General features: G+C 61.6%; 55 protein-coding genes (2 of these 55 running past the window's edge). 31 read left to right on the top strand and 24 right to left on the bottom strand.

All coding sequences use genetic code 11. The features are described 5' to 3' along the window. The 3 genes from HX801_RS04385 to HX801_RS04375 all read left to right on the top strand — a co-directional run. On the top strand, positions 1 to 975 hold the 3' portion of the coding sequence (locus tag HX801_RS04385; protein ID WP_087694084.1) for a PAS domain S-box protein. 522 nt of this gene lie to the left of the window's left edge; only the last 975 of its 1497 coding nucleotides appear in the window; the start codon falls outside the window, past its left edge; its stop codon occupies positions 973 to 975. 132 nt (positions 976 to 1107) lie between these two features. Continuing rightward, positions 1108 to 1359, top strand: coding sequence for a CsbD family protein (locus HX801_RS04380; RefSeq protein WP_003211583.1), 252 nt, complete (start codon positions 1108 to 1110; stop codon positions 1357 to 1359). 11 nt (positions 1360 to 1370) lie between these two features. Beyond that, positions 1371 to 1640, top strand: coding sequence for a DUF1652 domain-containing protein (locus HX801_RS04375; protein WP_003211585.1), 270 nt, complete (start codon positions 1371 to 1373; stop codon positions 1638 to 1640). Positions 1641 to 1730: 90 nt separating this feature from the next. Here HX801_RS04375 and HX801_RS04370 read toward each other — a convergent pair whose 3' ends face one another. Together HX801_RS04370 and HX801_RS04365 are read right to left on the bottom strand one after the other, a co-directional pair. Next, positions 1731 to 2924: an MFS transporter gene (locus tag HX801_RS04370; RefSeq protein ID WP_087694085.1), complete on the bottom strand. Its 1194-nt coding sequence runs from the start codon at positions 2922 to 2924 to the stop codon at positions 1731 to 1733. 153 nt (positions 2925 to 3077) lie between these two features. Next, entirely contained in the window at positions 3078 to 3386 is a 309-nt protein-coding gene (locus HX801_RS04365; RefSeq protein WP_003211589.1) for an RcnB family protein, read from the bottom strand. 160 nt (positions 3387 to 3546) lie between these two features. On the opposite strand from HX801_RS04365, the gene HX801_RS04360 reads away from it, so the two are divergent. After that, positions 3547 to 3897 carry a LemA family protein gene (locus tag HX801_RS04360; RefSeq protein ID WP_177021662.1) on the top strand — a complete coding sequence of 117 codons (351 nt, stop codon included), beginning with the start codon at positions 3547 to 3549 and terminating at the stop codon, positions 3895 to 3897. Positions 3898 to 3908: 11 nt separating this feature from the next. On the opposite strand, the gene HX801_RS04355 is transcribed toward HX801_RS04360, so the two are convergent. Then, entirely contained in the window at positions 3909 to 4292 is a 384-nt protein-coding gene (locus HX801_RS04355) for a DUF4440 domain-containing protein (RefSeq protein ID WP_177021661.1), read from the bottom strand. Between the two features lie 66 nt (positions 4293 to 4358). Between HX801_RS04355 and HX801_RS04350 the strand changes: the two genes are divergently transcribed. From HX801_RS04350 to HX801_RS04335, 4 genes are all read left to right on the top strand, one after another. Beyond that, positions 4359 to 4916, top strand: a complete 558-nt coding sequence (locus HX801_RS04350; RefSeq protein WP_003211595.1) for a helix-turn-helix domain-containing protein — start codon at positions 4359 to 4361, stop codon at positions 4914 to 4916. Positions 4917 to 4927: 11 nt separating this feature from the next. Next, a complete protein-coding gene (locus HX801_RS04345; protein WP_177021660.1) occupies positions 4928 to 6274 on the top strand; it encodes a glutamine synthetase family protein in 1347 nt (448 codons plus the stop codon). A 50-nt stretch (positions 6275 to 6324) separates the two neighbouring features. Then, on the top strand, positions 6325 to 7422 hold the full coding sequence (locus tag HX801_RS04340; protein ID WP_177021659.1) for a DNA alkylation repair protein: 1098 nt from the start codon (positions 6325 to 6327) through the stop codon (positions 7420 to 7422). Between the two features lie 150 nt (positions 7423 to 7572). Further along, positions 7573 to 9432: a DUF3857 domain-containing transglutaminase family protein gene (locus HX801_RS04335; protein WP_134326886.1), complete on the top strand. Its 1860-nt coding sequence runs from the start codon at positions 7573 to 7575 to the stop codon at positions 9430 to 9432. On the opposite strand, the gene HX801_RS04330 is transcribed toward HX801_RS04335, so the two are convergent. Next, entirely contained in the window at positions 9429 to 10319 is an 891-nt protein-coding gene (locus tag HX801_RS04330; protein ID WP_003211603.1) for a LysR family transcriptional regulator, read from the bottom strand. The genes HX801_RS04335 and HX801_RS04330 overlap by 4 nt on opposite strands. A 129-nt stretch (positions 10320 to 10448) precedes the next feature. On the opposite strand from HX801_RS04330, the gene HX801_RS04325 reads away from it, so the two are divergent. From HX801_RS04325 to HX801_RS04300, 6 genes are all read left to right on the top strand, one after another. Then, positions 10449 to 12092 carry a GMC family oxidoreductase gene (locus HX801_RS04325; protein ID WP_177021658.1) on the top strand — a complete coding sequence of 548 codons (1644 nt, stop codon included), beginning with the start codon at positions 10449 to 10451 and terminating at the stop codon, positions 12090 to 12092. 158 nt (positions 12093 to 12250) lie between these two features. Further along, complete coding sequence (locus tag HX801_RS04320; protein WP_003211608.1) at positions 12251 to 13873, top strand: MFS transporter; 1623 nt, start codon at positions 12251 to 12253, stop codon at positions 13871 to 13873. A gap of 235 nt (positions 13874 to 14108) precedes the next feature. Next, positions 14109 to 16058: a DNA topoisomerase III gene (locus HX801_RS04315; RefSeq protein ID WP_177021657.1), complete on the top strand. Its 1950-nt coding sequence runs from the start codon at positions 14109 to 14111 to the stop codon at positions 16056 to 16058. Between the two features lie 135 nt (positions 16059 to 16193). Next, positions 16194 to 16634: a CBS domain-containing protein gene (locus HX801_RS04310; RefSeq protein WP_003211614.1), complete on the top strand. Its 441-nt coding sequence runs from the start codon at positions 16194 to 16196 to the stop codon at positions 16632 to 16634. A 14-nt stretch (positions 16635 to 16648) separates the two neighbouring features. Further along, on the top strand, positions 16649 to 17497 hold the full coding sequence (locus HX801_RS04305) for an NAD-dependent protein deacetylase (RefSeq protein WP_177021656.1): 849 nt from the start codon (positions 16649 to 16651) through the stop codon (positions 17495 to 17497). Positions 17498 to 18123: 626 nt separating this feature from the next. Continuing rightward, positions 18124 to 18453, top strand: a complete 330-nt coding sequence (locus tag HX801_RS04300; protein WP_003211618.1) for a hypothetical protein — start codon at positions 18124 to 18126, stop codon at positions 18451 to 18453. A 64-nt stretch (positions 18454 to 18517) separates the two neighbouring features. On the opposite strand, the gene HX801_RS04295 is transcribed toward HX801_RS04300, so the two are convergent. Continuing rightward, positions 18518 to 19426 (bottom strand): LysR family transcriptional regulator, encoded by a 909-nt coding sequence (locus HX801_RS04295; protein ID WP_177021655.1) that lies wholly within the window; start codon positions 19424 to 19426, stop codon positions 18518 to 18520. A gap of 133 nt (positions 19427 to 19559) precedes the next feature. On the opposite strand from HX801_RS04295, the gene HX801_RS04290 reads away from it, so the two are divergent. The 3 genes from HX801_RS04290 to HX801_RS04280 are packed head-to-tail and all read left to right on the top strand — an operon-like array spanning position 19560 to position 22142. Further along, a complete protein-coding gene (locus tag HX801_RS04290; protein WP_008435892.1) occupies positions 19560 to 20258 on the top strand; it encodes a CoA transferase subunit A in 699 nt (232 codons plus the stop codon). 31 nt (positions 20259 to 20289) lie between these two features. Next, positions 20290 to 20949, top strand: coding sequence for a CoA transferase subunit B (locus HX801_RS04285; protein ID WP_003211625.1), 660 nt, complete (start codon positions 20290 to 20292; stop codon positions 20947 to 20949). Positions 20950 to 20960: 11 nt separating this feature from the next. Further along, positions 20961 to 22142, top strand: coding sequence for an acetyl-CoA C-acetyltransferase (locus HX801_RS04280; RefSeq protein WP_003211627.1), 1182 nt, complete (start codon positions 20961 to 20963; stop codon positions 22140 to 22142). Positions 22143 to 22202: 60 nt separating this feature from the next. Here HX801_RS04280 and HX801_RS04275 read toward each other — a convergent pair whose 3' ends face one another. Further along, positions 22203 to 22622, bottom strand: a complete 420-nt coding sequence (locus tag HX801_RS04275; protein ID WP_003211628.1) for a PaaI family thioesterase — start codon at positions 22620 to 22622, stop codon at positions 22203 to 22205. A 93-nt stretch (positions 22623 to 22715) separates the two neighbouring features. After that, positions 22716 to 23801 (bottom strand): DUF1615 domain-containing protein, encoded by a 1086-nt coding sequence (locus tag HX801_RS04270; RefSeq protein WP_177021654.1) that lies wholly within the window; start codon positions 23799 to 23801, stop codon positions 22716 to 22718. A gap of 146 nt (positions 23802 to 23947) precedes the next feature. Between HX801_RS04270 and HX801_RS04265 the strand changes: the two genes are divergently transcribed. Then, positions 23948 to 24562: a LysE family translocator gene (locus HX801_RS04265; protein WP_003211632.1), complete on the top strand. Its 615-nt coding sequence runs from the start codon at positions 23948 to 23950 to the stop codon at positions 24560 to 24562. A gap of 124 nt (positions 24563 to 24686) precedes the next feature. Here HX801_RS04265 and hemB read toward each other — a convergent pair whose 3' ends face one another. The 3 genes from hemB to HX801_RS04250 form a co-directional block, all read right to left on the bottom strand. Beyond that, positions 24687 to 25661: a porphobilinogen synthase gene (hemB, locus tag HX801_RS04260; protein WP_003211635.1), complete on the bottom strand. Its 975-nt coding sequence runs from the start codon at positions 25659 to 25661 to the stop codon at positions 24687 to 24689. A gap of 123 nt (positions 25662 to 25784) precedes the next feature. Beyond that, positions 25785 to 26627, bottom strand: coding sequence for a PhzF family phenazine biosynthesis protein (locus HX801_RS04255; RefSeq protein WP_177021653.1), 843 nt, complete (start codon positions 26625 to 26627; stop codon positions 25785 to 25787). An 8-nt stretch (positions 26628 to 26635) separates the two neighbouring features. Beyond that, a complete protein-coding gene (locus tag HX801_RS04250) occupies positions 26636 to 27334 on the bottom strand; it encodes a glutathione S-transferase N-terminal domain-containing protein (protein WP_008435902.1) in 699 nt (232 codons plus the stop codon). Positions 27335 to 27551: 217 nt separating this feature from the next. Here HX801_RS04250 and HX801_RS04245 point away from each other — a divergent pair, with 217 nt between their 5' ends. Both HX801_RS04245 and HX801_RS04240 read left to right on the top strand, forming a co-directional pair. Then, the gene (locus HX801_RS04245) at positions 27552 to 28253 is read left to right on the top strand and encodes a histidine phosphatase family protein (protein ID WP_102604857.1); all 702 of its coding nucleotides are present in this window, start codon (positions 27552 to 27554) and stop codon (positions 28251 to 28253) included. Between the two features lie 192 nt (positions 28254 to 28445). Beyond that, positions 28446 to 29501: a permease gene (locus HX801_RS04240; RefSeq protein WP_003211251.1), complete on the top strand. Its 1056-nt coding sequence runs from the start codon at positions 28446 to 28448 to the stop codon at positions 29499 to 29501. A gap of 129 nt (positions 29502 to 29630) precedes the next feature. Here HX801_RS04240 and mnmH read toward each other — a convergent pair whose 3' ends face one another. From mnmH to HX801_RS04220, 4 genes are all read right to left on the bottom strand, one after another. Further along, a complete protein-coding gene (gene mnmH / locus HX801_RS04235; RefSeq protein WP_177021652.1) occupies positions 29631 to 30734 on the bottom strand; it encodes a tRNA 2-selenouridine(34) synthase MnmH in 1104 nt (367 codons plus the stop codon). Then, entirely contained in the window at positions 30734 to 31768 is a 1035-nt protein-coding gene (selD, locus tag HX801_RS04230) for a selenide, water dikinase SelD (protein WP_003211248.1), read from the bottom strand. Before selD ends, mnmH begins: the two co-directional genes overlap by 1 nt. An 84-nt stretch (positions 31769 to 31852) precedes the next feature. Continuing rightward, a complete protein-coding gene (locus HX801_RS04225) occupies positions 31853 to 32599 on the bottom strand; it encodes a TerC family protein (protein WP_177021651.1) in 747 nt (248 codons plus the stop codon). Between the two features lie 28 nt (positions 32600 to 32627). After that, positions 32628 to 32891, bottom strand: coding sequence for a hypothetical protein (locus HX801_RS04220; RefSeq protein ID WP_177021650.1), 264 nt, complete (start codon positions 32889 to 32891; stop codon positions 32628 to 32630). 134 nt (positions 32892 to 33025) lie between these two features. Here HX801_RS04220 and nhaR point away from each other — a divergent pair, with 134 nt between their 5' ends. Next, positions 33026 to 33928 (top strand): transcriptional activator NhaR, encoded by a 903-nt coding sequence (nhaR, locus tag HX801_RS04215; protein ID WP_003211241.1) that lies wholly within the window; start codon positions 33026 to 33028, stop codon positions 33926 to 33928. 4 nt (positions 33929 to 33932) lie between these two features. On the opposite strand, the gene HX801_RS04210 is transcribed toward nhaR, so the two are convergent. Beyond that, positions 33933 to 35087, bottom strand: a complete 1155-nt coding sequence (locus tag HX801_RS04210; protein ID WP_102604855.1) for an MFS transporter — start codon at positions 35085 to 35087, stop codon at positions 33933 to 33935. 214 nt (positions 35088 to 35301) lie between these two features. On the opposite strand from HX801_RS04210, the gene sstT reads away from it, so the two are divergent. Beyond that, positions 35302 to 36522, top strand: a complete 1221-nt coding sequence (gene sstT / locus HX801_RS04205; protein ID WP_003211235.1) for a serine/threonine transporter SstT — start codon at positions 35302 to 35304, stop codon at positions 36520 to 36522. Between the two features lie 70 nt (positions 36523 to 36592). Here sstT and HX801_RS04200 read toward each other — a convergent pair whose 3' ends face one another. Beyond that, positions 36593 to 37102 carry a DUF1993 family protein gene (locus tag HX801_RS04200; protein WP_003211233.1) on the bottom strand — a complete coding sequence of 170 codons (510 nt, stop codon included), beginning with the start codon at positions 37100 to 37102 and terminating at the stop codon, positions 36593 to 36595. A 126-nt stretch (positions 37103 to 37228) separates the two neighbouring features. On the opposite strand from HX801_RS04200, the gene HX801_RS04195 reads away from it, so the two are divergent. Further along, a complete protein-coding gene (locus HX801_RS04195) occupies positions 37229 to 37876 on the top strand; it encodes a YceH family protein (protein ID WP_003211232.1) in 648 nt (215 codons plus the stop codon). Between the two features lie 201 nt (positions 37877 to 38077). Here HX801_RS04195 and HX801_RS04190 read toward each other — a convergent pair whose 3' ends face one another. Continuing rightward, positions 38078 to 38896, bottom strand: a complete 819-nt coding sequence (locus tag HX801_RS04190; protein ID WP_003211230.1) for a shikimate 5-dehydrogenase — start codon at positions 38894 to 38896, stop codon at positions 38078 to 38080. Positions 38897 to 39137: 241 nt separating this feature from the next. On the opposite strand from HX801_RS04190, the gene HX801_RS04185 reads away from it, so the two are divergent. From HX801_RS04185 to HX801_RS04175, 3 genes are all read left to right on the top strand, one after another. Continuing rightward, on the top strand, positions 39138 to 39491 hold the full coding sequence (locus HX801_RS04185) for a hypothetical protein (RefSeq protein WP_008435927.1): 354 nt from the start codon (positions 39138 to 39140) through the stop codon (positions 39489 to 39491). A gap of 232 nt (positions 39492 to 39723) precedes the next feature. Next, complete coding sequence (locus HX801_RS04180) at positions 39724 to 39918, top strand: hypothetical protein (RefSeq protein WP_003211226.1); 195 nt, start codon at positions 39724 to 39726, stop codon at positions 39916 to 39918. Positions 39919 to 40021: 103 nt separating this feature from the next. Beyond that, positions 40022 to 40201, top strand: a complete 180-nt coding sequence (locus tag HX801_RS04175) for a hypothetical protein (RefSeq protein WP_003211225.1) — start codon at positions 40022 to 40024, stop codon at positions 40199 to 40201. Here the strand turns inward: HX801_RS04175 and HX801_RS04170 are convergent. Next, a complete protein-coding gene (locus HX801_RS04170) occupies positions 40198 to 41259 on the bottom strand; it encodes an AI-2E family transporter (protein ID WP_003211223.1) in 1062 nt (353 codons plus the stop codon). The genes HX801_RS04175 and HX801_RS04170 overlap by 4 nt on opposite strands. 149 nt (positions 41260 to 41408) lie before the next feature. Here HX801_RS04170 and yegQ point away from each other — a divergent pair, with 149 nt between their 5' ends. The 4 genes from yegQ to HX801_RS04150 all read left to right on the top strand — a co-directional run bounded on the left by yegQ (position 41409) and on the right by HX801_RS04150 (position 48422). Beyond that, positions 41409 to 42728 (top strand): tRNA 5-hydroxyuridine modification protein YegQ, encoded by a 1320-nt coding sequence (yegQ, locus tag HX801_RS04165; protein WP_008435935.1) that lies wholly within the window; start codon positions 41409 to 41411, stop codon positions 42726 to 42728. Between the two features lie 227 nt (positions 42729 to 42955). Next, positions 42956 to 44197, top strand: a complete 1242-nt coding sequence (locus tag HX801_RS04160; RefSeq protein WP_177021649.1) for an exonuclease SbcCD subunit D C-terminal domain-containing protein — start codon at positions 42956 to 42958, stop codon at positions 44195 to 44197. Next, complete coding sequence (locus HX801_RS04155; RefSeq protein ID WP_177021648.1) at positions 44194 to 47832, top strand: AAA family ATPase; 3639 nt, start codon at positions 44194 to 44196, stop codon at positions 47830 to 47832. The genes HX801_RS04160 and HX801_RS04155 overlap by 4 nt, the downstream gene beginning before the upstream one ends. After that, positions 47829 to 48422, top strand: coding sequence for a glutathione S-transferase (locus tag HX801_RS04150; RefSeq protein ID WP_177021647.1), 594 nt, complete (start codon positions 47829 to 47831; stop codon positions 48420 to 48422). Before HX801_RS04155 ends, HX801_RS04150 begins: the two co-directional genes overlap by 4 nt. A 131-nt stretch (positions 48423 to 48553) precedes the next feature. On the opposite strand, the gene HX801_RS04145 is transcribed toward HX801_RS04150, so the two are convergent. The 5 genes from HX801_RS04145 to HX801_RS04125 all read right to left on the bottom strand — a co-directional run bounded on the left by HX801_RS04145 (position 48554) and on the right by HX801_RS04125 (position 53898). Continuing rightward, positions 48554 to 48733: a hypothetical protein gene (locus tag HX801_RS04145; RefSeq protein ID WP_003211212.1), complete on the bottom strand. Its 180-nt coding sequence runs from the start codon at positions 48731 to 48733 to the stop codon at positions 48554 to 48556. Between the two features lie 156 nt (positions 48734 to 48889). Further along, positions 48890 to 50065, bottom strand: a complete 1176-nt coding sequence (locus HX801_RS04140; RefSeq protein ID WP_008435939.1) for a lactonase family protein — start codon at positions 50063 to 50065, stop codon at positions 48890 to 48892. Beyond that, positions 50052 to 50348, bottom strand: coding sequence for a DUF5629 family protein (locus HX801_RS04135; RefSeq protein WP_177021646.1), 297 nt, complete (start codon positions 50346 to 50348; stop codon positions 50052 to 50054). Before HX801_RS04135 ends, HX801_RS04140 begins: the two co-directional genes overlap by 14 nt. A gap of 118 nt (positions 50349 to 50466) precedes the next feature. Continuing rightward, a complete protein-coding gene (locus HX801_RS04130; RefSeq protein WP_003211205.1) occupies positions 50467 to 52842 on the bottom strand; it encodes an RND family transporter in 2376 nt (791 codons plus the stop codon). Between the two features lie 15 nt (positions 52843 to 52857). Continuing rightward, entirely contained in the window at positions 52858 to 53898 is a 1041-nt protein-coding gene (locus HX801_RS04125) for a YCF48-related protein (protein WP_008435949.1), read from the bottom strand. 428 nt (positions 53899 to 54326) lie between these two features. On the opposite strand from HX801_RS04125, the gene HX801_RS04120 reads away from it, so the two are divergent. Next, positions 54327 to 55442, top strand: coding sequence for a Gfo/Idh/MocA family protein (locus HX801_RS04120; RefSeq protein WP_087694111.1), 1116 nt, complete (start codon positions 54327 to 54329; stop codon positions 55440 to 55442). A 102-nt stretch (positions 55443 to 55544) separates the two neighbouring features. Here the strand turns inward: HX801_RS04120 and HX801_RS04115 are convergent, their stop codons facing one another. Further along, positions 55545 to 56532, bottom strand: partial view of an efflux RND transporter permease subunit gene (locus HX801_RS04115; protein WP_177021645.1) — the end only. 2126 nt of this gene lie beyond the right edge of the window; only the last 988 of its 3114 coding nucleotides appear in the window; its start codon lies beyond the right edge, outside the window; the stop codon is at positions 55545 to 55547.

Genomic DNA, 56532 nt, shown 5'->3' with positions numbered 1-56532 from the left:
ATGACCGGCTACAACCGCGACCAGGTGATCGGCCACTCGGTGTATGAACTGGACGTGCTGGAACAGGCCGAAAACAAGGACCTGGCCGTCAAGCGCCTGGGCGAAGGCGCGACCATTCCACAGATGCAAGCCGAACTGAAACTGCCCGAAGGCGGCAGCAAACTGGTGATCGTGGCCGGCCAGCCGCTGGACATGAATGAGGAAGACTGCATGCTGTTTTCCTTCACCGACCTGGAGCCTCGCCGCAAGGCCGAAACCGCCCTGCGTCAGAGCGAGGAACGCTTCGCCAAGTCGTTCCGCCTGACGCCGGTGCCGACCCTGGTGTGCAACGCCGCCAACCGCCAGGTGGTGGATATCAACGAAGCCTTCATGACCATCACCGGCTATACCAGTGAAGAACTGATCGGCAAATCCATCGAAGACATCGACTTTATCGACAGCCCCCAGGCCTGCACGCAACTGTTCACCACCCTGGAAAAAGCCGGCAACCTCGACGGCCTCGACCTGAAGATCCGCAAGAAAGGCAATGAGCTGATCGACTGTGTGCTGTCTGCCGACACCGTCAGTATCCAGGATGTGCCCTGCTACCTGCTGGTGCTGATGAACATCACCGAACGCAAGCGCTCCGAGCTGGAACTGGTGGCCGCGATCGAGGAAGTGATGCAGGACGCCTCATGGTTCAGCCAGACGCTGATTGAAAAACTGGCCAATGCCAAGAGCGTCAACAGCCCCAATGTACCGAACATTTCCTTCACCGACCTGACCGCCCGCGAGCGCGACGTACTGGGGTTGATTTGCGAAGGCCTGGCCGACAAGGAAATCGCTTCGCGCCTGAAACTGGCACCCAACACCGTGCGTAACCATGTGGCCACGGTGTACTCCAAACTGGGGGTGCATAGCCGTAGTGCAGCCATCGTGTGGGCCCGTGAGCGCGGGCTGTTTGCCGGTGAGTTGCGGGTTAAAAAGCCGAAATAGAGTGCAAATGCACTAGTGCGACCGGTGCAAATTCGCCTTATTGCGCGGGGGTGCACTGCTTAACCTTGAAGGGTGGGCACAGGGCTTCGGGTCCTGTGCCGTTGAGATGTCATGCCCTTTAAGGAATCCATCATGAAAAGCGAACAAGTCAAAGGCGCCGTCGAAAAAGTGGCCGGCAAGGCTCAAGGTTTTCTGGGTGATCTGACCGGTGACGAACGTCTCCAGGCCGAGGGTGTAGCTCGCCAGGCCGCTGGCCAGTTGCAGCAAACCTACGGTGACGCGCTGGACACCGTCGGCGATTTCGCCAAGCAAAAACCCCTGGCAACGGTTGCGATCGTCGCCGGTGTCGGCCTGCTGCTGGGCCTGTTGCTGCGTCGTCGCTGAGGAGAACCCTGATGTTTACGCTCTCCCAACTGCGCAACTGCATCGAAGAGGCCCTGTCGCCCCTGACCTGCGAATTCACCCTGTGCCGTGACGCGTCGTTGACGCTCAAGGTCTTCGACGCCGAAAGCGGCCGGGTGGATTTGGTGGTCACCGGGATCAGCGTCAACAAGCTGCAGACCCCGCAGGAAGTGGAAAAGATGGTCGACGAGTTGCGGTACGAATTGCAGAGCAACACCGTCGGTAAACTCAGGCTGGATGACCTGCCGCTGCGCCCTTTGTAGGAGCAGGCTTGCTCGCGAAAAACGCCCAGGCACCGCGTTCATTCAGGCGTGGCGCGTTATCGTTGACGACCTTCGCGAGCAAGCGTGCTCCTACAGTATGTCGCGGGCTTTCAACGACGCCCCGATAAAATAGAACACCCCTCCCCCGACAATGAACGCTGCCAACATGTAGAACATGTAGTGGGCCGGCAGGTTGGCCAGCACCAGCCCGCACAGCACTGGCCCCAGGGCAGCACCGAGGTTGGAGAGGTTTTGCGCCCCGTAGTACATGCCCCGCAGGTTGTCCGGGGCGATGCGGTCGATGAACATGTACTCGGCCGGAAACACCACGATTTCGCCCACGGTGAAAATCGCCATCGCCAGGATCCACCACCACACGTTGCTCGCCAGAGCAAAGCCAATCACCCCCAGCATGAACATGCCCAGGCCGAAGATCAGCCACTGGCTCAGGTAGCGGTGGGAAATGCGCCGGCCAATCGCGTATTGCAGGGCAATCACCAACACCGCGTTGGTGGTGAGTACCGCGCTGATGATGGTGTAGGTGTATTCGGCGGTAGTGGTGGTCACCAGGTACTGCGACAGGTACGCGGTGAACTGGCCGAACACCACGGCACTGAGCAGGCCGCCGACGGTGAAGCACACCAGTCGGTGATCCCGCAGCAATACACGCCCCACCGCGAGGAACGACACCGGCTTTTGCGTGGTGTCTACCGTGGCCAGCGTGCGGTCGCCCCAACGCCAGTACAGCAGGAAAAAACCGAAGCCCAGGACCGCCGACAGGATAAACGGCAAGCTGATATCGAGCTTGGCCACCATCGCGCCAAAAAACGGCCCTACGGCATAGCCGATATTGGTCAGGGTGTACTTGATGGAAAACGCTTCGCTGCGCTCATCTTCCGGCAACAGGCTGGCAAACCCGGACTTGATCGCGATGTCGATCACCGCGTACGCCAGGTTGATCAGGATCAGGCAGCTGTAGAACGACCAGATTTCCCGGGCCAGCACCGTGCCGATAAACCCCAGGGCAAACACCACACTCAAGCTGAGCAATAGCCTATAGCTGTCGATGCGGTCTACCAGGAAACCGCCGTAGACACTCAGCAGCGAGCCGACGATCAACGAGCTGCCGATCACCAGGCCGACCTGGCTGATGTCGAGGGCAAAGTGGTTGGTGAGGTAGATCACCAGGTACGGGAAGGTGATGGCCTTGGCCAGGGTGAGGATCAGCGTGGCCGACAACAACAGGTTCACGGTACGCGGGTAATTTCTTATTGTGGCAAGCATCCTGCTCTCATTCCAATCAAGGTAAAGGGACCATTGCGGCCCGCAGCGGACGTACCTTAACGCAAAACAAGAAGAAAAAAATGCTGATTTATGCATTTATGCAAAAATCAAATCCAGCGGGATGAAGCGAGATCACCCATCCCGCCGAACGCTTTATTTTTTAACGGGGGTGATGTCGAGAATCGTGCCGTTGGTGGTCTTGAGCAATACGTACTTGTCGTTCACTCGAGCCCACTGGCTGTCTTCTTCCGGCTGCTTCAGGCCACGTTTCTTCCAGTCGGCAATGGCCGACTCCTTACGCATCAGAATGTCTGGCGCGCGGTCTCCCGTCTTGAGGTCGCGGGTATTGATATTCGAAGGCTGCACGGTTTTTTGCGGGGTATCCGCGGCCTGGACGGTGAGACTCGCGGCGGACAGGCTCGCGGCAACCAGCAGGCAGGCAACAAGGGATTTGGACTTCATGGGCACTTCCTTCAATGAATGACGCGTAAAGATTCCGACCGCAGCGGCGTGGAATCATTCAGCGCCGTGATGGAAGCGGCAGATGGATGGGCGGCCAGCGACCGGGCCGGCGATTAATCAGATAAGATTGGTTCTTTTTTCCAGCCGCTCAGGAATTCCAATGACTGGTACCCACGTCATCATCATTTTCGTGACCGTTGTCACCTTGCTCGCGCTCTACGTGTTCGGCACCTACAGGGAACTGGTGGCCCTGCTCGATCGCTGCAAAAAAGCCTTCGGCCAATTCAAGGAGGCCGAACAACAATTGGCGGCGGCGCAAAATGCCTCGTCACCCAGCGCAGAAATCGCCAGCCTGGAAAGCCGTGTCGCGTTCACCCGCCAGCTCTTCCACGACTCGGTCAACAACTACAACACCTACAAGCACAAGTCGCCGACCTCGGTGGTGGCCGAGCTGCTCGGGCATCGTGATGATGTCAGCCTGTCGGGGTTCGAGGCCAAGCGTACGGCCTGACCTGCCGGCGCTTACACAGGCGCACGCTGAAGTGTCGGCGTGCCCTGATGAAACACCATCTGCCACTGCCCGCCGCTTTCGCGCCACACCGAACTGCGCAACGACTCCCCCGCCGCATTTGCATCCGTCGCCGCGCGCTGGCAGCGATACGTCACCAACGCCACGCCTTCGGCCAGCACCTTCATTGCAAAGTCACTGATGCTTCGGGCTGAAAACACCTCATCCTGCAGCCCTTCGATCACCTCGGCCTTGCTGCCCCACACATTGCCACTGGCACCAAATTCGACGAAATCATCCGCCAGCAGCACCGACAACCGCGCCGCATCTGCACGGGTGGTGCATTGGTGCAGCTCCTGTTCCAGGCGGCGTAAATGCTCTGCCAACTCCATACCCATTGCCCTCGTGAAATTAATCCTGTAATTTTTCATGAAATTTCCTGATAAGAATTTCACGAAGCGCCCATGGACAAGCAAGAAGAACTCGACGCCCTGGCGATCCTGATCCACGACCTGCGCAAGCACAAGAAGCTCACCCTGGCGCAACTGGCGCAAAAGATCGAGCGTTCCGTGGGTTTCCTGTCCCAGGTTGAACGCGGCCTGTCGCGCCCGACCGTGGCCGACCTCACGGCCATCAGCCACGCCCTCGGTGTGCCCACCACCTATTTCTACAGCCTGTCCAAACCCAAGGCGGTGGACTGGGTCACCCGCCCCAACGAACGGCGCACGGTGTATTACGCCAATGGCATCACCGACATCCTGGTGTCGCCGAGCATGCACGGCGCGTTCTCGATCCTCGACAGCCTGCTGGCCCCCGGTGCCAACAGCGGCGAACAAACCATGAGCGACCGTGCCGAACAGGCCGGTTACGTGCTGGAGGGCGAGTTGACGCTGTGGGTCGAGGGCGAGCCGGACTCGGTCACCCTGGGCCCCGGCGACAGCTTCCACCTGGCCAGTTTTGCCCACTGCCGCTACGGCAACCTGACCGACCTGCCAGCCCGCGTGCTGTGGGTCTATAACTAGGAGCAACACCCGTGAAAAGCCATGCTTCCACGCTTTTGGCCGAAGTCCGGACCTTTCGCCAGAACCATCCCGATGTGCGCTACGTCGACCTGATTGCCCTGGACATTCCCGGGCATTTCTACGGCAAGCGCTACCCGGTGGAGATGCTGGAAAAGGTCGCCGCCGGCAGCCCGTTGAAACTGCCGCAGAACGCGGTGCTGCTGGGTGCCCAGGGCGGCCTGTTCAAGATCGGCGACTATTGCTTCCACGACGGCGACCCGGACGCCAACCGCCGCCTGGTGCCCGGCACCCTCAAGCCGGTGAGCTGGGAGGCGCAGCCGCTGGGGCAGATGTTGATTACCTCCGACGGCACCGAAGCGCCCATCGAATTCGAACCCCGGGAAGTACTGGCCAAGGTGCTGGAACGCCTGCAGCGCAAAGGCATTCACCCGGTGGTCGCGTTCGAGCTGGAGTTCTACCTGTTCGACAAAAAGCTCAGCGACGGCCTGCCGCAATTTGCCCGCGACCCGCTGAGTGATGACGCGGACGACCAGCCCAACTTGCACATCGAGCGCCTGTCACGCTTTGCGCCGGTGTTGGACGATATGGTCGAGACGGCCAAGGCCCAGGGCATCGACATCACGGTGATCACCGCCGAACTCGGCCCCGGCCAGTTCGAAATCAATTTCGGCCACCTGGAAGACGGCCTGCGCGCCGCCGACTGGGCCGCCCTGTTCTGCCGCAGCACCCGTGGCGTGGCCCTCAAGCACGGCTACCGCGCCAGCTTCATGGCCAAGCCTTACCTGCAACATCCCGGCAGCGGCATGCATGTGCACGTCAGCCTGTACGATGCGGCGGGCAATAACCGGCTGGCGGCCCACCAGCAGCAACCGTTGCGCCACGGGGTGGCGGGTTGCCTGGAACTGCTGCCGCACTGCATGCCGATCTTCTCGCCCAACCACAACGCCTTCCGCCGCCTTGGTGGCACGGTCAACGCGGCAACCCGCGCGTGCTGGGGCTTTGAAGACCGTGACGCGTGCGTGCGAATTCCTGAATCCGACCCGCGCAACCTGCGCATCGAACATCGCCTGGCGAGTGCCGATGCCAACCCGTATCTGGTATTGGCGGCGATTCTGGTGGGGCTTGAGCATGGTCTTGAAGCAGCGAAGGAGCCCATCGCCCCGCTGAACGAAGACCGCAACAGCGGCGCGGACTTCCCCCTGGAAATGCTGGAGGCGGTGCGCGCCATGCAGCATCAGCCGACGTTGCGCGAAGGCCTGGGCGCGGAGTTTGTCGACGTGTATTGCGAAAACAAGCGCCAGGACCACCTGGCATTCCAGCAGGAAATTCATGCGCGGGAATATCGCTGGTATCTCTAGGCACTGATGGTTAGCCTCGTGGGCATCTCTGGCTAACCGCGGACTTGCCCATGACCGACCAAAGCGCCCCGGCCCTGAAGGAAATCTTCAACGCCGAACGCCTGCAACACATCGCCAGCGAAATGACCGCGGTGTACCCGGCGTTCGACGCCAAGGGTTTTCTCAAACACGCCAAGGCCGGGCTCGTGGATCTGTCGGTGATGCAGCGCATGGCGCGGGTCAGCGAAAGCCTGCATGCCGTGATCCCGCTGGATTACCCCCAAACGCTGAAGTTGCTGTATGCCCTGGCGCCCCGGCTGAACAGCGCCTTTGTCAGCCTGTTCCTGCCCCACTACGTTGCCAGCTACGGCGGCGATGATTTCAAGCGCTCCATGGCTGCCCTCAAGTACTTCACCACCTTCGGCTCCGCCGAGTTTGCCGTGCGGCATTTTCTGCTGAAGGATTTCAAGCGCACCCTGGCGGTGATGCAACAGTGGTCGCTGGACGACAGCGAACACGTACGACGCCTCGCCAGCGAAGGTTCACGGCCACGGCTGCCATGGTCGTTTCGCCTGGCCGAGGTGCAGGCCGACCCGAACCTGTGCGCTTCGATCCTCGACAGTCTCAAGGCCGACAGCAGCCTCTACGTGCGCAAGTCGGTGGCCAACCACCTCAACGACATCACCAAGGACCATCCGGATTGGGTGCTGGGCCTGATCGAAGGCTGGTCCCTGGATAACCCCCACACCGCGTGGATCGCCCGCCACGCGCTGCGCAGCCTGATCAAGCAAGGCAACACCCGGGCGCTGACGATCATGGGCGCCGGGGCCAGGGCCGAAGTGAAGATCCATCAACTCAAGGTCGAGCCGGCGGCGATCAAGTTGGGGGAGCGGATCAACCTGTCCTTCAGCCTGGAGTCCACTGCCGATTCGTCGCAAAAGCTGGTGGTCGACTACGCCATCGACTATGTGAAAAGCGCCGGTCACAGCGCGTCCAAGGTGTTCAAGCTCAAGGCATTTACCCTGGGTGCCGGAGAACATCACGCCATCAGCCGTGGCCAACATATCCGTGAATTGACCACGCGCAAGCACTATCCCGGCAAGCATGCGGTTCACGTGCTGGTGAACGGTGAGCGGCTGGGAAGCGTCGAGTTTGAACTCGAAAAATAATCCTTAAAACATTAACGAAGGCTCTAGATCGGGCCTTACAGCGTAATTAATTGTCGGACAATGCTAGGCATTCGTGTTGCGATCCATTATCATCCGGCGCCTTCTCGGTACCCCTAGGGTACTTGTGTCAATGTTCCACCTGAGGCGCCCATGCTCCGTTTTTCGTTTTACCGTCCCCTGATCTGCATCAGCTGGGGGCTTGCCAGTCACAGCGCGCTTGCCGCCCTGCAACCAATGGCCGAAGCCCCGCTGGCCAGCGACACCGAGCTGCATTGCCACTTCAACCGCGACGCCAGCGTCGACTGCACTACCCGCTTTCACTACACCATCCTCAAGCCAAGCGGCCGCGAAATGCTCTCGCGGATCGACTTCAGCTACCAGGAAGAAGACGGCTTCGAACTGATCAAGGCCGAGTCCACCCAGCCCGGCGGCAAACCTGTGCCCCTGGACCCGACGCAAATCGACACCCGCACCGCCCCCAACCCGGACCAGGGTTTCTCCCGGGAAAAACAGACCTCGCTGGCGTTTCCCAACCTGCGGGTCGGCACGCAAATCCGCTACACGGTGCGCGAACATCACCCGGCCAAACCGCTGATGACCGAGTTCTACTACGCCTTGCAGTTCGGCCCCAACGCCGCACGGCGCGACCACTTCAAGGCACGCTTCACCGCCGAGCGGCCGATCGAGTGGCGCAGCGAATTGATGGAGGGTTTCAGCATTACGCCATCGGCCAATCGCAAGACCCTGGACGTGGTGCAAAAGGCCCCGACCTACCTCAGCTACATCAACGAATCCGCCAACGCCTACATACGCCACGCCCCGCGTATCGAAGTCGGCAGCTCCCTGGATCGCCAGCAGTACTTCGGCGGCTTTGCCGAACGCTACAACCAGATCCTCGGCGCAAAGCTGCCGCCCCAGGGCGCCGCCGCCGTGGCCGCCGTTCGCGGCTTGCCACCGGCACAACAGGTGGCCGGCCTGATGCAGCACATCAACGACCACTACCGTTACCTGGGCGACTGGCGCGCCTCGGATCGCGGCTATGTACCCTTCAGCCTGGCGGAGATCGAACAGCACGGCTACGGCGACTGCAAAGACCTTTCGACGCTGCTGGCAGCCATGCTCAAGGCCAGCGGAATCAAGGCCGAGCCCGCCTGGGTCAGCCGTGGCGATGTGGTTAACCCGCTGCTGATTCCCGGTACCGGCGCGCCGAACCACGCCATCGTCCGCGCCGAAGTCGATGGCCAGGTGTGGTGGCTGGACCCGACCAACCCGATCTTCGCCCCCGGCCAGACCCTGCCCGACATCCAGGACCGCTGGGTGCTGGTGACCAACGCCGAGGGCCAGGTACGTGAAGAACACATCCCGCTGCAACCCGCCGCCCCCACGTTGATCCTCGACAAACAGGAGCGCTTCGACGCCCAGGGCACCGCCCGGGTCTCGGCCACCGTTGATTTTCGCGGCATGCCGCTGATGCAACTGAGCGTCGCCGACCGCCAGCAAGGCGCCACCGCCAGCGACCAGAACATCTGCGACAACTTCGGCAAACAGATCACCGACTGCCAGGTCGAGCGCCCCGCCACCGCCTTCTTGATCCCGGCCAGCTACAAGGTCAGCGCCACGCTGACGGACATGCGGCCCCTGGAACCGCTGGGTAACGACCACATCTACAACGATGCCTTGCTGCAAGAGAAATGGGACGGTCTGCTCAACTACCGCCGCAATGGGCAACTGGCCGACTTGTACATAGGCAACCCCGAGACGCTGGATTACACCATCACACTGTCGGGTGGGCAGATCGACAAGGACATCAAGGCTTGCCAGGTACGCTCGCCGTGGTACGACCTGGACCTGACGGGTGAGCGCGTCAAGGGCGACTGGCGTTATCACTACGTCCTGACGCAGAAAATACGCTGGCTGACCCACGATGAAATTGTCAGCGCGCCGTTTGAAAAGATGATCAAGGAGATCCGTGCCTGTGGTGAGCAGGTGCATCAGGTGGTGAAGCTCTAACCCTCCCCCAGCAAAACCCCTTGCTCCCGCGCGCAGAGTTCCACCAGGTAATCCCACAACACCCGCAACCTTACCGACTTGTGCAACTCGCGCCGGGAGCTGATCCAGTAGCTGCGCTGGATGCTCTCCGCCGGCAGCAGCGGCACCAGGTCCGGGTCGCTCGCCGCCATGAAGCACGGCAATACGGCAATTCCCAACCCCGAGCGCGCCGCCTGGTGCTGGGCGATCACGCTGGTGCTGTGGAACACCACTTTGGGGTTGCGGCAGAAACTGCTGAGGAATTTCAGTTCCTGGCTGAACAGTAAATCGTCGACGTAATCGATCCAGGCGTGCACCGCCAGGTCCTCGCGTTTTTCAATCGGCGGTGTGCGGTCCAGGTAGCTGCGGCTGGCGTAGAGCGCCAGGCGGTAGTCGGTGAGTTTGCGAGTCACCAGTTGGTCGACGCTGGGGCGTTCGAGGTGGATGCTGATTTCCGCTTCGCGGTTGAGGATGCTGACAAACCGTGGCACTGCCAGCAGTTCCACTTCCAGGCCCGGGTAGCGTTCGAACAGGCCGCCCATGCGACTGGCGAGGAACATCACGCCCAAACCTTCGGCCACCCCCAGGCGGATCTTGCCCAGGGGCGCGGCGGAATGAGTCAGTTCTTCTTCGGCCAGCAGCGCCACGTTTTCCATGGCTTCGGCATGTTTGAGCAGGGCTTCGCCGGAGGGCGTGAGTTCGTAACCCTGGGCATGCTGCACGAACAGCGCAGTGCCCAGGCTTTTCTCGATGGCCTCGATGTGCCGGGCCACGGTGGCGTGGGTGGTTTTCAGGCGTTGCGCCGCCGTGAGCAAGCGTCCGCTACGCTGTAACTCAAGAAAGAACCGCAGATCATTCCAGTCGAACATGCCTTCCCCTTCTTCCCTTGAACAGCAGCGTTGTCTAAAAACGCACAGCAGCTGGGTAAAAACTAACATTTTTAAGACGAAAACTAACAACTAGGATGGGACCAATAAGAAAAACAAGCGAGGTCACAGATGCATTCTGCAGCTGCTGAATACGATTACGTGGTGGTAGGCGCCGGCCCGGCGGGCTGCCTGCTGGCCAATCGACTGTCTGCCAACCCTGCCCATCGCGTGTTGCTGCTTGAAGCAGGCGGTCGCGATAACTACCCCTGGATCCATATTCCCGTCGGCTACCTGTTCTGCATCGGCAACCCACGCACCGACTGGTGCTTCAAGACCGAAGCCCAGGAAGGCCTGCAAGGCCGTGCGCTGAGCTACCCGCGCGGCAAGGTGCTGGGCGGTTGCTCGTCCATCAACGGCATGATCTACATGCGCGGCCAGGCCCGGGATTACGACGGCTGGGCCGAGGACAATCCCGGCTGGGCCTGGAAGGATGTGCTGCCGCTGTTCAAGCAGAGCGAAAACCATTTTGCCGGTGCCTCGCAATTTCACAGTGACGGCGGTGAATGGCGGGTTGAGCAACAGCGCCTGCACTGGCCGATCCTCGATGCGTTTCGTGACGCGGCGCAGCAAAGCGGTATCGACAGCATCAGCGACTTCAACCAGGGCGACAACGAAGGCTGTGGCTATTTCCAGGTCAATCAGAAATCCGGCGTGCGCTGGAATGCGGCCAAGGCGTTTCTCAAACCGATCCGCCAGCGGCCCAACCTGACGGTGATGACCGAGGTTGAAGTCGACCGCGTACTCCTGGAGAACGGCCGTGCGGCGGCGGTGGTTGCTCGCCGGCAAGGCCAGCCAGTCACGTGGCGGGCGCGCAAGGAAATCATCCTGTGCGCCGGCTCCGTCGGTTCGCCGGGCATCCTGCAACGCTCCGGTATCGGCCCCTCCAGCGTGCTCAAGCCTTTGGGCATCGATGTGCTGCACGAGTTACCCGGCGTGGGCGGCAACCTGCAGGATCACCTGCAACTGCGCCTGATCTACAAGCTGGAAAACGCCCGCACCCTGAACCAGATCGCCGGCACCGTGTGGGGCAAGATGGGCATGGGCCTGCGCTACCTGTACGACCGCAGCGGCCCGTTGTCCATGGCCCCCAGCCAGCTTGGCGCGTTTGCCCGCTCCGGGCCGGAGCAGACGTCGGCCAACCTCGAATACCACGTGCAACCGCTGTCCCTGGAGCGCTTTGGCGAACCGCTGCACGGGTTCCCGGCCTTCACCGCTTCGGTGTGCGACTTGCGCCCGCAAAGCCGTGGCCGCATCGACATTCGCTCGACCAACCCGGCAGACGCACCGCTGATCCGCCCCAACTACCTCAGCCATCCGGAAGACCTGCGGGTGGCCGCCGACGCCATTCGCCTGACCCGACGCATCGTCTCGGCGCCGGCCCTGAAGCAATTCAACCCGGTGGAGTACCTGCCCGGCGCAGAACTGCAGACGGACGAACAGCTGCAGGAAGCCGCCGCCCGCATTGGCACCACGATTTTCCATCCAGTGGGCACCTGCCGCATGGGCAGCGACAAGGACGCGGTGGTCGACGCCCAACTGCGAGTGCACGGGGTTCCCGGCCTGCGCATCGCCGACGCGTCGGTCATGCCCCGCATCACTTCAGGCAACACCTGCTCACCGACGCTGATGATCGCGGAAAAAGCCGCGCAGCTTATCCTTTCGCCGAACACAAGGAGCCTCGCCCCGGAGAAAGAACTGACCTTACCGGCTTGACCTGCGGGAGCCCGGCTTGCCGGCGATGGAGTTTTCAAGTGTTGTGCACAGCTTGAGAGCGCCATCGCCGGCAAGCCGGGCTCCTACAGGGGAATAGCGGCGCCGATGTGGCGTCGACAGTGGAACAACAATAAATAATCACTGTGAGGGCTACCCAAATGTCAGAACACGCTCAACCCCTGGGCTCCGCCACCAAGGCGCGAGACAGCAACGACACACAGAAAGTCATCTTCGCCTCCTCCCTAGGGACGGTGTTCGAGTGGTATGACTTCTTCCTCTACGGCGCACTCGCGGCGGTAATCAGCAAGCAGTTCTTTGCCGGGGTCAACGACACCACGGCGTTTATATTTGCCCTGATGGCCTTCGCCGCCGGCTTTGTGGTGCGCCCGTTCGGCGCGCTGGTGTTCGGTCGGCTGGGTGACATGATCGGGCGCAAGTACACCTTCCTCGCCACCATCATCCTGATGGGCCTGGCGACTTTCTGCGTCGGCCTGCTGCCGACCTATTCGAGCATCGGCATTGCCGCACCGATCATCCTCGTCGCGCTGCGCATGCTCCAGGGCCTGGCGCTGGGCGGCGAGTACGGCGGCGCAGCCACCTATGTGGCCGAGCACGCCCCGGCGGGCAAACGCGGCTTCCATACCAGCTGGATTCAATCCACCGCGACCCTCGGCCTGCTGCTGTCGTTGCTGGTGGTGCTGGCCTGCCGTTACTTTACCGGTGACCAATTCGAAGTGTGGGGCTGGCGCCTGCCGTTCCTGCTGTCGATCGTGCTGCTGGGCATCTCCACCTGGATCCGCCTGAGCCTGCACGAGTCGCCGGCGTTCCTGAAAATGAAAGAGGAAGGCAAGGCCAGCAAGGCGCCGATCCGCGAGTCGTTCGGCAAATGGGAAAACCTCAAGATCGTGCTGATTGCGCTGTTTAGCATCAACGCCGGCCAGGCAGTGACGTTCTATGCCGCGCAGTTTTATGTGCTGTTCTTCCTCACACAGTTTTTGAAGATGGATCCGGCACTGGCCAATATGCTGCTGATCATCAGCGTGGTGATTGGTGCGCCGTTCTTCATCTTCTTCGGCTGGCTTTCGGACAAGCTGGGGCGCAAGCCGGTGTTGATGGTCGGCCTGCTGCTGGCCACCGCGCTGTACTTCCCGATCTTCAAGGGCCTGGCGCACTACACCAACCCGGCGATGGACCACGCCAGCCGCCAGTCGCCGATCACCGTATTGGCAGACCCGGCCACCTGCACCTTCCAGTTCGACCCGGTGGGCAAGGCGCGTTTTGACAGCCCCTGCGACAAGGTCAAGACCTTCCTGGTGAAACAGGGCCTGCCGTACGAAAGCGCGGCCGCCCCGGCGGGCAGCGCGGTGCAGGTGAGCGTGGGTGATGTGCGTATCGACGGTTACGACGAAGCCGCCCTGAAAGGCGCGGTGACCCTGGCGGGTTATCCGCAATCGGCTGATGTGGCCCAGGTCAACAAAACCATGGTGGTGGTGCTGATTGTCGCGCTGATCCTGATCGCCGCCATGTGCTACGGCCCGCTGGCAGCGCTGATGGTGGAGCTGTTCCCGACACGCATCCGCTACACCTCGCTGTCGCTGCCATACCACATCGGGAATGGCTGGTTTGGTGGGTTCCTGCCGACGGTGTCGTTTGCGCTGGTGGTGTACACCGGGGATATTTTCTATGGGCTGTGGTACCCGGTGGTCATTACCGGGGTGAGCCTGATCGTGGGGCTGATTTGCCTGAAAGAAACCAAGAACGTCGATATCGACAATAACTAAACGTCGATCCGGCCGACGCTGGAGTTTCAGTGTGGGAGCGGGCTTGCTCGCGAAAGCGGGGTGTCAGTCGCCGGATAGGTTGACTGATACACCGCATTCGCGAGCAAGCCCGCTCCCACATTGGGTTTAGCACCAGACACACAAATTGCTGTATATCCATCCAGATAAAAGTTGCCCAATTCTGATTTATTGCCCATCCTGCTCCCCATTCAATTGCGTAGCGAATGTGGTGACCATGCGGCTGTTCCTCTGTGAAAAACCGTCCCAGGCCAAGGATATCGCCGCCGTGCTCGGCGCGACCCGGCGTGGCGACGGTTGTTGGCTGGGTTCAGGCGTGACGGTGACCTGGTGCATCGGCCACCTGCTGGAAACCGCCCCGCCCGACAGCTACGACGCCAAGTACAAGCGCTGGGTGCTGGCCGACCTGCCGATCATCCCCGAAAAGTGGAAGATGCTGGTCAAGCCCAAGACTGCCAGCCAGTTCAAGGCGGTCAAGCGTCTGCTGGGGGAAGCCCAGGAATTGGTGATCGCCACCGATGCCGACCGTGAGGGCGAGATGATCGCCCGTGAGCTGGTGGAGCATTGCCGTTATCGCGGCCCCATCCGGCGGCTATGGCTCTCGGCGCTCGACGATGCGTCGATCCGCAAGGCCCTGGCCTCGTTGAAGCCCGGTGCTGAAACCTTCAGCCTCTACCATTCGGCCCTTGGCCGCTCCCGTGCCGACTGGCTGATCGGGATGAACATGAGCCGCCTGTTTACCCTGCTGGGCCAACAGTCCGGCTACCAGGGCGTGTTGCCGGTCGGCCGTGTGCAAACCCCGACCTTGCGCCTGGTAGTGGACCGGGACCGCAGCATTGCCGACTTTGTACCCGTCGCTTATTGGGCCATCGATGTGGATCTGCTCCACGACGACATCACCTTTACGGCGCAGTGGCGCGCAACAGAAGACGCCTGTGACGATCAGGGCCGCTGCCTCAATCCGCAGCTTGCCCGGGACGCCGCCAATGCCATGAGCAACGCCGCCAGTGCGCGGCTGGTCAAACTGCGTACCGAGCGCATGCGCGACGTCGCGCCCCTGCCCTTCGACCTCGGCACCCTGCAGGAAATCTGCTCGAAAAAGCTTGGCCTCGGCGCCCAGGAAACCCTGGATGTTGCCCAGTCGCTCTACGAAACCCACAAGGTCATCACTTACCCACGCAGCGATTGCGGCTACCTGCCCCTTAGCCAGCACGGCGACGCTCCGAAAATCCTCGCGGCGCTGGGGCGGGCCGATCCGGCGGTGAATGAATTGATGCCACACATCGATCCGAAGCGACGCTCCCGAGCCTGGAACGACGCCAAGGTCAGCGCTCACCACGGCATCATTCCCACCGGCGCCGGCAAGGATGTCGGGCAATTGACGGGCAAGCATCGCGCGGTCTACACCTTGATTCGCGCCCGCTATCTCGCGCAGTTCCTGCCCAACCACGAGTACGACCGTACCCAGGCAGATTTCGATTGTGCCGGTGAAGCCTTGCGGGCTGTCGGTAAAGTCATCGTCGAGCCTGGCTGGAAACGCGCATTGCCGGAAGCATTGGCGCCGGCCAAGGGCCGTGAAGCACCTGCGCCGCAGTCCTTGCCAACACTGGTTCAGGGGCAGGACTACGCCGTGGCCAAGGTCAACCTCAAGGACCTGTGGACCCAGCCGCCCAAACCCTTCACCGAAGGCGACCTGATCAAGGCGATGAAAAACGTCGCCAAGCTGGTGGAAGACCCGCTGCTCAAGCAAAAGCTCAAGGACACCACCGGGATCGGCACCGAAGCCACCCGCGCCGGGATCATCCAGGGCCTGCTGGACCGCGGCTACCTGGTGAAAAACGGCAAGGCGCTGTCGGCAACGCCTGCCGCGTTCAGCCTGATCGATGCAGTGCCACGGGCAATCGCCGACCCCGGCACCACGGCCATCTGGGAGCAGGCACTGGACATGGTGCAAAGCGGAGAGATGAGCTTGGAAGAATTCGTCGCCAAGCAGGCGGCGTGGATGAGCAAGCAAGTCACCCGCTGCACCGGCATGCGCCTGACCATCAGCGGTCCGGCCAGCCCGGCAGGACGGGGTGCCACACCGTGGAAAAACAAACGCAAACCGGCCAAGCGCAAGACGGCCACCAGCCCGAAGCGGGCGGCAAAACCGGCAAACAAAGGCTGAGAAGCACTAAGAAATCGCGACAATGACGTTTTTCGACGGGATGTATGCCGCTTTGGACCTTGCCCTGCTGCAGGCCATCCAGGATTCTGTAGGGCCTGCTAACCTCCCAACAATAACAACACCGGAGTGGCCTCCATGAAAACCGTTGCCCAAGTGCTGAAGTCCAAAGACCAGCATAACCATCAAGTCCACACCATCCCCCACGACCATACGGTATTTGAGGCCTTGATCGTGATGGCTTCGAAAAACGTCGGGGCCTTGCCAGTGCTCCAGGACGGCAAGGTGGTGGGCATCATCAGTGAACGAGACTATGCCCGTAAGGTCATCCTCCATGGATTGTCTTCGGTGACGACCAAAGCCCACGAGATCATGAATTCACCGGTGATCACCGTCGACACTCACCAGACTGTCGAGACGTGCATGACGATCATGACCGACCGACATCTGCGGCACCTGCCTGTGGTGGAGAATGGCGAACTGCTTGGCTTGCTGTCCATCGGCGACCTGGTCAAGGAAGCGATTGCCGAACAGGCAGACCTGATCAAACAGCTGGAGCAGTACATTCGCGGCGAATAATCATTGGGGAACCCATGCTCGATACCCTGCCACATCAAGTCGATAACCAGCTCGACAACCTGCACCGGGCCATGGCCGAACGGCGCTTCCTGGTGCTGACCGGTGCGGGTATCAGCACCTCTTCGGGGATTCCCGATTATCGCGACAGCGAAGGCGTGCGCCGGGGCAAGGCGCCGATGATGTACCAGGAGTTCCTGGCAACCCCGCAGGCGCGCCGCCGCTACTGGGCGCGGGCAATGCTCGGCTGGCCGAGGGTGCGTGTCGCGCAGCCGAACGCGGCGCATATCGCCCTGGCCACTCTGCAGCAACGCCAGCGCATTACCGGGCTGATCACCCAGAACGTCGACACCCTGCACGACCAGGCTGGCAGCCATGATGTGATCGAACTCCACGGCAGCCTTCACCGGGTGCTGTGCCTGGATTGCCAGCAGACCAGCGAGCGGGATCTGATCCAGCGCCAGATGGAAGCCGAGAACCCGTACCTGGCGGGTGTGGATGCCGTCCAAGCCCCCGACGGTGACACCTTGCTGGACCCGGCCTTTGAAGGACGTTTCCAGGTGCCCCGCTGCCCCCATTGCAGTGGGCAACGATTGAAGCCGGATGTGGTGTTTTTCGGCGAGAACGTCGCCCAGGGCACCGCCGCCAAGGCGATAGCGGCCGTGGGCGACGCTGAAGGATTGCTGGTGGTCGGTTCGTCGCTGATGGCTTATTCGGCGTTTCGGTTGTGCAAGGCGATGGTTGAGCAAGGCAAGCCAGTGATCGCCATCAATCTGGGCAAGACCCGGGGCGACGAATTGCTGCAACTCAAGATCGAAGCCTCCTGCGAACGTTTGTTGCCGTTGCTGGCAGAACGCCTGGGATAGCCCAATCCTGCTTTTCTGTGGCGAGGGAGCTTGCTTCCGCTGGGCTGCGCAGCAGCCCCAAAACCGACAACCGAATGATTCCTGAAGAACCGCAGTCAGCCTGGTGGGGGCGCTTCGCCCCTCAGCGGGAGCAAGCTCCCTCGCCACAAAAAGCCCCCGGATCCCGCGACCTGCCCGCACGAAAAGTGACGCCCAAGTCATGTTTTCCGCTCACACCCCCGCCCTGCAAGGATTTATGTAGTGCTCAAAAATAATCACTACATAATCGTTGACGTAACCGTTTTGTAATTGCATGATTCAAGCGTCTCCCGGATCGGGAGCGTTGGTAACACGCGTTTTGAACAAGCTCGTCTGACCGCCGAGCTGTTTTTTCCGGATGTGCACTGCCCACAAGGCAGATTGATGAAGCTGACCGGCCCGAAAGGATCGGTACAAGGAGCTCAAACGCTGCTTGTCTTCGTTATGAAACCATTGCGTAGCAGGTCATCAGCAAGACTACATGCATCGGTTCAAGACCCTGCCCGTATTCGGTAGACAGTCGCTGACGCCCGGTTTTCTGAGCCGGAGACAACTTAGTAGTTTTAACGGATCAACTAGAGATCGCCAACTGGTCAAGGGGCTTACACATGAATCTGAACAACCAACCAACTATCGATGAATTGGCTGAGATGTTCGCAGCGCAGAAAGACACGCTCGACGACCATATCCTCTGGATTGGTAAATCGGGCCAGGTCCATATTGACTGCCTGGCGCCCCACACCGTGGAAGAAGAGTTCGACAGGAATAACCGTGAACTGGCAGCGCGCCTGAAGATGTACCGCCGCGGCCAGGGTTATGTCGGCAAGAAAGCCGCCGCCGATCGCAACTTTATCGAGCAGGTCTTCCATACACTTAATACCGAGTGGCAGAACCTTAAAGGCCATTCGCAAGTTAAGGTGATCGACAGATACTGCTGATAACTACGCACTTATCACTTAAGCCTGCTCGCTTAAAACGAGCAGGCTTTTTTATGGCCGACGGTTATCGCAACAACGCCGGAAAACGCCCCTTCCCCGCTTCATCGCAAAAAATATCAAACATGGCCTGGGCCGCCGCTGAAAGTTCATGGCCGGGCTTGGTCAGTACACCAATCGGCCGTTCGATCACCGGATCGCTCAAGGTGATGCAATGGGCGCCTGCTTCCTGCATTTGGCGTGCACACAACGCCGGCACTGCACTCACGCCCAAGCCACTGGCAACCATCTTGCCCACCGTCGCCAGTTGATGGCTCTCCAGGGCTACGGGCAGCTTCAGGTCCAGCGCCTTCAGGTGTTCTTCAAGCATCACTCGTACCGTGGACGGGCGCTGCAAGGTGATGAAGGGTTGTTCCAGCAGGGTGTGCCAGGCGATATCGGAGCGGCATGCCAATGGCGAGTCACCGGGCACCACCGCCACAAAGCGGTCCACATACAGCGGGGTGAACACCAGCGATGAGCTTTCCGACGGTTCAAACGCCACGCCCAACTCCACTTGGCGATCGCGGACCATTTCCAGCACCTGCTCGTTGATCACGTCATTCACCGTTACGTTGACCTGGGGATAGCGCGCGCGAAAAATCTTCAGGATCGGTGGCAGCAGGTTTCCGGCAAACGACGGCATCGCCGCCACCGTTACCCGCCCGCGCTGCAGGGTGAAACGCTGGCGCAACTCATCCTCGGCATTGTCCCAGTCGGCGATCAAGCGCCGGGCCAGGGGCAGCAGGGATTCGCCTTCAGGGGTCAGCGCGACATTGCGCGTATTGCGGCTGAACAGGCGCCCGCCCAGGCCTTCTTCCAGGCCTTTGATGGTCAGGCTCAAGGCCGACTGGGAAAGATGCAAACGCTCACAGGCGGCCGCAAAGCTCAAGGTCTGGGCCACGGCAAGAAAGGCGCGCATCTGTTTAACTGTCATCAAGCTTCTCCCGATGGCTGAGGACTATGCTGTTTTTTAAATCAATCAACCTTAAAAAACAACTTAACAAATCAATCCGTCGGCGCAACACTCGGTTCATATGGCTGGCCCACAAACAATAAAAGAGGTGCATATGGCAGGTTTTGATAAACGCGTAGCGTCCTATGAAGAGGCGCTGGCAGGCCTGGAAGATGGCATGACGGTACTTGCCGGTGGTTTTGGCCTGTGCGGCATCCCGGAAAACCTCATTGCCGAAATCAAGCGCAAGGGCACCCGCAACCTGACCGTGGTCTCCAACAACTGCGGCGTCGACGGCTTCGGCCTGGGCCTGCTGCTGGAAGGCAAGCAGATCAGCAAGGTCTTCGCGTCCTACGTCGGTGAAAACGCCCTGTTCGAGAAGCAACTGCTCAGCGGCGAAATCGAAGTGGTCCTGACGCCCCAAGGCACCCTCGCCGAAAAACTGCGCGCAGGCGGTGCCGGCATCCCGGCCTTCTTCACCGCCACCGGCGTCGGCACGCCAGTCGCTGAAGGCAAGGAAACCCGCGAGTTCAACGGTCGCCCGTACCTGATGGAAGAATCCATCACCGGCGACTTCGCCATCGTCAAAGGCTGGAAAGCCGACCACTTCGGCAATGTGATCTATCGCCATACCGCCCAGAACTTCAACCCGCTGGCCGCCACCGCCGGCAGGATCACCGTGGTCGAAGTCGAAGAAATCGTCGAACCGGGCGAGCTGGACCCGGCGCATATCCACACCCCAGGGATCTACGTCGACCGGATCATTTGCGGCACCTTCGAGAAGCGCATCGAACAGCGCACCCTCCGCAAATAATCCACCAGCCCAAATAATAAGGAGACAAAAAATGGCTCTTACCCGCGAACAAATGGCTCAACGCGTCGCCCGCGAAATGCAGGACGGTTTCTACGTCAACCTCGGCATCGGCATTCCGACCCTGGTGGCCAACTACATCCCAGAAGGCATGGAGGTCATGCTGCAGTCGGAAAACGGCCTGCTGGGCATGGGTCCGTTTCCTACTGAAGAAACCATCGATGCCGACATGATCAACGCCGGCAAACAGACCGTCACCGCGCGCATTGGCGCGTCGATCTTCTCCTCGGCCGAGTCCTTCGCGATGATTCGCGGCGGCCATGTCGACCTGACCGTGCTCGGCGCGTTTGAGGTCGATGTACAGGGCAACATCGCCTCGTGGATGATCCCCGGCAAGCTGGTCAAGGGCATGGGCGGCGCGATGGACCTGGTGGCCGGTGCCGAGAACATCATCGTGATCATGACCCACGCGTCCAAGGACGGTGAATCCAAGTTGCTGAGCCAATGCAGCCTGCCGCTGACCGGCGCCAACTGCATCAAGCGCGTGCTGACGGACCTGGCCTACCTGGAAATCGAAAATGGCGCTTTTGTCCTCAAGGAACGCGCACCTGGCGTCAGTGTTGAAGAGATCGTCAGCAAGACAGCCGGTAAACTGATCGTCCCGGACCACGTTCCAGAAATGCACTTCCAGTGAGGACAGATTCCATGCAAGACGTCGTGATTGTTGCTGCCACCCGCACCGCCGTGGGCAGCTTCCAAGGTTCGCTGGCAAGCATCCCGGCCCCGGAGCTGGGGGCTGCGGTGATTCGTCGCCTGCTGGAGCAGACCGGCATCGACCCGGCACTCGTGGATGAAGTGATCCTTGGCCAGGTGCTCACCGCCGGCAGCGGCCAGAACCCGGCCCGCCAGGCCTCGATCCTCGCCGGCCTGCCCCACGCCGTGCCGGCGCTGACCCTGAACAAGGTCTGCGGCTCGGGGCTCAAGGCCCTGCACCTGGGCGCACAAGCGATCCGTTGCGGCGATGCCGAGGTAATCATCGCCGGCGGCATGGAGAACATGAGCCTGGCCCCGTACGTATTGCCGGCCGCCCGCACCGGCCTGCGCATGGGCCATGCGAAGATGATCGACAGCATGATCACCGACGGTCTGTGGGATGCGTTCAACGACTACCACATGGGCATCACCGCCGAGAACCTGGTGGACAAGTACGGCATCAGCCGTGAAGCCCAGGACGCCTTCGCCGCCGCCTCCCAGCAAAAAGCCACGGCGGCCATTGAAGCCGGGCGTTTCAGCGATGAGATCACGCCGATCCTGATTCCCCAGCGCAAGGGCGACCCGGTGGCCTTCGCCGTGGACGAACAGCCACGCGCCGGCACCACCGCCGAATCCCTGGCCAAGCTCAAGCCGGCCTTCAAGAAAGACGGCACCGTCACCGCCGGCAACGCATCCAGCCTCAACGACGGCGCGGCCGCCGTGCTGCTGATGAGCGCGGACAAAGCCAAGGCGCTCGGCTTGCCAGTGCTGGCCCGCATCGCCAGCTACGCCAACGCCGGCGTCGATCCCGCGATCATGGGCATTGGCCCGGTATCGGCCACCCGCCGCTGCCTGGACAAGGCCGGCTGGAGCCTGGGCGACCTGGACCTGATCGAAGCCAACGAAGCCTTTGCCGCGCAGTCACTGGCGGTGGGCAAAGAGCTGGAATGGGACGCGGCCAAGGTCAACGTCAACGGCGGCGCGATTGCCATCGGCCACCCGATTGGCGCGTCAGGCTGCCGTGTGCTGGTGACCCTGCTGCATGAAATGATCAAGCGTGACGCCAAGAAAGGCCTGGCCACCCTGTGCATCGGTGGCGGGCAAGGTGTAGCCCTGGCCCTTGAACGCAGCTGATTTCAAAGAGCAACATGGAAAAGGCCCGGTTCCACGAAAACCGGGCCTTTTCTTTATCGGTCAGTCCCGCGCCTGGGGCACCGCAAACACCGCATTTGCCCGCACCACCACCTTCTCCCCGACCTGCACGCTGACCGTGGCAAACGCCATCTGCCGCCCGCGCTTGTGATGCTCCAGACGCACCTCGACCCACTCCCCTACCTGCACCGCGCCGAGATAGTCCAGGGTCATGCTCGCCGTGATCAACGGCAGCGGCGGCTCGCTGGAAAACGCCATGGCGTAGCCCATGCCCACATCCGCCAGGGTGGCCAGCACGCCACCGTGCACGGTGCCGCGTCCGTTGGCGTGGCGGTTGTCGGCGCGCAGGCCGATTTCCAGCTGCAAGCCTTCACCTCGGCTATACACCGGGCCAAGCAGGTCCAGGAGTGGGCTGCTGCGACGCAGCGGAGTAAAGCCTTCGGGGATGGCATGGGCAGTCATGTCAGGTTCTTCCTTGGGGACAAGGCTGGAGGTGTATCCCACCGCAGCCATCCGGACCATCAACATCAGCCCGGTAAATCCCCGGTGATAAGCCTAACGCTTCATGCAACGCTGATAACGCTCATCCACGCGCTTGGCAAACCAGGCCGTGGTGAGGTTGCGGGTGATCTTCGGGCTTTTCAGCACGATGCCCGGCAGGATCGCCCGCGGCACCGGTTTGCCGGCGGCCTTGTCGGCCAGGGCGAACACCCGCTGGTACAGGGTAGTGTCTTCAAAATCCAGGCGCTCGCCCTGCTCCAGCTGGCTGCGGATGCTCGGGTTGCGCATGTCCAGCGCCTTGCCCAGTGAGCGCACTGCCAGCTCGGTGGTGCCTGGCAGGAACGAGCCGTAGTTGATCAAGTCGCCGTCCAGCGCCAGCGTGCTACCCGAGACCCGGCTGACCGCTGCCTGGAATGCGGCGTTGCGGCTGGCGTACCAACCGGCGTTGAAATCGGCGAAGCGGTACAGCATCTGGTCGTAATTCACCGGGTAGCCCAGCAGATGGAGGATGCCAAAGTACATGCCGCCTCGGCGGGTAAACACTTCCCGGCGGATGCTGCCATCCACGGTGTAGGGATAATCCCGGGCCTGCTTCTGTGCGAAGTCGATGCTGACCTGCATCGGGCCTGCGGTATGCACCGGGTTGAAGCCGCCAAACAGCGTATTGCCCAAGGGCACGACACTGATGAAGTCGTCAAAGATTCCACTCAAATCCCGCTCGGTGCGCGCAGCGTTCAAGCGCTCGGCGTAGGACTTGCCGGTGGGCGAGCGCAGTTGCAGTGCCGTGCGCACCAATACCGCCGGCACATGGACTTTAGCGGCGCGCCGCAGGATCTCGTCCTGGGCGATCTTGCCCATGTTCGGGACCGGCGGGTCGACCTGATAGGTGGACTCCTGCTCGGTCACGGCCAATACCGCGCAGATGTTCTCCGTACCGGGGTAGATTTTCTGCGTGTTGAAGGCGGTGTAGATGTCCTGGGCCCAGCCGCCACGATCCGGCACGCTGGCCGGCATCAGCCGCACGATCTGCGCCTTTACCTCGGCTTCGCTGCGCTCGGGCAATTGCTGGGTGCGCTGGCTGGAGCAGCCGGCCAGTACCAATAAGGTGGTAAGGCACAGGATGAGGCGAGATGAACGCATGGGGCTTCCTTGGGCGACAATGGGCCAGTCTTGGCAGATATCGACCGGTAAGTCTAACCGGGGTTCGCCGACCTGCCGCACTCGCCAAAAAAACCGCAACGTGAAAGGATCAGGCTCCCATCGTTCCTACAAGGAGTTTGAGTGCCATGCTTAGCCTGAACTTCCTGATCACCTGCCTGATCGTCGTGCTCATTCCCGGCACCGGCGTGATCTTCACCGTGTCCACCGGACTGACCGCCGGCAAGCGCGCCAGTGTGTTCGCCGCGCTGGGCTGCACCGCCGGGATCGTTCCGCACTTGTTGGCCTCCGTGCTTGGGCTGTCCGCCCTGCTGCATACCAGCGCCCTGGCGTTCGAAGCCCTCAAGTATGCCGGGGCCGCCTACTTGCTGTACCTCGCCTACGCTACCTGGCGGGACCGAACGGCCTTTGCCATGAACGATACACCGACGATTTCCAGCGCCCACAGCCTGATGGTGCGAGGCCTGTTGCTGAATATTCTGAACCCCAAGCTGACGATTTTCTTCCTGGCGTTCCTGCCGCAATTCGTCACCCCGGGCGCGGGCGCACCGGCCCTGCAAATGCTGTTGCTGAGCAGTGTATTCATGGCGATGACGTTTGCGGTGTTTGTGATTTATGGCCTGCTGGCCAATGTGTTCCGCCGCGCGGTGATCGAATCGCCACGTGTACAGAACTGGCTGCGCCGCAGTTTTGCAGCGGCGTTTGCGGGGTTGGGGCTGAACCTGGCGTTTGCCCAGCGCTAAGTTTCAAGCAGCCGCGAACAGCCTTCTGTGGCGAGGGAGCTTGCTCCCGCTGGACTGCGCAGCAGGCCCATTTTCAGGGCCGCTGCGCGCCCCAGCGGGAGCAAGCTCCCTCGCCACAGGTTACTTAGATCCCGGCAAGGGCCAGGTCCATCGCGAAGTAGGTGAAGATCAAGTCCGCACCGGCGCGCTTGATCGAGCCCAGGGTTTCCCGCACTACGCGGGCTTCGTCGATCGCGCCCGCCTGGGCGCCGAACTTGATCATCGCGTACTCGCCGCTGACCTGATACGCCGCCACCGGCAAACGCGAGGCTTCGCGGATGTCGCGGATGATGTCCAGGTACGCGCCGGCCGGCTTGACCATCAGCGCGTCCGCACCTTCCTGCTCATCCAGCAACGATTCGCGCACCGCTTCGCGGCGGTTCATCGGGTTCATCTGGTAGCTCTTGCGATCGCCCTTCAGCGCGCTGCCGCCGGCTTCGCGGAACGGGCCGTAGAGGGCCGAGGCGAACTTGGTGGAATAGGCCATGATCGGGATATGGCTGAAGCCTGCTTCATCCAGGGCCCGGCGAATGGCCTGGACCTGCCCGTCCATCGCGGCGGACGGGGCGATCACATCGGCACCGGCACGAGCGGCAGCCACAGCTTGCTTGCCAAGGTTGACCAGGGTGCGGTCGTTGTCGACTTCGGCGCCGTGCATCACGCCGCAATGGCCGTGGTCGGTGTACTCGCAGAAGCATGTGTCGGACATCACGATCATTTCCGGCACCGCATCCTTGATGATCGAGGACATGCGCGACACCAGGCCACGCTCTTGCCAGGTGTCACTGCCTGAGGCGTCCAGGTGGTGGGACACGCCGAAGGTCATCACCGACTTGATCCCGGCTTTCGCATAGCGTTCGATCTCGCCGGCCAGCTTCGACTCGGGAATGCGCTGCACCCCGGGCATGCTGGTGATCGGCACGAAGTCGTCGATTTCTTCTTCAACGAAGATCGGCAGCACCAGGTCATTGAGGGTGAATTCGCTTTCCTGGAACAGGCCACGCAACTCCGGGGAGCGGCGCAGGCGGCGTGGACGGGCTTCGGGGAACTGGCTGGACATTAATGCTCCTGAAAAAAGGCAGGCCAAAAATCTTTGGGGCGAAAGCTTATGCCTCGTGCACCGCAGAGCACAAACGCCAAGTGCGGAACAGTTTATTGCAGGCTTGGTAACAATTGCATTGATCTAGAGCTGTAGACGGCCTTCAATGCAAACGGCAACCGCGCCGCCGACCCAGATTTCCTCGCCGCTGTGTTCAATGCGGATTCGCCCGGCGCGGCCCATGGCGGTGCCCTGGCTGACCACATAGCGGCTGGGCGCCAAACCCTCGCCCAGCAACCACTGGGCGACACCGGCGTTCAGGCTGCCGGTGGCCGGATCTTCCGGAGCGCCGTCGCCGGCAATAAAGGCCCGCACCTCAAACTGCGCCTCATCGCCATCCCGCTCGGGGTTCCACGGGGCGATCACGCCCACGGCCAAGCCCTGCAACTGCGAATAGTCAGGCCGCAGTGCCAGTACCTGCTCGCGATCCGCCAGCATCACCGCCAGCCAGCCCGCGCCGTTATCCACCCACTGGCTGCGCAAAATCGCACCGGGCTCAAGGTCCAGGGCCCGACGCACGCGCTCGACCAATTCAGCTTCCAGCGGGCCGGAACGCAGCAACGGTGGCGCGATAAACGCCAGTTCATCGCCCTGGCGGCGGATGCGCACCAGGCCGATCTCACACTCCTGGATGATCTCCTCCCCAGCGGGTTGGCCACCGGCCAGCAACCAGGCATGGCAACTGCCCAGGGTCGGATGGCCGGCAAACGGCAACTCCTTGAGGGTCGTGAAGATCCTTACGCGGTAGTCCGCTCGTGGATCACGGGGCTTGAGCAGGAAGGTGGTTTCGCTGAGGTTGGTCCAGTTGGCGAAATCCGCCATCTGCTGGTCGCTCAGGCTGTCGGCGCCCAGCACCACGGCCAACGGGTTGCCCTTGACGGCCACACTGCTGAAAACGTCCAGTTGTTTGAAGTCGAAAGAAGCCATGCCGGTCCTTATGCTGGGATGTTCAAGCCACGGATCACCGCCGGCCGGGCGACAAACCCGTCCAGGGCCCGCAGTACGTTCGGGAAGTCGGTAATACCCACCAGGTCGCCAGACTCATAGAAGCCGATCAGGTTGCGAACCCACGGGAAGGTGGCGATATCGGCGATGCTGTACTCGTCACCCATGATCCAGGTGCGGCCCAACAGGCGCTTTTCCAGCACCTCCAGCAAGCGGCGCGACTCGGCGACGTAGCGATCGCGCGGGCGCTTGTCTTCATAGGCCGCGCCGGCGAATTTGTTGAAGAACCCCACCTGGCCGAACATCGGTCCGATACCGGCCATCTGGAACATCAGCCACTGGATCGTCTCGTAACGCATCGCCGGGTCTTCGGGAAGCAATTCACCGCTCTTCTCGGCGAGGTAGATCAGGATCGCGCCCGACTCGAACAGCCCCAGCGCCTGGCCGCTCGGGCCATTGGGGTCGATGATCGCCGGAATCTTGTTGTTGGGGTTCAGCGACAGGAACTCGCTGGAAAGCTGGTCCTGGGTCTCGAAACTGACCTTGTGCGCCTCGTAGGGCAGGCCGATTTCCTCGAGCATGATCGACACCTTGACCCCGTTGGGCGTGGGCAACGAATACAGCTGCAGACGCTCGGGATGCCGGGCCGGCCATTTGGCGGTGATGGGGAAGTCTGAAAGTGAGTTCATCATGGAACTCCTGATAAAAGTAGGAGAGTAGTGGTTCGGTGCCTATCGTGCATCCGTCTTAATTCAGCAACATCGGCGGGTTAATCTCCTGCACACGGCAAGGATGCCGCCCCATCTCCCCCGCGAAACGAACCAAACTGCCTTGGGGAACTCTTAAAGAGCGCCCGATGGCTGGGCTTGCTTGCCCTGAATCCCTGCACCGAGACTTAGAACCATCATGACCATCAAGCCTCTGTGCCTTGCGAAACGCTTCAAACGCTACTCCTACATCCTGCTGCCGGTATTGCTGGTGAGCGCCGCGGTCGGCCTTAGCCTGGAATCGCGGGTCAGCCGCGCCCAGCCGGTCGACGGCGTGCAAACCCTGGTGTTCCTGCGCCATGGGGAGAAACCTGCCGGGGGCCTCGGCCAACTCAACTGCCAGGGGCTTAACCGTGCGATGAACCTGGCCACCGTGCTGCCGGAAAAATTCGGCAACGCCAACTACGTGTTCGCACCCAACCCGACCCGCAATGTCGAGGAAGGCGAGAAAGACAACTCCTACAGCTACATCCGCCCGTTGATGACCATCAGCCCCAGCGCGATCAAGCTCGGGTTGCCGGTCAACATCAAGTTCTCGGCCAATGACACCAGCGCCCTCGCTGACGAACTGGTGGAAGACAAATACCACAACGCCGTCATCTACACTGCCTGGTCCCATGGGTATCTGCCGGACTTGATCAACAAGGTGGCAAGCGAGGCCGTCGGTGAAAAACATGTGATTACCGACGATTGGTCCGGCAGCGATTTCGATAGCTTGTATGTGTTGACCCTGACCTGGCACAACGGCAAGGCCTCGCTGCTCAGCCGCAACTACAAGCAAGGCCTGGACAATGGCCAGCAGACTTGCCCGGACGCAACGCAAGTCAGCGCCGATATCTGACCGCCCCTGAAGACCCGTGGCGAGGGAGCTTGCTCCCGCTGGGCTGCGAAGCGGCCCAAAATTCTGGGAGCGCTTCGCACTCCAGCGGGAGCAAGCTCCCTCGCCACAGCAAGCTCCCTCGCCACAGTGCTTCGGAGGCGGCCTTGTACAGCGTATGATGTTGCGCTATTGACTCACCTGCGGATCATCTACATGTCCAACCTCTCCTCCACCCAGCCTGCCCGGGGCTGGTCCTTCTGGTGGAAACCAGCGCTGTTCCTGCTGGTGGCCTGCGTCGGCCTCTACTACGTGAAATGGTCGCCCTACTACGCCAAGGCGTTTATCGCGGCAGACAACCACAGTATCGGCGCCTCGATTCTCAACGACCAGCAAAGCGCGCCACTGGCCGCGGCGCTGGCCTATGCCCAGGTGTATTTCCTGGCGATCTGGAAGGCTGCGGTGCTGGCGGTCATTCTCGGCTCATTGCTGCAGGTGCTGATCCCACGGGACTGGCTGCTGCGCCTGTTTGGCCGTGCCGGGCTGGGATCTACCCTGCGTGGCGGGCTGTTCGCCCTGCCGGGGATGATGTGCAGTTGCTGCGCCGCTCCGGTGGCGGCCGGTATGCGTCGGCAGAAAGTCTCGGTCGGCGCGGCGCTGGCGTTCTGGATTGCCAACCCGGTGCTGAACCCGGCGACACTGGTGTTCATGGGCTTTGTGCTGGGCTGGGGCTTTACCGCGCTGCGGTTGGTGGCCGGGATCGTGCTGGTGGTGGGTGTTTCGCTGGTGGCGCAACGCATCGCGCGGCCGGAGCAGGTACCGGAAGCCGCGCTCGACGCCGTGGCCCAGGCCAGCCATGCCGAAACCGAACCGTTCCTGACCCGCTGGCTGCGCACCCTGTGGCAGCTGTTCTGGAGCACGATTCCGGTGTACATCCTGGCGGTGCTGATCCTTGGCGCGGCGCGGGTCTGGCTGTTTCCCCACGTTGACGGCGCCATGGCCAACAGCCTGGTGTGGCTGGTGCCTCTGGCGATTGTCGGCACGTTGTTCGTGATCCCGACCGCCGCCGAAATCCCCATCGTGCAGACCATGATGACCCTCGGCATGGGCACCGGCCCGGCCGTGGCCTTGCTGATGACACTGCCGAGCGTGAGCCTGCCGTCGCTGCTGATGCTGCGCAAGGATTTCGATGCGCGGGTGCTGGTGACTGTGGCCGGCTTGACCATGCTGATGGGGGTGGTGTGTGGACTGATCGGGGCGTTTATCCTGTAGTGATCGAGTGAATTCGAGGGCCTCTTCGCGGGCAAGCCCGCTCCCACCTTTTGACCGCATTCCTACTGGATAAACGCGGTCGAATGTGGGAGCGGGCTTGCTCGCGAAGGGGCCGGCAAACTCAATCAATCACGTACGCCGAGCGAGCCTGTCCCGGAAATACTCCACCACCGCCGCTTGCTCTCCCGCAAACTCGATGCGTGCGCCTTTGCTTTCCCGCTGGAACGCATACATCGGGTCGTAGTACTCACGCAGCAGCCCTTCAATCCAGCCGCGGTGCAAATCCACCGCGCCGCTGCTGGCTTGTTCTGCCAATGCTTCCTGCATGATCGCGTGCAACCGCGCAAACCGCTCGCCGCCCAGGCGCTTGTGGATATTGCCCAGGCTCTGGGTCAGGCGCTCGGCAAACAGTTCCTGGCCAGTGTCGCCAAACACCGCGACAAACTCGGCGCAGAGGTCCACCACATAATCCTTCAGGATGCGCTCCACCCGGCCTTCAACGCTGTCTTCCAGCCAGACCATCGGGAAGCCCTGCATGCCTTTGTGCAGGGGCAACGGCAGCGCGCAGCTGCCGATCATGCGGCTCTCATCCTCGACCACAAACTGCTCGATACCGGCGGCGCGCTTTTTCAGCAGGTCCACCGCCAGGCGGTTTTCGAAGTCGATGTTGGAAGGTTGCGCCGTGGCGCGTTTGCCGAAGCTGGAACCGCGATGGTTGGCGTGGCCTTCCAGGTCCAGGGCGTTGTTCAACTGGCCGAGCACTTCGGTCTTGCCGGTACCGGTCATGCCACCCAACAGTACGAAGTCGCATTGCGCGGTGGCGCTTTCAACCGTGTCGAGCAGGAAAGTCCGCATGGCCTTGTAGCCACCGCCCACTCGCGGATAGTCGATATCCGCCTCGGTTTTCAACCATTGCTGGGCAATCTGCGAACGCATCCCGCCGCGAAAGCAGTACAGCAGACCATCCGGATTGGCCTGGGCAAAACGCGCCCAGTGTTCGATACGTTCGGCCTTGATCGCCCCGGACACCAGTTCGTGCCCGAGAACAATGGCCGCCTGCTGGCCTTGCTGCTTGTAACAGGTGCCCACCCGTTCGCGCTCGTCGTCGGTCATCAACGGCAGGTTGACCACCCCGGGAAACGCGCCCTTGATGAACTCGATCGGCGCGCGGGTATCCATCATCGGCCGGTCGTTGAGAAAGATATCGCGGTAATCGGTGATGTCGATGGGCATCAGAACACCTCTACCGCGTTGGTCTGTCGCTCAACCAGTTCGCCGATCGGCTCAAGGTTCAGGCCCAGCTCCGCCGCCACGGCGAGGAATTCGGCATTGCCTTCGGGGGTGACCGCCACCAGCAGCCCGCCGCTGGTTTGCGGGTCGCACAGCACGCGCTTGTGCAGTTCGTTCAGGCGCCCCAGCTTGCTGGCGTAGCTGTCGAAATTGCGCAAGGTGCCGCCGGGGACGCAGCCCTGTTCCAGATAGTACTCAACCCCGGGCAGGCGTGGGACTTTTTCGTATTCGATGCGGGCAGTTAATTGGCTGCCGTCAGCCATTTCCACCAGGTGGCCCAACAGGCCGAAACCGGTGACGTCGGTCATGGCCGTGACACCGGCCAGCTTGCCAAAACGGCTGCCGGGTTTGTTGAGGGTGCACATCCAGTCACGGGCCAGGCCCACGTCGGCCTCGCGCAGCTTGCCCTTCTTCTCGGCCGTGGTGAGGATGCCGATGCCCAGGGGTTTGGTCAGGTACAGTTGGCAACCGGCGGTGGCGGTGTCGTTGCGCTTCATGTGGCGCTTTTCCACCAGCCCGGTGACGGCCAGGCCGAAGATCGGCTCGGGGGCGTCGATGGAGTGGCCGCCGGCCAGGGGAATCCCGGCAGCGTCACACACGGAACGGCCGCCGCGAATCACTTCCCGGGCAATCTCCGGAGCCAGCACGTTGACCGGCCAGCCGAGAATCGCGATGGCCATCAACGGATCGCCGCCCATCGCATAGATATCGCTGATGGCGTTGGTGGCGGCAATGCGGCCGAAGTCGAAGGGATCATCGACGATCGGCATGAAAAAGTCGGTGGTGGACACCACGCCGCGCTCCTCGTCGATGGCGTACACCGCCGCGTCATCGCGCGAAGCGTTGCCTACCCAGAGCTTGGGGTCGAGGTTCTGTGCGCCACTGCCGGCGAGGATCACTTCCAGTACCTGAGGTGAGATCTTGCAACCGCAACCAGCACCGTGGCTGTATTGGGTCAGGCGAATCGGCTCGTTCATGGGTATCCCTCAAGGCGTCAAGTGGGCGGATTCTAGCAGACAGCAAAAGGCCGACTGCATGCAGTCGGCCTTTATGTTCAGCCCTTAGTGTTTGCCAGCAAGCCGTTTATGCCGGTTGCGTCGCATCATGTTCAGGCATTCGATAGCCGCCGAGAACGCCATGGCCGCATACACATAGCCTTTTGGCACATGGGCGCCGAAACCTTCGGCGATCAGCGTCATACCGATCATGATGAGGAAGCCCAGGGCCAACATCACGATGGTCGGGTTGTCGTTGATGAACTTGGCCAGCGGCTCGGCCGCCACCAGCATCACGATCACCGAGACCACCACGGCAATGATCATGATCGGCAAGTGCTCGGTCATGCCCACGGCGGTGATGATGCTGTCGATGGAAAACACCATGTCCAGCAGCAGGATCTGGCCAATCGCCGAGGCGAAGCCCAGGGTCACGCTCGGCGCGCCGGTGTCCACATGCTCCTTCTCGGGGTCCATGCTGTGATGGATCTCGGTGGTGGCCTTCCACACCAGGAACAGGCCACCGGCGATCAGGATCATGTCTTTCCAGGAGAACGACTGCCCCAGGATGTCGATGACCGGCTCGGTCAGCTGCACGATAAAGGCGATGGTGCTCAACAGGCCCAGACGCAGGATCAATGCCATGCTGATGCCGATGCGGCGGGCCTTGGCCCGGTGCTTCACCGGCAACTTGTTGGTGAGAATCGAGATAAAGATCAGGTTATCGATCCCCAGCACGATCTCCATGACGATCAGGGTGGCCAGTGCGATCCACGCGGTCGGGCTGGCGGCCAGTTGTAAAAGGTATTCCATAGGTCATTCCTGGTGTTGTGTGCGGGTATCAGGTTTCTTGGGAGGTGGACTCAGGCTTGCTGTCTTCCTGTTCCGGCTTGTCCGGCTTGCCTTGCGGCGGTGCGATCAAGCCCTTGGTCGCGTCACTCAACGCCTGCTCGGCGGCCTGGTGGGTGTCGTCAATCACTTGCTTGGCCGACTCGGTGGCCTTGCCCAGCAGTTGTTGCGCGCTTTTTTCCGCTTGGTCACAGCCACTGAGCATGACTAATGAAAGCCCAAGTAACGCCGTTGCGCCCAGGGGATTGAGTTTCATGATGCGTTCCTCGTTAGAACCGTCGGGTCCAAGTAGTGGCCCCTCGATAGCGACGCATTCTATGCAGGGGAACACTTCAGGAAAATTCGTATTTTTTTCGTTTATACTTCGGTTTTAACGAAGTATTGGCCGCCATGCTCAATTACCGACAACTGCACTACTTCTGGGTCGTCGCCAAGACCGGCAGCATCGTGCGCGCCTGCGAGCAACTGAACCTCACGCCGCAGACCATCAGCGGGCAGATCAGCCTGCTGGAACAGACCTTTGGCGTGGCATTGTTCCAGAAGGTCGGGCGCCAGCTGGAGCTGACCGAAGCCGGGCGCCAGGCGCTGCCCTATGCCGAGCAGATGTTCCAGCTGGGCAATGAGCTTGAAGCGATGTTGCGCACCCAGCCCAATGAGCAGCAGATCCTGTTCCGGGTTGGCGTCGCGGATGTGGTGCCCAAGTCCATCGTCTATCGGCTGATTGCGCCAACCATGGAGTTGAGCGAGCCGATCCGCATCACCTGCCGTGAAGACAAACTCGAACGTTTGCTGGCGGACCTGGCGATCCAGCGCCTGGACCTGGTGATCTCCGACAGCCCGATGCCGCCGCACCTGGACATCAAGGGCTACAGCCAGAAGCTGGGGGAATGCGGCATCAGTTTCTTCGCAACCCAGGCATTGGCTGACCAGCATCGCGGCGATTTCCCACAATGCCTGCAGGGTGCGCCGCTGTTGATTCCGGGGGCGGAGACGGTAGTGCGCAGCCGTTTGCTGCGCTGGTTTGCCGAGCAGCAGATCCAGCCACGGATTGTCGGGGAATTTGACGACAGTGCGTTGATGCAGGCCTTTGGCCAATCCGGCAGCGGGATTTTTATCGCGCCGAGCGTGATTGCCGACGAGGTGGAACGCCAGTATGGCGTGGCGCTGATCGGCCAGACGGATGCGGTGACCGAATCGTTTTATGCAATCTCGGTGGAGCGCAAGGTCAAGCACCCCGGCATCGTGGCGATTACCGAAGGTGCCAGACGGGAGCTGTTCACTTCCCTGCCCTGAAGGCTCAGGCGCAGACGGCGCGGGTCTTGGCGGTCATCAGCCACAGCGCCAGCAGGATCGACAACAGGATAAAGCCCGCCGCGGCAAACCCGAGGCTGCCCAGGCCCAGGGTGTCGATCACATGCCCGCCCACCAGCGCCCCTAGGCCAATCCCCAGGTTGGCCCCGGCAATGTTCAACGAGGCGGCAAACGCCGGCGCATGGGGTGCGGCCTTCATCAGTCGCACATGGCTGACCAGAAACAATGCCGCCTGGGTCACGCCCCATACCGCCATCGCCGCCGCCAACCCGATCGTGGAATGGATGGCGGGCACCAGCGCCACCATGCCGGCGATCATGAAACCGCAGAACACCATCGACGCAATCAGCGGATGACGGTCGACCATGCGCCCGCCCAAAGAGTTGCCGATCAGGCCGACCGCGCCAAAGCCCATGAGGCACCAGCCCACTACCGTGCCGTCAAAACCCGCCAGGCGTTCGAGAATGTCTGCCAGGTAGGTGTAGGCGGTGAACATCCCGCTGAACACCAGGATCGACAGCAGGATATGGCCCTGCATCAGCGGGCTGCGCAAGATCTTGAACTGCGAGCGCAGGCTGACCTGGTCGTTCTTTGCCCGGGTCTTCGGCAGGTAGATAAACAGCAGCAGGGCCTTGGCGAACGCCACCACCGCAAGAATGCCAAAGGCGGTGCGCCAGCCGAACATATCGGAAATCAGCGTGCCCACCGGGATCCCGAAGACCGTGGCACACACGATGCCGAAGCCGATTTTTTCAATCGCGCGGCCGGCGAAGTCCGGCCCGACAATGTCCACCGCGGTCTCGCTGGCCAGGGCCCAGAACACCGGCAGCCCCAGCGCCGGGATCAACCGGGCCAGGGACATGACCCAGATATTCGAGGCCATCGCCGCCAGAGTGTTGGCCAGGCCGAACATGATCAGGATCGTGATAAACAGCCGCTTGCGCTCGAACCGGGCGAAATATGCGGTGAGGAACGGGCCAAACGCCGCCACGGTGAAGGCGAACAACGTCACCAGCAACCCGGCCTGGGACACGCTCACGTCGAGGTCGCGGGCGATGGAAGGCAACAGGCCGACGATGATGAACTCTGTGGTCAGCACGGTAAAACCGGCTGCCGACAACAGCAGGATCGGAAACAACATCAAAAACTCCAGAAAACAGCGACATCAACGACAGCCCGGAGGGCCCGCTGATAGAGAAGAAATAAGAGGATGGGCAATGTTAACAGAATGTGTCCCATCGTGGTGACGGAACGCCGCACCCGGATTAGACGTTTCCTACAGATGTTAGACTTCGCCCCTGCCAGATTCATGCTGCCTAGCTGCATCTATTAAAAAAACCAGAGACAACCTTTTTATGACTGCTGCCCCTTCCCTCTTTCAACGCCTGATGTCTATCAGCCTGGTCACCCAAATTGTCATCGGCCTGATCGCCGGTATCCTGTTGGCCCTGCTGTTGCCCGACGTCGCACAAGCCACCGGGTTTATTGGCAAGGTCTTTGTCTCGGCGCTCAAGGCCGTCGCGCCCATCCTGGTATTTGTGCTGGTGATGGCCTCGATTGCCAGCCACAAGCACGGCCAGGAAACCCATATCCGCCCGATCCTGTTCCTGTACCTGCTGGGCACGTTCGCTGCCGCCGTGGTCGCGGTGATCGCCAGCACGCTGTTCCCCTCCTCGCTGGTGCTGGCCACCCACGATGTGGCCGTCAGCCCTCCCGGCGGTATCGGTGATGTGTTGCAAAGCCTGTTGCTGAGCGTGGTGGACAACCCGGTCAGCGCGCTGATGAACGCCAATTTCATCGGTATCCTGGCGTGGGCCATCGGCATGGGCATCGCCATTCGCCATGCCAGCGACACCACCCGCACCGTGCTGGGGGACCTGTCCAACGGCGTCACGCTGATCGTGCGCATGGTGATCCGCTTCGCGCCCCTGGGGATTTTCGGCCTGGTGGCCTCGACCCTCGCCACGTCCGGCTTCGGCGCCCTGCTGGGCTACGCACACCTGCTGTTGGTGTTGATCGGCTGCATGCTGTTCGTCGCGCTGGTGATCAACCCGGCCATCGTGTTCTGGAAGCTGCGCCGCAACCCTTACCCGCTGGTGCTGATGTGCCTGCGGGAAAGCGGGATCACCGCGTTTTTCACCCGCAGTTCGGCGGCCAACATTCCGGTCAACCTGGCGTTGAGCAAGCGCCTGGGCCTGCATGAAGACACCTACTCGGTGTCGATCCCGCTGGGCGCCACCATCAATATGGCCGGCGCTGCCATCACCATCACCGTGCTGACCCTGGCCGCCGTGCACACCCTGGGCATTGCCGTGGACATCCCCACCGCCGTGCTGCTCAGCGTGGTCGCGGCGGTGTGTGCCTGCGGCGCGTCGGGGGTTGCCGGGGGCTCGCTGCTGTTGATCCCGCTGGCGTGCAGCCTGTTCGGCATTCCCAGCGAAATCGCCATGCAGGTGGTGGCCGTGGGCTTCATCATCGGCGTGTTGCAGGACTCGGCGGAGACCGCACTGAACTCGTCCACCGATGTGTTGTTCACCGCTGCCGCATGCCTGGGCAAGGAAGAACAAGCCGCGTAGACCTTGCGCGCACAAAAAAAGCCCGGGGCAGTTCGTGAATGAACCGCCCCGGGCTTTTTTATTACAAGGCTTAGAACGCGCCCATGTAGTCGCGCTTGCCCACTTCCACGCCGTTGTGACGCAGCAAGGCGTAAGCGGTGGTGACGTGGAAGAAGAACTGCGGCAGGCCGTAGCTCAGCAGGTACGACTGGCCGCTGAAGCGCTTCTCTTTCGGGGTGCCAGGGCGAGTGATGATCTCGATGCCTTCTTTACCGTCGACCTGGGCCGGGGTGATGGTGTCGATAAACGCCAGGACCTTGGCGATCAGCGCTTGCAGGTCGGCGAAGGTAACTTCTGTATCGTCGTATTTCGGAACTTCGATTTCAGCCAGGCGGGCAGAAACGCCTTTGGCGAAGTCGACGGCGATCTGCACCTGGCGCACCAGCGGGAACATGTCCGGGTACAGGCGTGCCTGCAGGAAGGCGTTCGGGTCGATGTTCTTGGCGGTGGCGTGGGCCTCGGCCTTGTTCAGCACATCGCTCAGGGCGTTGAGCATTTGCTTGAAGACCGGGAGGGAAGCGGCGTACAGGGAAATAGTCATGACAGTCTCGACAGTTGTGGCAGGGTTTGAAACAGCCGCGATTATAGACATGCCGGCCACCGGCGCCGCTTGTCTTTTATTTTTTCAGGATTAGGCTAGTGAGCTCACTGCAATAGGGAAAGCGCGATGACCACCGAGCACGACACCACTTCCGAAGAGCCGCGCCTGAACAGCACGGAGATCCGCATCCTTGGCTGCCTGATCGAAAAACAGGCCACCAGCCCCGAAACCTACCCGTTGACCCTCAACGCGCTGGTGATCGCCTGTAACCAGAAAACCAGCCGCGAACCGGTGATGAACCTCAGCCAGGGCCAGGTTGGCCAGAGCCTGCGGGCCCTGGAAGGCCGCGGGTTTACCCGGCTGGTGATGGGCAGCCGCGCCGACCGCTGGGAGCATCGGGTGGACAAGGCGCTGGAGCTGGTGCCGGCCCAGGTGATTCTCAGCGGGTTGCTGTTCCTGCGGGGGCCGCAGACGGTCAACGAACTGCTGACCCGCAGCGGGCGCATGCATGACTTTGAAGACGCCGAGCAGGTGGTGCATCAACTGGAACGCCTGATTGCCCGTGGGCTGGCGTTGTTGGTGCCGCGTCAGTCGGGGCAGCGGGAAGATCGGTACATGCACGCCCTGGGCGACCCGGCGGACATTGAAGCGATCCTGGCGGCGCGTGGGAATCCGGTGGAGCGTGGTGCGGGAAGTGGGGTTTCCCTGGAGCGTATCGAAGAGCTGGAAGCGCGGATTGCGGCGCTGGAAGAGCGCCTTTCGCGGCTCGAGTAATGTTTGTGGTGAGTGGGCTTCTGTGGTGATGGAGCTTTTGTGGCGAGGGAGCTTGCTCCCGCTGGAGTGCGTAGCGCTCCCATTTTCTTGGGGCTGCTGCGCAACCCAGCGGGAGCAAGCTCCCTCGCCACAAAAGCTCACCCTCCACAGCAAGCTCCCTCGCCATAGCAAGCTCACTCTCCACACCGCCAGCGGTGATGCTCAGCTCCGGGCAAATGCCACCGCCGCCTGAAACTGTTCATCCGTCGGCCGCACGCCGGTGTACAGCACAAACTGCTCCAACGCCTGGATGGCGATCACTTCCAAACCGGTGATCACTCGTTTGCCCTGGGCCCGTCCACGCAGGATCAGTGGGGTTTCCGAGGGAATCGCCACCACATCGAAGACCGTCTCGGCCGCATCAACCGCGTCAGCTTCAAACGCCAACTGATCCGCTTCCGCCCCTCCGGTCATGCCAATCGGCGTCACGTTGACCAGCATCTGCGGGCGCAAGGCACCCAACTGCGCCTGCCACTCATACCCCAGGCTCTGGGCCAGCGCCCGGCCCGCTTCTTCATTGCGCGCCACGATCACGCCCTTGGCGTAGCCGCCATCGCGCAAGGCACTGGCCACCGCCTTGGCCATGCCGCCGCTGCCGCGCAGGGCGAAGGTCGAGTCCTTGGGCACCTGGTGCTTGTGCAGCAGTTGCTCGATGGCAATGTAATCGGTGTTGTAGGCCTTCAAATGCCCGTCGGTGTTGACGATGGTATTGATTGACGCAATGGCCCGCGCCGAATCGTCCAGCTCATCCACCAGGGCAATACAGGCTTCCTTGAACGGCATCGACACGCCACAACCCCGAATGCCCAAGGCCCGAATGCCACCGACGGCGCCAGGCAGGTCCTGGCTACTGAAGGCCTTGTAGTAGAAATTCAACCCCAACTGCTCGTACAGGTGGTTATGAAAGCGCAGGCCAAAGTTCCCGGGGCGCGCCGACAGTGACATGCACAGTTGGGTGTCCTTGTTGGGGTTCATCTGCATCGGTAACTCCTTGAAGCCATTCCAGAGGCGGTTTCGGATAGACGGAATACCCGCGCCGGCGGGTTGTCATGGATCATACGCACTGTGCCCGGCCACTTGTGTAAGCCAACCGATACAGACCTTACACAACCTTTACCTATCGGCTGTGCTGTTTTTTAGAAATACGCTGTCTTAAAAGTATCCCCGCGACAATCCTTGAGTCGATTGATTGCAGACCATGAGCGCAGGGGCTAACCGAGGAATGACCATGATTCGTAAACTCCCCAAGATCGCCTTGCTGATCGGCGCACTCGCTATGGCAGGACAGGCCTCCGCCCACGGTGGTGGTTGGGGTGCTCCGCTCGCACTGGGAGCCGTTGTTGGTGCAGTGGTAGGCGGCTCGATCGTCGCCAGTCAATCGCGGCCGGTCTACGTGCAACAACCGGTGTATGTCCAGCCGCAGCCGGTGTATGCCGCTCCGCCGCCGGTCTACTACGCACCGCCACCGCCTGTGTATGTGCAACAACAGGTTTATTATCGCCCGGCGCCGGTCTACTACGGCCCACCGCGCGGCTACTACGGCCCTCCACACGGCTATTACGGTCGCGGCTGGTAAGCCTCAACTGACACACCTGAACAGGCTCCGCCCTAAAAGCGGGGCCTTTTTTTGGCCTGCAGGTCTGAATAAATCTCGCCAAGGTCGTTATAAGGACAATGGCTGTGGCCAAATCCCACATCATTGATCTCAATAGGCGCTTGCCCGAACGGGGCCTGCGCTGTCATGTTTGTGTCTCAAAAGGCTTCCACTATCAACACTGTCCGACCAATAACAACAAGGACGATTGCCCATGCCCACGCAAAACCCACATCGCACCGCCGGCCTCTGCACCTCGAGCAAGGTCTATAGCGTACTGACGGAGCTCAAGGCCCTGGAAGGCCATCGCAACGCCAAGTTCCTGTCCTTGCTGACGGAAAACCTGGTGCGCAAGGGCCTGCTCAGTGAACAGGAAGTGGTGCATATGCTCGACCAGGTGGTCGACTGACTGAGGGTCGCTCGATAACAGTGATGTCGACTATCGAGCAGGTTGATTTTCCCTGAAGGCCCACGCACCGTAATGTCACCTCCATAGCGTATCGGAGGTCATCATGCCCACTATTCAAATCATGTCTGTCATCGGCAGTGCCGTTCCCGCCTCTCTCCGGGAGCTGGGTCTACTCGCCTGCTGGTACCTGGTACGCGATGGCGAAGCCATCAGCGGCCCACTCACTTCACTACCGGCCGCCCAGGCCCTGTCGGTCAAAATGGCGCATTGCTTTCATGCCTAAGGCAGTTGCACCCGCGGTTTGGTTTCCACAAACAGCGCCCAGCTGGACATGAACAACGCAGCAATCAGTGGCCCAATGACAAAGCCGTTCAAGCCAAAGATCGACAGGCCGCCCAAGGTTGAGATAAGGATCAGGTAATCCGGCATGCGGGTGTCCTTGCCCACCAGGATGGGCCTTAGCACATTGTCCACCAGCCCGATCACAAATACCCCGAACAACCCGAGCACCACGCCCTGCCAGATCGACCCGCTCAGCAGGAAGTACGCCGCCACCGGCCCCCACACGATCCCCGCGCCCACCGCCGGCAGCAGCGACAGAAACGCCATCAACACCGCCCAGAGCAACGCGCTGGGAATGTCCAGGAACCAGAAGATCAAGCCACCCAACGCGCCTTGCGTGACCGCTACCAGCACGTTGCCTTTCACCGTGGCACGCACCACCCGGTTGAACTTCAATTGCAGGCGACGCTTCTGCGGTTCGGCCAGCGGCACCGCGGTGCGCACCTTGCGCACCAGCTCGGGGCCATCGCGCAGCAGGAAGTACAGCAAGTACAGCATGATGAAAAAACTCACCAGGAAATCAAACGTGCCCTGGCCGAAGCTGAACGCCTGGGTCGCAAAAAACTGGCTGCCCTGCATCGCACTCTTGACGATCTTCTCCCGCAGGCCTTCCAGGTTGCCCATGCCGAAGCGGTCCAGCAGATGCTGGAAATACGGTGGCAGGAAGTTCTTGAACTGCTCGATATACCCGGCAACGTCGAGCTTGCCGCTCTCGACGTTCTTGTAAAGCGTCGCGCCCTCCTGCACCAGCAAGGCACTGGTGATGATCACCGGCAGAATCGCGATTATCAGGCACACCGTCAGGGTTGCCAGGGATGTGAGATTGCGGTTCCAGCCAAAACGTTGCTGGAAGCGCCGTTGCATCGGCGCAAAGATGATCCCCAGGATCACCGCCCAGAACACCGCGCCGTAGAACGGCAGCAAAATCCAGATAAACGCGATGGTCACCAGGGCGAGCAGTAACAGCAGGGTTTTGAATTGCAGATTGGTTTGGTTCATGTCCGGTCCATGTCTAAAACACCAGGCGCTCATGTGCGCCTTGATGTTTAGTCCACTGCAAATCCCGCGAGTGCCCTACTTATTAGACCTGGATCAATAAACTGCGCACCCGGCCCGGCTACCCTGCCGCCCTTTTGCGACCCGAACCCATGCCTCCCGTTATCGCCCCCGAACTGCTCGCCCCCGCCGGCACCCTGAAAAACATGCGTTATGCCTTTGCCTACGGTGCCGATGCCGTCTACGCCGGGCAACCGCGCTACAGCCTGCGGGTGCGCAATAACGAGTTCGACCACGCCAACCTCGCCCTCGGCATCCAGGAAGCCCAGGCCCAGGGCAAGCGGTTCTATGTGGTGGTCAACATAGCGCCTCACAACGCCAAGCTGAAAACCTTCCTCAAGGACCTTGCCCCGGTGATCGCCATGGGACCGGATGCGCTGATCATGTCCGACCCGGGCCTGATCATGCTGGTGCGCCGGCACTTCCCGCACATGCCGATCCACCTGTCGGTGCAGGCCAATACGGTGAACTGGGCCAGCGTCGAATTCTGGCAGGCGCAGGGCATCTGCCGGATCATCCTGTCCCGGGAGTTGTCACTGGAGGAAATCGACGAGATTCGCCAGCAAGTCCCCGCCATGGAGCTGGAAGTATTTGTGCACGGCGCGCTGTGCATGGCCTATTCCGGACGCTGCCTGCTGTCGGGCTACATGAACAAGCGGGATGCCAACCAGGGCACCTGCACCAACGCCTGCCGCTGGAAATACCAGGCGACGCCTGCGGTGGAAAACGCCGCCGGCGACATCGTGCAGCACTATGCGCCCGAGCCGACCCTGGGCCTCGGTGCGCCCACCGACCAGGTGTTCCTGCTGCAGGAGGCCAATCGCCCCGACGAACAGATGCCCGCCTTCGAAGATGAACACGGCACCTACATCATGAACGCCAAGGACCTGCGGGCGGTGCAGCACGTCGAGCGGCTGACGCGCATGGGCGTGCACTCGTTGAAGATCGAAGGCCGCACCAAATCCCACTTTTACTGCGCCCGAACCACCCAGGTATATCGCCAGGCGATTGATGACGCGGTGGCCGGGCGCGACTTTGACCGGGGCTTGATGACCAACCTCGAATCCCTGGCCCAGCGCGGCTACACCGAGGGTTTCCTGCGCCGGCACGTGCACGATGAGTATCAGAACTATCAGAACGGCAGCTCGGTGTCCGAACGCCAGCAGTTCGTCGGCGAACTGACCGGTGAACGGCGCGGCGAACTGGCCGAGGTCAAGGTCAAGAACCGTTTTGCCGTGGGCAATCACCTGGAACTGATGACCCCGGCGGGGAATTTCCACTTTGACCTGGGCTCATTGCACAACGCCAAGGGCGAGGCCATCGCGGTGGCGCCGGGTGACGGGCATACGGTGTATTTGCCGATCCCGGCGGAGATGGACCTGCGTTTCGGCCTTTTGATGCGCGACGTTTAACTTCGCCAGACACCTCAATGAGTGTGAGACAGCTTGCTGTGGTGAGGGAGCTTGCTCCCTCACCACAGCAAGCTCCCCCACCACAGCACTCTCCTTCACCACAGCAAGCTCCCCCACCACAAAAAGCAGGGCGTACGCGCAATAGGTTCATTTGCAAAGTAGAATTGGCGGTTCTGCGTACCGCCACCTTGTCTTGAGCGGTCACCCTCTTTTTTACGGAGATCGCCTTGCGTCTGTTTCATACCTCCGACTGGCACCTTGGGCAAAACCTGCACGGCCAGGAACGCGACTTCGAACACACCTGCTTCCTCGACTGGCTGCTGGGCCAGTTGGGCCTGCATCGCCCTGACGTGCTGTTGATCGCCGGCGATATTTTCGACACGGTCAACCCGCCACTCAAGGCCCAGGAGCGGCTGTACGACTTCATCATCAGCGCCCATGAGCAAAACCCTGCACTGACCATCGTGATGATCGCCGGCAACCACGACTCCGGCTCGCGCATCGAACTGCCGGCGCCGTTGATGCGCCGCCTGCGCACCCACGCCCTGGGCCGGGTGCTGTGGCTGGATGACGGACAACTGGATGTCGAACGCCTGCTGATTCCATTGCCCGGTGCCGACGGTGAAATTGCCGGCTGGTGCCTGGCATTGCCGTTCCTGCGCCCGGCCGAAGTGACCGGCGCCCAACTGGGGGACGATTACCTGCGGGGCATCGGCCAGGTTCATGAATGGCTGATTGCCGCCGCCAATGCCAAGCGCCAGCCGGGCCAGGCACTGGTTGCCATCAGCCATGCGCACATGGCCGGCGGCTCGGTGTCGGAAGACTCCGAGCGCAGCCTGATCATCGGCAATGCCGAAGCGCTGCCGGCCAGCCTGTTCGATGCCACCGTCAGCTATGTGGCCCTCGGCCATTTGCATAAACCCCAGCGGGTGAATGGCGAGGAGCGGATTCGCTACTGCGGCTCGCCGATTCCGCTGTCATTCTCGGAAATCGGCTACCAGCACCAGATCCTCGACGTGCAACTGGACGGCGAAATCCTGGTCAGCGTCGAATCCCGCCTGATCCCGCGCTCGGTCAACCTGCAACGCCTGGAAGCCGCGCCCCTGGCCGACATCCTCAAGCAACTGGCCGACCTGCCCGACATCGACCTGCTGGCCGAAACCCAGCGCCAACCGTGGCTGGAAGTGCGGGTGCGCCTCGACGAACCGCAACCCGACCTGCGCCAGCAGGTGGAAAACGCCCTGCAAGGCAAGGCCGTGCGCCTGGTGCGCATCGCCGCTGAATACGCAGGCAACGGAGGCCGTGAAGACAGCCAGGAAGACCGCCTGATCGAACTCGACCAGCTCACGCCCCAGGAATTGTTCAGCCGCGCCTGGCAGGAAAGCTACGGCAGTGAAGTGGACGAACAGACCCTGAAGGACTTCGCCGTGCTGCTCCAGGAAGTGCAACAGGAGGGCGAACAGCCATGAAGATCCTCGCCATTCGCCTGAAAAACCTCGCCTCCCTGGCCGGGCCGTTTGAAATCGACTTTACCGCCGAGCCCCTGGCCAGCGCCGGGCTGTTCGCGATTACCGGGCCCACCGGCGCCGGTAAAAGTACCTTGCTCGATGCGCTGTGCCTGGCGCTGTTTGGCGCCGTGCCGCGCCTGGGCGATACCGGCCAGGCAAAAATGCCGGATGCCGACACCGATATTTCCATCGGTGACCCACGCACCCTGATTCGCCGGGGCACTGGCGGCGGTTATGCCGAAGTGGATTTTGTCGGCGTCAGTGGCCGTCGCTACCGCGCCCGCTGGGAAGCCAACCGCGCCCGGGACAAGGCCAGCGGCAAGCTGCAAGCCAGCCGGCAAAGCCTGATCGACCTGGACAGCGAGCAACTGCTGGCCAGCCAGAAAATCGAATACAAGACCCAGCTGGAATTGGCCCTGGGCCTGAACTTCGAGCAGTTCACCCGCGCCGTGTTGCTCGCGCAAAGTGAGTTCAGCGCGTTCCTCAAGGCCAACGACAACGAGCGCAGCGAACTGCTGGAAAAGCTCACCGACACGGCGCTCTACACCCAACTCGGTCGCCGCGCCTTCGACAAGGCCAAGGACGCCCGGGACGCCCACAAACACCTGCAGGACCAGGCTACCGGCGTCACCCCGCTGGCCCCCGAGGCCCGCGCCGAACTCGACGAACAGCTGGCCTCCGCACAGCAACAGCTCAAGACCCAGCAGGCGCAACTCAAGCAACTCGAGTTGCAGCACACCTGGCTGAAGGAACTGCGGGAGTGGCAGGAGCGCCAACAAAGTGCGGTCGAGCAACTGCAACAGGCCCAGCAACACTGGGCAAGCCAGGGCCCGCAGCGCCTGGACCTCAGCCGCCTGGAACAACTGGCGCCGCAACGTCACCACTTCGCCCGCCAGGCCGAACTGACCACGCAGTTGCAGCCCCTTGCCGCGCAAATCCAGCAGCACCTTGAGCAACAAACCGCGTTGCACACCCGCCAGACCCAACTGCAACAGCAACAGGCCGACGTGCAAGCCGCCCTCGCCCAGGCCCTCAAGCAGCAAGCCGACGCTGTGCCCTTGCTGCGCCAGGCCTTCGAGGAGCAAACCACCCTCGCCCACTTGACCCGTGAGCTGGCCAAACGCAACGAAGAGAAGCAGCTGGGTGAAGCTGCCTGCGTGGAAGGCCAGGCGACGTTGACCGGCTTGCTCGACAAGCAGAAAGTTGTCGCCGAGCGCCTGCACCGGCTGGCCGCAGAGCTTGAACGCAGCGCCGCCCTCGCGCCGTTGAGTGAGGCCTGGAGCGCCTACCGCGACCGCTTGCAACAGCTGATGCTGATCGGCAATCGCCTCAATAAAGGCCAGGCCGAACTGCCACAACTGGAAGAGCGCGCCACCCGTCTCGGTGAAAAATGGACCGAGCAACGCGAAGCCCTTGACCTGCTGTACCACGAAGCCGGCGCCGAACCCCATGCAGTGGCCGAACAGATCCAGTTGCTCGGCAGCCTGCTCCAGGACAACCGCAAGCAACATCGCGCGTTTGAAGACCTGGCGCGGCTGTGGAACAGCCATCAGCAACTCGACAGCCAGAGCCAGGCCCTGACGCAAAAGCAGACCCTCGCCCAGCAACAACGCGAACTGTTGAACCAGAGCGGCTTGCAGGCCAAGGCCGAGCTGGCCGTCGCCGAACAAACCCTGACCGTCACCAAGCAACTGCTGGAGCGCCAGCGCCTGGCCCGCAGTGCCAGCGTCGAGGAATTGCGCGGCCAGCTTCAGGATGAGCAGCCGTGCCCGGTGTGCGGCAGCGTCGAGCACCCGTATCACCAGCCCGAAGCCATGCTGCAAAGCCTGACCCGCCACGACGAAAGCGAAGAAGCCAACGCGCAGCAAGCCGTGGATGTGCTCAAGGAAAAACTCACTGACCTGCGTGGCGAAGTGGGCGGCCTGATCGCCCAGCAAAAGGAATTCCTGCAACAACAGGAGCAACTCGCCAGCCAGTTGCAGGCCTTGCTGCCAAGCCTTGAAGCCCATCCGCTGTCCGCCTCGCTGTTCAACCAGGACGCGGCCAAGCGTGATGCCTGGCTCGCCCAGCAACTGAGCCAGCTCAGCCAAAGCCTCACCCAGGACGAGCAACGCCAGGGCGCCCTGCTCAACCTGCAACAGAACGCCGGGCGTTTGCAGCAACAACTGCAAGCCGCCCAGGACGCCAGCCAACAGGCGCGCCAGTTACTGATCGACCAGCAACGGGAACTGTCCAACGACCGCGAACGCCTGGACGAAGAACTCAACGCCTTCGCCAGCCTGCTGCCCACCGAGACCCTCGAAGGCCTGCGCAGCGAGCCGGCGGCGACCTTCATGTTGCTCGACCAGCAGGTCAGCCAGCGCCTGGAACAGCTCGACAACCAAAAGGAAGAATTGGCCGAGCAGCTACAGCGCCAGCAAGCCATCGAGAAAGAGCAGGACCGCCAGCAACATCGCCAGCAGCAGCTGGAGACTTTGCACAAACAGCTCGCCGAACAGAGCGCCCTGCAACACGCGGCCGAGGAAAAACTCGCCGGCCTGCTGGGCGAAAACCCCAGCGCCGAGCACTGGCAACAGCAGCTGGACCAGGCCGTCGAGCAGGCTCGCCAGCATGAGAGCGAGGCCAACCAGCAGTTGCAGGACACCCGCAACCAGTTGATCCAACTGGCCGCCGACCTCAAGTCGCTGCAAGAGCGCCAACAATCCCTGGACACCGAACACGCGGCCCTCACTACGCGCCTGAGCGACTGGCGCGCGTTGCACCCGGAACTCGATGACGAAGGCCTGGCGCGCCTGGTGGCCTTCGATGAGCCGCAGGTGGCCGAGCTACGCCAGCAACTGCAACACAGCGAAAAAGCCATCGAGCAGGCCAAGGTGTTGCTGCAAGAGCGCGAACAGCGGCTCAAGGATCACCAGGCGCTGCACAACGGCAACCTCGACGCCGAGCAACTGGACAGCGCCCTGGCCGAACTCAATGCCGCGCTGATCATTGGCGAAAAACACTGCGCCGAACTGCGCGCCCAACAGGCCGACGACCAGCGCCGCCAGGATGCCAACCAGGCCTTGGCGGCCGAGATCGCCAAGGCCTACGACGAATGGCAACGCTGGGCACGCCTGAATGCGCTGATCGGTTCGGCCACCGGCGATACCTTCCGCAAGATCGCCCAGGCCTACAACCTCGACCTGCTGGTGCACCACGCCAACGTCCAACTGCGCCAACTGGTGCGCCGCTACCGCCTCAAGCGCGGCGGCAGCATGCTCGGCCTGCTGGTACTCGACACGGAGATGGGCGACGAACTGCGTTCGGTGCATTCGTTGTCGGGTGGCGAGACATTCCTGGTGTCGCTGGCGCTGGCCTTGGGCCTGGCGTCGATGGCGTCGAGCACGTTGAAGATCGAGTCGCTGTTTATCGACGAGGGCTTTGGCAGCCTCGATCCCGAGTCGCTGCAACTGGCAATGGACGCCCTCGACGGCTTGCAGGCCCAGGGCCGCAAGGTGGCGGTGATTTCCCATGTGCAGGAAATGCACGAGCGGATTCCGGTGCAGATTCAGGTCAAGCGCCAGGGCAATGGCTTGAGCACCCTGGAGGTCAAGTGAGCAAGGCCGTGTTGTATTCGTTCCGCCGTTGCCCCTATGCAATGCGGGCGCGGATGGCCCTGCGGTATTCAGGGCTGGCGGTGCAGATCATCGAGGTCAGCCTCAAGGCCAAGCCGGCTGAGATGCTGGCGTTGTCACCCAAAGGCACGGTGCCGGTGCTGAGCGTGGATGGCCGGGTGATCGATGAAAGCCTGGCGATCATGCGCTGGGCACTGGCAAAGAACGATCCTGAGGGTTGGTTGCTTGGGGATGATCGGGCGACGCAGGCGCTGATTGAAGAGAATGATCAGGGCTTCAAACATCAATTGAATCGATACAAGTATGCCGAGCGCTATCCGGAGTATCCGATGGAGCATTATCGGGCCGAGGGTGAGGTGTTTTTGATGAAGCTGGAGGGGTTGCTGGCGGAGCGGGAGTATTTGCTGGCCGGGCATTTGAGCCTGGCGGATGTGGCACTTGCACCGTTTGTGCGGCAGTTTGCCCATGTGGATCGGGAGTGGTTTGGCCAGGCGCCGTATCCGCGGTTGCGAGCTTGGTTGCAGCGGTTTCTGGAATCGCCGTTGTTCATCGCCGTGATGGCAAAAATCTGAGACTGTCGCAGGACAAAATGTGGGAGCGGGCTTGCTCGCGAAGGCGGTGTATCAGTCAGCCCATGTATAGACTGACCCGGCGCTTTCGCGAGCAAGCCCGCTCCCACATTTGATCTTCATCAGCTTCAAGATCAGTTCTGGATTTTGTGGTCCAGCGCTGCGTAGAAGTTGGCGCTTTGTTGCAGGTATTTCTGGGTGTAGGCGCTGGTGCTGGTTTTTTTGCTGCTGATTTCAACACTGGCGCTGGCTGGCAACGCTACGGTGGCGGAAACAGCGGAAGCGGCGATGATCGAGAAAAGATTGAAGTTCATGTCGGTAACCCTTGTGTTCGGTTGGCTTGGTGGCCTGTGTTGGCCTTGGAACCAAACTTACGCCCGAGGGGATAGCCTTAGAAATTCATTGAAACACTAGCCGCTATTAATAGTATTAATACAACCAGTCAGGCCCCGCACTGCGGGGCCTGTGGCTTATTGTCGCACCAGGAACTTGAGGTCGCTGGGGGCATCAATCGCCAGTTTCTGCACGGTTTTGCCCAAAAGACCGGTCTTGGGATCGCGCTCGACGACCACAATCTCGTTGCTCTTCTGATTGGCGATCAGCAGGAACTTGCCGCTGGGGTCCAGGGCGAACTCCCGGGGATGGTCACCTTCCACCGATCGGCGCTGGATCTCTTTGAGCTGCGCAGTGGCCGGGTCGATGGCAAACACCAGCATCTGGTTGGCGGTGCCACGGTTGCTCACGTAGAGGAACTTGCCGTCGCTTGAGGTGTGCAGTGCAGCACCGGCCTTGTCGGACACCGGCTGGCCATCCGCGAAGTTGACCAGTTGCTTCTGGGTCAGCTTGCCATCGTTGTAGTCGAACACCGCCACTTGCGCGCTCATCTCGGTGGTCAGCCACGCGTGCTTGCCGTCTGCGGTGAACAGCAGGTGCCGCGGGCCGCTGCCCGGTGGCAATTGCACAAACGCAGGGTCGGCCGGGGTCAGCGGCAGTTCATGGTTGGCCTTGGGGTCGTAGTGGTAGGCAAAGATCTTGTCCGCCCCCAGGTCCTGGACAAACACGTATTTGCCGTCCGGCGAAGACACTACCGAATGCACGTGGTTGGACGCCTGGCGCTCCGGGTTGACCCGGCTGGCCGGGTGCCCGCTCAACTGCACTGGCGGCGACAGCTTGCCTTCGGTGTCTAGCGGCAGCACCGCGAGGCTGCCGCCCGGATCTTCCAGCACCGAATAGTTGGCCACGAACAGGTAGCGCCCGTCACTGGCCAGGCTGGAATGGGTCGGCTCGTTGCCCAGGCTCTGCACCTGGTTGATCAGGGTCAGTTGATGGTTCTTCGGGTCGATGCTGTAGCTGCTGACGCGCCCCACCGGGTCTTTTTGGCCCGGGCCGTTTTCGTTGACCACAAACAGGTGCTTCTGGTCCTTGGACAGGGTCAGCCACGACGGGTTGGCCGCCTTGGCGGCGAGCACCGGCTGGCCGCTGAACTGCCCGGTACGGCTGTCGAACTGCAAACGGTAGATACCTTCGCTGGTGCCGGCGGTGTAGCTGCCAACGAGCAACTCATAGGTGTCCACCGGCGCAGCCTGGACCGACATTGCGCCTACGCTGCCGGCCATCAGCAGGGGCCAGAATTTACGCATCATCATCCGCTTCATCCTCGTCATTATTGTTGCCGGTGACGCCGCTCATGCAGACCAGGCGGTGTTCGCCCGAGTCACCGGTAAGGGTCCAGCTTTGCAGGGTTTGATCAAAGGTCGCCGCCTTGACTTGCTCCAGGGTGAAACTCCAGCGCTTCTCGGCGCGACCGTCCATGCAGATGATCGATAACTTCTGGTCATCCAGGCTGAAATCGAAGCTGTGCAGGCCATCGATTTCGACCATCTGGCAGTCTTCAAAAGCGTCGGGCAAGGTAGCGGTGTCGGCAGTCATAACCATCAATCATCAAGAGGAAAGACCTCATGATAGGTCAAATCGTTGCATCGGCCTAAGCCCGCGCAATGCAAAACGCCGTGGCACAGGCCACGGCGTTTTGGCAAACAGCGTTGGATCAGTGGGCGAACAGCGAATTGCCCTTCTGCCCCGCCAGCTTCTCGGGCTTGATCAGGAAGCGTGCCAGCGCCGGCAGCAGCCACAACGCGCCGAACATGTTCCACAGCAGCATGAAGGTCAGCATCAGCCCCATGTCGGCCTGGAACTTGATGGCCGAGAAGATCCAGGTGCATACGCCGATTGCCAGGCACAGGCCGGTGAACAGCACGGCTTTACCGGTGGACTTGAGCGTCTGGTAATAGGCTTCCTGCAACGGCAGGCCGGCCCGCAGGAAACTCTCCAGGCGGCTGTAGATGTAGATGCCGTAGTCCACGCCGATCCCTACCCCCAGCGCCACCACCGGCAAGGTCGCGACCTTGACGCCGATGCCCATAAACGCCATCAGCGCGTTGCCCAGCACCGAGGTCAGCACCAGCGGCAGCACGATGCACAGGGTCGCCGCCCACGAGCGGAAGGTGATCATGCACATGGTGGCCACGCACAGGTACACCAGGATCAGGATGGTCAGCTCGGACTCCTTGATCACCTCGTTGGTGGCCGCCTCGATCCCGGCGTTACCGGCGGCGAGGATGAATTCCAGGCCGTCCTTGTTGTTCTCCTTGGCGAAGTCCTGCACCGCATGCACCGCGCGATCGAGGGTTTCGGCCTTGTGGTCGTTGAGGAACACCAGCACCGGCGCCAGGGAGCAATTGTTGTTGTACAGGCCATCGGCGCGGGCAATGGAGTTGTTCAGCACGTCCGGGTTGCGCGACAGGGTTTCCCATTTCAGGTTGCCCTCGTTCATGCCCTTGATCATCTGCTTGGACACGGTCACCAGCGAGATGGCCGACTGCACGCCCTCGGTGTTCTGCATCTTCCACATCAACTGGTCGATGGGCGCCATGGCTTCATACCGCGAGCAGCCTTCGGGCGGAGTCTTGACCATCACCACCAGCACGTCGGAGCTGGTGGAGTAGTTGTTGATGATGAAGTTGTTGTCCTTGTTGTAGCGCGAGTCAGGACGCAGTTCCGGTGCACCCTGGTCGAGGTCACCGATCTTCAGGTTCTGGCTGTACCAGAGGCCGCCACCGAAGGCGATTAGCGCCAGGGCTATCGACACCGGCGCGACCTTGGGGCTGGCGAACTTAGACAGCAGGCGCCAGAACGGGTGTTCGCGGTGCGCATCCTTCTTGCTCTTGGCGATGGCGCGCTTGCTGATGCCGACATAGGAGATCGCCACCGGCAGCAGGATCAGGTTGGTGAACACGATGACCGCCACCCCCACCGAAGCACCGATTGCCAGCTCGCGGATCACGCCGATATCGATGATCAAGAGGGTGATAAAACCGACCGCATCGGCGAGGATCGCGATCATGCCCGGCAGGAACAGCTGGCGGAAGGTACGCCGGGCCGCGGTCAGGGCGTTGTCGGCATCACTGGATTGCAGGGCGATGCCGTTGATCTTCTGTACGCCGTGGGAAATACCGATGGCGAAGATCAGGAACGGCACGAGCATCGAGTAGGGATCCAGCCCGAAACCCAGGGCATGCATCAGCCCGAGCTGCCAGATCACCGCCACCAGCGTGGTGCTCAACACCGCGACGGTACTGCGCAGGCAGTTGGTGAACCACAGCAGCAGCACCAGGGTGATGACGAAGGCGATACCGAAGAACATCACCACCATCACCAGGCCGTCGATCAGGTCGCCGACCTTCTTGGCGAAACCGACAATGTGGATCTTGACGTTGGGGTTCTGCGCTTCGAACTTGTCGCGGATCTTGTCTTCGAGCTCATGGGAGAACTTGCGGTAGTCCAGGGCCAGCAGCTTGCCCTGGTCCTGGGGATCCGGGTAGGACTCCAGCAGCGGAATGTCGACGATGCTCGACTTGAAATCGTTGGCCACCAACCGCCCGACCTGCCCGGACTTCAGCACGTTGTTGCGCAACTGGTCGAGGCTTTCCGGCGAGCCGTTGTAGCTCTGCGGGATCACTTCACCGCCGGCAAAGCCTTCTTCGGTAACTTCGGTCCAGCGCACGCTGGGGCTCCACAGGGACTTGAGGCCGGAGCGGTCGACGCCGGAGATGTAGAACACCTCGTCGTTGATCTGGCGCAGGGTCTCCATGTACTCCTTCGTGAAGATGTCACCGTCCTTGGCCTCCACCGAAATGCGCACCGTGTTGCCCAGGTTCGCCAGGTCGTTGCGGTGCTCCATCATCCTCTCGATGAAGGGGTGCTGGAGGGGGATCATTTTTTCGAAGCTGGTGGACGGGCGAATCAACGTCGCCTGCCAGAACAGGAAAATACTCACCAGCAGGCAGATCGTGATGACTGCCGGGCGGTTATTGAAAATCAGGCGCTCGAGAAACGTGGCCTTGTCGTTGTGATGACTGCTCATTGTGTCCCCGCCTTCTTATTGTTTTGTCGGCTCGGCGCCGGTTGGACTGGCCACGCGAACGCCGCCCTGCCCCGCCAGAATCAAGTTGCCGTTGCCCGCCGCGGTGACCGCCGACAGCGAAATGCGGTCCGGGCGATTGAATACGCTGAAGGTCAGGCCGTCGTCGTGGCTGACCACCACGCTGCCACCGTTGCCCACTACCACGATGGAACCGTCGTCCAGCAGGGTCGCCCCCGACAAACCGAATTCCAGCGCGCCACGAGTGGCGTTCAGCTCCACCGGCTCCCAGGTGCTGCCAAAATCCGTGGAGCGGAACAGGTTGCCACGCAGGCCGTAGGCCAACAGCGTCTGCGCCTGGGCGGTGCCGATCACGCCGAACAGCGAGCCCTCGTAGGGGCCTTCGAGTTTTTCCCAGGTCTGCCCCTCGTCATGGGAGCGGAACATGCTGCCCTGCTCACCGACGATAAACAGCCCGGCGTCTTTCACCTGGGCGATGGCGTTGAGGTGGTATTGGTCTTCGTTGTCGAGGCGGTCGCTGACGTCGTCCCAGGTCTTGCCCCCGTCGGTGGTTTCGATCAGCGCACCGTAGGCACCCACGGCAAAGCCGTTGCTGGCGTCCTTGAACCAGACGTCAAGCAGCGGTGCTTCGCGCTTGAGGTCCTGGAATTGTTGGGTCCAGGTCACGCCGCCGTCGGTGGTGGCGAGGATCTGTGCGTCATGGCCCACCGCCCAGCCGTGTTGGTCGTCGGCGAAAAACACGGCGGTCAGCAGTTGCCGGGTGGGGACTTTGGCTTGGGTCCAGGTGACACCCTGGTCGTCGGAATAGAGGATGTGCCCGCGATCACCGACCGCGACCAGGCGCTTGCCTGCGTGGACCACGTCGATCATCAGGCTTTTGGCGGCCTTGGGGGAGTCAATGGCGAACACCGCGGCGGCGGTGGTTTCTGTGGCGGCATGGGCCGGTGTCGACAACGCGACAACCCCCAGCAACGAGAGCGCTGTGGCCAGCAATGCGACCCTGCGCGTGGCCTTCGGGCGGAAAAACACCACACCCATGACAGGCTCACTCATAGACCTTTCTCCCATTTATTATTGTTAGGTCGTCTTGCCGCGGGGAGCCCTGAAACCTGCAATCTAGAGCGCCTTGGGCAAGCTGGGCCATCCTAGCGGGCTTTGGAATCGTCTGACAATCGGCGCTACGTTATGTTTTGTTAACTGGAGGGGTTTGGGTTGGTGCTGAATGTAGCGCTATCAGCGGCGGTGATCCGTGGAGGGGGGCTGTTGGGGTGAGGGGGCTTGCTTCCGCTGGAGTGCGCAGCGCTCCTACGCTTTTTGGGGCCGCTGCGCAGCCCAGCGGGAGCAAGCTCCATCGCCACGGGGTGAGGTGTGGGTCTTGGAATGAATTTTTATTCCATGTGTTGAGTTTTGGGAATATTTATTCCATAAATAGGCTTCTCAATACAATAATTCGAAGGAACCCGGCTATGCGCGAACTCGGAATCGGCCTGATTGGTACAGGCTTTATGGGGCGTGCCCACGCCTTGGCGTTCAATAATGCGCGGGCGGTGTTCGAGCTGCCGGTGAAGCTCACGCTGGCCGCCCTGGCCGATGCCGATACCGAGCGCGCAATACGCTGCGCCAATGACTGGGGGTTTGCCCAGGCCCATGGCGACTGGCAGCAGTTGATTGACGATCCCAAGGTGGATGTTGTCGCCATCACTACTCCCAACCATTTGCACTACCCCATGGCCATGGCTGCACTGGCGGCAGGCAAGGCGGTGTATTGCGAGAAGCCGCTGGCGGTGAGCCTGGAGCAGGCGGCCGCGATGCGTGATGCGGCGAGCAAGGCCGGGGTGGTGACGCGGGTGGGTTACAACTATCAGCACAACCCGATGATTGGTTTGGCCCGGCAGTTGATCGCCCGCGGTGAGTTGGGGGAGATCATCAGTTTTCAGGGGGAGTTCAGCGAGGATTTCATGGCGGACTCGGCGTCGCCGTGGTCGTGGCGCTGTGAGGTGGGACATGCCGGCGGTGCGTTGGCGGATCTGGGCAGTCATTTACTGTCCATGGCGCGCTATTTGGTGGGGGATGTGGTGAGTGTGTGTGCCGATACGCAAACGGTGCACGGGCAGCGGCCTGCCACCGCCGGGAGTGAGACGCTGCGGGAGATTGCGGTGGATGACCAGGTGCATGCGTTGTTGCGGTTTGCCAATGGGGCACGGGGGACGGTGAGCAGTAGCTGGCTGAAGCATGGGTATAAGAATCACCTGAGCTTTGAGATCAGTGGCACGCGGGGCACGTTGTTGTTTGATCAGGAACGGTTGAATGAATTGCAGCTGTTTCGGGTTGGGCAGGAGGGGTTTCAGCGGGTGTTGGCGGGGCCTTCGTTGCCAGGGTATGCGGCGTTCAGTCCGGCGCCGGGGCATCAGTTGGGGTACAACGAGTTGAAGACGCTGGAGGTGCATGAGTTGGTGATGGCGTTGGCCGGCAAGGGCAGTGACGGGACGGATTTTGCGGCGGCTTGGGAGATTGAGCGGTTGGCCACGGCGATTCGGGTGGCGGCCAAGGAGGAGCGGTGGGTCAGGCTGAATGAGGTCTAAATGTGGGAGCGGGCTTGCTCGCGAACGCGGTGGGTCAGCCACGGCATCTGGCGACTGACACACCGCTTTGGCGAGCAAGCCCGCTCCCACATTTGATTGTCGTTAGCTTTTGGATTTGCGCATTAGCCTATATGCCGCCGGGATGACGAAGAGGGAGAGCAAGGGCGCTGTGAGCATGCCGCCAATCATGGGGGCGGCAATCCGGCTCATGACTTCGCTGCCGGTGCCGCCGCCTAAAAGGATCGGCAGCAAGCCGGCGATGATTACGGCCACGGTCATCGCCTTGGGCCGCACGCGTAATACGGCACCTTCGGTGATGGCTTCCAGCAGGGCCTGGTCCCCTCCTCCCTGGCGTTCGGCCCAGGCGTTTTTCAAATACAGCAGCATGATCACGCCGAACTCCGCCGACACCCCCGCCAACGCGATAAATCCAACACCCGTCGCCACCGACAGGTTGAAGCCCAGCCAGTACAGCAACCACACCCCACCCGTCAGCGCGAACGGCAACGTGGCGAGGATCAGCAGCGCCTCATCCACCCGCCGGAACGTCAGGTACAGCAGCACGAAGATGATCAGCAAGGTCGCCGGCACCACCAGTTTCAGGCGCGCATTGGCCCGCTCCAGGAACTCGAACTGCCCCGAGTAGCTGAGGCTCATGCCCGGTTGCAGTTGCACGTTCTGGTTGATCGCCTCGCGCAAGTCCTTCACCACCGACGCCAGGTCGCGATCACGCACGTCGATGTACACCCAGCCGGAAGGCCGGGCGTTTTCGCTCTTGAGCATCGGCGGGCCTTCGCTGACCTTGATCCTGGCCACGGTGCCCAGGGTGATCTGGCTACCCGACGGGGTATAGATCGGCAGGTTGCTCAACGCGCTCACCGAGTCGCGCCATTCTTTCGGGTAGCGCAGGTTGATGGGAAACCGCGCCAAGCCTTCGACGGTCTCGCCGATGTTTTCCCCGCCAATCGCCCCGGAGACAATGGACTGCACATCGGTGATGTTCAGGCCATAACGCGCGGCGGCCGGGCGGTCGATATCCACGTCGATGTAGCGCCCGCCCGTCAGGCGTTCCGCCAGCGCCGAGCTGACG

This window comes from Pseudomonas sp. G1002, assembly GCF_013385455.1.
In the GTDB taxonomy this organism is placed as follows: domain Bacteria; phylum Pseudomonadota; class Gammaproteobacteria; order Pseudomonadales; family Pseudomonadaceae; genus Aquipseudomonas.
The sequence above is the reverse complement of the archived record's forward strand: the minus strand, read 5'-3'. Positions and strand labels throughout refer to the sequence as shown.

Excerpts from the sequence above, each read along its gene's own strand:
- HX801_RS04380 (WP_003211583.1), top strand. The coding sequence starts at position 1,108 with ATGAAAAGCGAACAAGTCAAAGGCGCCGTCGAAAAAGTGGCCGGCAAG.
- HX801_RS04375 (WP_003211585.1), top strand. The coding sequence starts at position 1,371 with ATGTTTACGCTCTCCCAACTGCGCAACTGCATCGAAGAGGCCCTGTCG.
- HX801_RS04370 (WP_087694085.1), bottom strand. The coding sequence starts at position 2,924 with ATGCTTGCCACAATAAGAAATTACCCGCGTACCGTGAACCTGTTGTTG.
- HX801_RS04365 (WP_003211589.1), bottom strand. The coding sequence starts at position 3,386 with ATGAAGTCCAAATCCCTTGTTGCCTGCCTGCTGGTTGCCGCGAGCCTG.
- HX801_RS04360 (WP_177021662.1), top strand. The coding sequence starts at position 3,547 with ATGACTGGTACCCACGTCATCATCATTTTCGTGACCGTTGTCACCTTG.
- HX801_RS04355 (WP_177021661.1), bottom strand. The coding sequence starts at position 4,292 with ATGGGTATGGAGTTGGCAGAGCATTTACGCCGCCTGGAACAGGAGCTG.
- HX801_RS04350 (WP_003211595.1), top strand. The coding sequence starts at position 4,359 with ATGGACAAGCAAGAAGAACTCGACGCCCTGGCGATCCTGATCCACGAC.
- HX801_RS04340 (WP_177021659.1), top strand. The coding sequence starts at position 6,325 with ATGACCGACCAAAGCGCCCCGGCCCTGAAGGAAATCTTCAACGCCGAA.
- HX801_RS04335 (WP_134326886.1), top strand. The coding sequence starts at position 7,573 with ATGCTCCGTTTTTCGTTTTACCGTCCCCTGATCTGCATCAGCTGGGGG.
- HX801_RS04330 (WP_003211603.1), bottom strand. The coding sequence starts at position 10,319 with ATGTTCGACTGGAATGATCTGCGGTTCTTTCTTGAGTTACAGCGTAGC.
- HX801_RS04325 (WP_177021658.1), top strand. The coding sequence starts at position 10,449 with ATGCATTCTGCAGCTGCTGAATACGATTACGTGGTGGTAGGCGCCGGC.
- HX801_RS04320 (WP_003211608.1), top strand. The coding sequence starts at position 12,251 with ATGTCAGAACACGCTCAACCCCTGGGCTCCGCCACCAAGGCGCGAGAC.
- HX801_RS04315 (WP_177021657.1), top strand. The coding sequence starts at position 14,109 with ATGCGGCTGTTCCTCTGTGAAAAACCGTCCCAGGCCAAGGATATCGCC.
- HX801_RS04310 (WP_003211614.1), top strand. The coding sequence starts at position 16,194 with ATGAAAACCGTTGCCCAAGTGCTGAAGTCCAAAGACCAGCATAACCAT.
- HX801_RS04305 (WP_177021656.1), top strand. The coding sequence starts at position 16,649 with ATGCTCGATACCCTGCCACATCAAGTCGATAACCAGCTCGACAACCTG.
- HX801_RS04300 (WP_003211618.1), top strand. The coding sequence starts at position 18,124 with ATGAATCTGAACAACCAACCAACTATCGATGAATTGGCTGAGATGTTC.
- HX801_RS04295 (WP_177021655.1), bottom strand. The coding sequence starts at position 19,426 with ATGACAGTTAAACAGATGCGCGCCTTTCTTGCCGTGGCCCAGACCTTG.
- HX801_RS04290 (WP_008435892.1), top strand. The coding sequence starts at position 19,560 with ATGGCAGGTTTTGATAAACGCGTAGCGTCCTATGAAGAGGCGCTGGCA.
- HX801_RS04285 (WP_003211625.1), top strand. The coding sequence starts at position 20,290 with ATGGCTCTTACCCGCGAACAAATGGCTCAACGCGTCGCCCGCGAAATG.
- HX801_RS04280 (WP_003211627.1), top strand. The coding sequence starts at position 20,961 with ATGCAAGACGTCGTGATTGTTGCTGCCACCCGCACCGCCGTGGGCAGC.
- HX801_RS04275 (WP_003211628.1), bottom strand. The coding sequence starts at position 22,622 with ATGACTGCCCATGCCATCCCCGAAGGCTTTACTCCGCTGCGTCGCAGC.
- HX801_RS04270 (WP_177021654.1), bottom strand. The coding sequence starts at position 23,801 with ATGCGTTCATCTCGCCTCATCCTGTGCCTTACCACCTTATTGGTACTG.
- HX801_RS04265 (WP_003211632.1), top strand. The coding sequence starts at position 23,948 with ATGCTTAGCCTGAACTTCCTGATCACCTGCCTGATCGTCGTGCTCATT.
- hemB (WP_003211635.1), bottom strand. The coding sequence starts at position 25,661 with ATGTCCAGCCAGTTCCCCGAAGCCCGTCCACGCCGCCTGCGCCGCTCC.
- HX801_RS04255 (WP_177021653.1), bottom strand. The coding sequence starts at position 26,627 with ATGGCTTCTTTCGACTTCAAACAACTGGACGTTTTCAGCAGTGTGGCC.
- HX801_RS04250 (WP_008435902.1), bottom strand. The coding sequence starts at position 27,334 with ATGAACTCACTTTCAGACTTCCCCATCACCGCCAAATGGCCGGCCCGG.
- HX801_RS04245 (WP_102604857.1), top strand. The coding sequence starts at position 27,552 with ATGACCATCAAGCCTCTGTGCCTTGCGAAACGCTTCAAACGCTACTCC.
- HX801_RS04240 (WP_003211251.1), top strand. The coding sequence starts at position 28,446 with ATGTCCAACCTCTCCTCCACCCAGCCTGCCCGGGGCTGGTCCTTCTGG.
- mnmH (WP_177021652.1), bottom strand. The coding sequence starts at position 30,734 with ATGCCCATCGACATCACCGATTACCGCGATATCTTTCTCAACGACCGG.
- selD (WP_003211248.1), bottom strand. The coding sequence starts at position 31,768 with ATGAACGAGCCGATTCGCCTGACCCAATACAGCCACGGTGCTGGTTGC.
- HX801_RS04225 (WP_177021651.1), bottom strand. The coding sequence starts at position 32,599 with ATGGAATACCTTTTACAACTGGCCGCCAGCCCGACCGCGTGGATCGCA.
- HX801_RS04220 (WP_177021650.1), bottom strand. The coding sequence starts at position 32,891 with ATGAAACTCAATCCCCTGGGCGCAACGGCGTTACTTGGGCTTTCATTA.
- nhaR (WP_003211241.1), top strand. The coding sequence starts at position 33,026 with ATGCTCAATTACCGACAACTGCACTACTTCTGGGTCGTCGCCAAGACC.
- HX801_RS04210 (WP_102604855.1), bottom strand. The coding sequence starts at position 35,087 with ATGTTGTTTCCGATCCTGCTGTTGTCGGCAGCCGGTTTTACCGTGCTG.
- sstT (WP_003211235.1), top strand. The coding sequence starts at position 35,302 with ATGACTGCTGCCCCTTCCCTCTTTCAACGCCTGATGTCTATCAGCCTG.
- HX801_RS04200 (WP_003211233.1), bottom strand. The coding sequence starts at position 37,102 with ATGACTATTTCCCTGTACGCCGCTTCCCTCCCGGTCTTCAAGCAAATG.
- HX801_RS04195 (WP_003211232.1), top strand. The coding sequence starts at position 37,229 with ATGACCACCGAGCACGACACCACTTCCGAAGAGCCGCGCCTGAACAGC.
- HX801_RS04190 (WP_003211230.1), bottom strand. The coding sequence starts at position 38,896 with ATGCAGATGAACCCCAACAAGGACACCCAACTGTGCATGTCACTGTCG.
- HX801_RS04185 (WP_008435927.1), top strand. The coding sequence starts at position 39,138 with ATGACCATGATTCGTAAACTCCCCAAGATCGCCTTGCTGATCGGCGCA.
- HX801_RS04180 (WP_003211226.1), top strand. The coding sequence starts at position 39,724 with ATGCCCACGCAAAACCCACATCGCACCGCCGGCCTCTGCACCTCGAGC.
- HX801_RS04175 (WP_003211225.1), top strand. The coding sequence starts at position 40,022 with ATGCCCACTATTCAAATCATGTCTGTCATCGGCAGTGCCGTTCCCGCC.
- HX801_RS04170 (WP_003211223.1), bottom strand. The coding sequence starts at position 41,259 with ATGAACCAAACCAATCTGCAATTCAAAACCCTGCTGTTACTGCTCGCC.
- yegQ (WP_008435935.1), top strand. The coding sequence starts at position 41,409 with ATGCCTCCCGTTATCGCCCCCGAACTGCTCGCCCCCGCCGGCACCCTG.
- HX801_RS04155 (WP_177021648.1), top strand. The coding sequence starts at position 44,194 with ATGAAGATCCTCGCCATTCGCCTGAAAAACCTCGCCTCCCTGGCCGGG.
- HX801_RS04145 (WP_003211212.1), bottom strand. The coding sequence starts at position 48,733 with ATGAACTTCAATCTTTTCTCGATCATCGCCGCTTCCGCTGTTTCCGCC.
- HX801_RS04140 (WP_008435939.1), bottom strand. The coding sequence starts at position 50,065 with ATGATGATGCGTAAATTCTGGCCCCTGCTGATGGCCGGCAGCGTAGGC.
- HX801_RS04135 (WP_177021646.1), bottom strand. The coding sequence starts at position 50,348 with ATGACTGCCGACACCGCTACCTTGCCCGACGCTTTTGAAGACTGCCAG.
- HX801_RS04130 (WP_003211205.1), bottom strand. The coding sequence starts at position 52,842 with ATGAGCAGTCATCACAACGACAAGGCCACGTTTCTCGAGCGCCTGATT.
- HX801_RS04125 (WP_008435949.1), bottom strand. The coding sequence starts at position 53,898 with ATGGGTGTGGTGTTTTTCCGCCCGAAGGCCACGCGCAGGGTCGCATTG.
- HX801_RS04120 (WP_087694111.1), top strand. The coding sequence starts at position 54,327 with ATGCGCGAACTCGGAATCGGCCTGATTGGTACAGGCTTTATGGGGCGT.